Genomic DNA, 41,944 nt, shown 5'->3' on the forward strand with positions numbered 1-41,944 from the left:
CATGGAGCTGGCGCATCCAACCGGCAGGTAAAGGCTCGTTTCTAAGGAGGAGCCTCAAACGGGGGCAGCGTATGGTAATAAATTGGCGGGACTTCTATGTCCCCAGTAGGTGTACATAAGCGATGGGATACGGTTCCAGTATCAAGATAATTCAATACACATCTTGAAGATGAAAAGATACGCATAGCCAATCCACATCCGCTGCCCTGGTCCGGGATCCCACCCGGTTGGCGAGCTTTCCTGCCGCTCGGCTGGTTCATCCGACCGGTAGGCAAAGACTCGTTCCTAAGGTGGAGCCCGAGACGGGGAAGGCGGATGGAATTGGCTATGCGTATCATACATCTTGATTAAATGGATTTTAAGGCTTTTATGTATGGGAGCTTTGGGACTGTTTTTGAAGAAATCTATTTATTTAGTAACGATTATCGTGTGTAACTCCATATGTTTATTTATTAATGAACCATACAATTTTTTAAATCCAGTATATTTACGGGTAACAAGGCGATCTAACAATTACACCTATATGAACGAATCACCAATTCTGTTCCATCCGTTGCTACCGTACGAGGGCCCCTCTGGGGAATGAGCTCTTAACTACCGTTTTCTTCTACAGCTTCTTCGAGAAGTGTCAGGACATTTCACCAGCAGACATTGCCCCGCCAGCTCCCGGACCCACCTCGTCATTCGCGTCCGCCATTCGTCAACGAGTCTAAAGCTCGTTAACTAAATCCCGATTTTATTGAGAAAAAGTGTATTTTCCTATTGCCTAAAATCCACATTTACCATATAATAAACAGTGATTGATAAAATTTTAACTATATCATACAAAAGTACAGTTTATAAGGATTTGAAAGCTTTATAAACGCAGTTTAAGGAGGTATCTCATGTTAGATCAGACCTACTATGACAAGGCAGATGAAATCATAGCGTCACATGGGGCGGAACAGGCATCACTGATTCCTATTATTCAGGATATTCAGACGGAATACCGTTATTTGCCGCCTGAGCTTTTGAGCTATGTGGCAGGGAAGCTAGGCATTAATGAGGCAAAGGCTTACAGTGTGGCAACATTTTATGAGAATTTTTCTTTTGAGCCAAAAGGAAAATACATCATCAAGGTATGTGATGGAACAGCCTGTCATGTGCGTAAATCGATTCCGATCCTGGAGCGTCTCTACAGCGAATTGGGCCTTTCCAGCGAAAAAGCAACAACAGATGATATGCTGTTTACTCTGGAAACGGTTTCCTGTCTCGGGGCCTGCGGGCTGGCGCCGGTGCTTACAGTGAATGATAAGGTATATCCGGCAATGACGCCGGATGCAGCAGCTGAATTAATTCGCGAGTTGAGAGGAGCTTAGAGATATGGAGAGAATTGAGAACAGAGAAGCTCTCGGGCTGGTACGTGAAGCTTCGAAAGCACAGATAGAAAACAGTAAATGCAGGGTGCTGATTTGTGCGGGGACAGGCTGTCTGGCAGGCGGTTCCGGTGACATTTACAGGAGAATGTGTGAGCTGGTCGATGAAAATCCGGATGTGGAAGTGCATTTTGGGGAAGAGATCGCACATGGGGATGGAGAACTTGGCATTAAGAAAAGCGGATGCCATGGATTCTGTGAGATGGGACCTCTGATGAGGATAGAGCCCCAGGGAATTCTGTATACAAAGGTACAGCTGGATGACTGCGATGAGATATTCCACAGAACGATTGAAAAAGGAGAGATCATCAGGCATCTTTTATTTAAACAGGATGGCATTGAATACCAGAAACAGGACGAGATTCCATTTTATAAAAAGCAGACAAGAAATGTGCTGAAAAATTGCGGACATATTGATGCAGAGCATATCCAGGAGTATATTTCCACAGGCGGATACCAGGCTCTTGAAAAGGCACTGTTCAATATGAAGCCGGAGGAAGTAATTGAGGAAATTACAGAATCTAATCTGCGCGGACGCGGGGGCGGCGGCTTCCAGACCGGTTATAAATGGTCACAGGTGGCTAAACAGCAGGAAAAAGAACGTTATGTTGTCTGTAACGGTGACGAGGGAGACCCGGGCGCATTCATGGACCGAAGCATTATGGAGGGAGACCCGCATAAGATGATTGAAGGTATGATGATCGCTGCTTATGCTGTTGGCGCTTCCGAAGGCTATATTTATGTGCGTGCCGAATATCCGCTGGCGATCAGCCGTCTGAAACTGGCGATCGCACAGGCAGAAGAATGCGGCCTGCTGGGAGAACACATTCTGGGTACTGATTTTTCCTTCCGTTTACATATTAACAGGGGAGCGGGAGCTTTCGTCTGCGGTGAGGGCAGTGCTCTTACAGCCTCAATAGAAGGGAACCGTGGCATGCCGCGTGTGAAGCCTCCAAGAACGGTAGAACAGGGCCTGTTTGCGAAACCGACCGTACTGAATAATGTAGAAACATTTGCAAATGTTCCCATGATTATCAACGAAGGCGCTGAATGGTTTAAAAGTATCGGACCGGAGAGCAGTCCCGGAACCAAGGCGTTTGCTCTTACTGGAAGTGTAAAGCACACAGGTCTGATCGAGGTTCCCATGGGAACCACCCTCCGCGAAGTTATTTATGACATCGGCGGCGGAATTAAGGGGGATGGAGAATTTAAGGCCGTACAGATCGGCGGTCCCTCCGGCGGCTGTCTGATTACGCCGCATCTGGATATTAATCTGGATTTCGATTCCTTGAAGAAGATGGGCGCAATGATTGGATCCGGCGGACTGGTTGTAATGGATAACCATACCTGCATGGTGGAGGTCGCAAGGTTCTTCATGAACTTTACGCAGAATGAAAGCTGCGGAAAATGCGTTCCGTGCAGGGAAGGCACAAAGCGCATGCTGGAGATCCTGGAAAGAATCGTGGCCGGAAATGGAAAATTGGAGGATTTGGATCTGCTTGAGGAGCTCGCGGATACTATTACGGACACAGCACTGTGCGGTCTGGGCAAGAGTGCGGCTCTGCCTGTCATCAGTACGCTGAAGCTGTTCAGAAAAGAGTATGAGGAACATGTAGTTGAGAAGAAATGTGTATCCCACAACTGTGCCGCAATGCGGCAGTTTATCATCAGCCCGGAACGATGCAAGGGCTGTTCCAAATGTGCGAGAAACTGTCCGGTAGGTGCGATCAGCGGACAGATTAAAGAACCTTATGTCATTGATAATGAAAAATGTATTAAGTGCGGCGCCTGTGAGAGCGCCTGTGCATTTGGTGCGATACATATTGAAGGGTAGGAGGAAACGAACATGAGTTATATGACAATCAACAACAGAAGGGTCGCCTTTACGAATGAAAAGAATGTTCTTTCCGTCATCCGCAGAGCCGGGATTGACCTTCCTACTTTCTGCTATCATTCGGAGCTATCTACCTACGGTGCCTGCCGTATGTGTGTGGTGGAGGATAACAGAGGAAGGATATTTGCATCCTGTTCAGAGACACCCAGGGACGGAATGGTGATTTATACAAATACGCCAAAACTGCAGCACCACAGAAAGATGATTATCGAATTGCTTCTGGCATCCCACTGCCGTGACTGTACTACCTGTGCTAAAAACGGAGTCTGTACACTGCAGAAGCTGTCGAGACAGCTTGGAATTATGGATGTAAGGTTTGAAAATAATAAAAAACAGCTGGAGAAAGATACGACATCAGAGTGTGTTGTGAGGGATCCAAATAAGTGTATACTGTGCGGTGACTGTGTTAGAACCTGTGACGAGATTCAGGGCCTTGGTATATTGGATTTCGCATTCCGCGGTTCCAAAATGCAGGTGACGCCGGCATTTAACAAGGATCTGGCGCAGACGGATTGTGTAGGATGCGGACAGTGCCGCGCGGTATGTCCGACAGGTGCAATTACGATTAAACAGAACGTAGATCCGGTATGGCGTGCGCTCAGTGACAAGAATGTCCGTGTGGTTGTACAGATTGCCCCGGCGGTCAGGGTGGCTATGGGAGATAAGTTCGGCATCAAAAAAGGTGAAAATGTGCTTGGACGCCTCGTGGCGGCTCTTCGCCGTATCGGTTTTGACGAAGTATACGACACTAATTTCGGCGCGGATCTGACGGTTATGGAAGAATCCAAAGAATTGCTGGAACGCCTGGAATCAGGAGAAAATCTTCCGCTTTTCACATCCTGCTGTCCGGCATGGGTGAAGTTCTGTGAAAATAGATATCCTGAATTCAGGAAGAATATTTCCACCTGCCGTTCTCCGCAGGAGATGTTCGGCGCATTGATTAAGGAAGAGGCACGTATGAAGGCGGCGGAAGACACCAGGAAGACCATGGTTATCTCGATTATGCCATGCACCGCAAAAAAAGCAGAGATCACAAGACCGGAACACTTTACAGATGGGGAGCAGAATGTGGATTATGTGCTGACAACCACAGAGGTTACCCGGATGATCCAGGAAGCTGGAATCGATCTTGCACAGGTGAAGCCGGAAGCACTGGACATGCCATTTGGACTGGCATCCGGCGCAGGCGCAATCTTCGGGGTTACCGGAGGTGTGACAGAAGCAGTGCTGCGGCGTCTTGTTAACAGCAATAAGGCGGAAGACCTGGAAGCAATCAGTTTCACCGGGGTGCGCGGTGTAGACGGCATCAAGGAAGCCAGGGTAAAACTGGGAGACAGAGAAGTTAAAATCGCTGTTGTGAATGGTCTGCAATGTGCCTCCGAAGTACTGGAGAAGATGAAAGCAGGAGAAGTGTACTATGATTTCGTGGAAGTCATGGCTTGTAAGAGAGGGTGTATCGCCGGAGGAGGGCAGCCTGTGCCGATCGGCCCAAGGACAAAGAAAGCAAGACTGGAAGGACTTTATAAGATCGACACAATGGCACAGATCAAACTTTCAAACCAGAATCCGATCGTTGAGGCGGCTTATGAGGGCATATTGAAAGGAAAAGAACATAAACTGCTGCATAATGAGGTGAATTAGCTTACAGCTGACGAGACGGTGAGGAGAGCGTCCGCTTCTTTACCTTTTAGTGGCTGTGCGGGATGAGATTCAGGACGGGAGAGCGGAAGGGGAATGATATTGGAAGTATGAGGTGACATCGTGGCCAGACAGGAGATAGACAAGTTGGATTAGGGAAGGTTTCCGCCTATCCCTTTCATTTCCGCTCCCTTTTCTTCATATAACAGCCCCATTCCTTTAGTTGTTTTTGAGGGAGGATCGTGCTATACTTTTGAAGTATTGGGAACAGGGAGTGTATTAACGGCTGTGGCTTTTTACAGGAGGGCATATTATGGACACTTGGGAAACGATTCGGGAGGATGATCGGTATGGAATTACTGCGGCGGTGAAGACCGTGACGGATGTTTGGAAGAAAACTCCTGCGGTAGCGGGTGCGGGGATGTTCCGTGCTATTTCTGTAAAAGAGCGGGCTGAAAATGATAAACGGTGCAGGGAGGTCTGGGGGAAGCTGAACGGGCATTTGCAAAGCTTCCCTCAGGCCGTTCACGGTCAGAAGATGTGGCGGGAGAAGGCGGAGAAAGCCTTGTCCGACGCTATGGATAAGGATGTAATGTTCCAGCTGGGGCGGCTGCCGGGCGATGTGAGGAACGGATTCCAAGAGGCGGTTAGAACGTTTATCCGACATACGCGAGTGTTTGACAGGGAGCTTGTACTGGAGGATCTTGGACAGGCACTGAGAAATTATTTTGTATATTTTATGCTGTGCCTTGCGGATGGTTCTGACAGGTGGTTCCATGAGGCGATCTGGGGGTACAGCCTGCTTTATCCTTATACGGATAATTTTCTGGACGGTGAAAAAACGAGACAGGAAAAGGCTGCATTTAACTGCAGGCTGGAGCAGAAACTGAACGGACTCAAAACAGAGGCGGAAGACGATCTGGAACAGAAAGTTTTCTCCATGGTTGATTCGGTCGAAGATATTTATCCCAGAAAAATATTCAGCGGACTTTATGATTTTCTGCTGACCATTTATGATGCCCAGATTAAAAGTATGGAGCAGCAGGGAAAGACGGAGAAAACGGCGGAAGAGCTTCTGCAGATGTCAGCTTATAAGGGCGGGGCTTCTATCTATGTGGATCAGTGCATGATTGATGGGAATCTAAAGAAAAAAGATGTCCTGTTTCTTACGGGATTCGGGCTCTTTTTGCAGCTTGCAGATGATTTGCAGGACGTGGATGAGGATGCCGGAAACGGACATCAGACCTTGATGACGCTGAGTGCGGGAGCCGGCTTTCTGGACGAAATTGTGGGACGTCTGCTGTCTTTTCTAAAATATGTTTTTGAAAATTATTGGAGAGGGGAAGAGGCGTATAAAGGTTTTGTGCTGGATAACTGTGTGCAGTTGGTAATTATGACTGTGTTCCAAAAGGAACAGTATTTTTCGGAAAAGTTTAAAAGAAAGATAGAGGAATGGTCCGTACTGCCTGCGGGTTTTTTTGCATGGATGGATGCGGAAAATACCAAGAACCGGGAGAACATGCAGCACAGCCCGGTAAATATGATGGAGATACTGGATGTCTGGTGCCAGGTACCTTCTTTGGAATAGGGAAGGTGTTTAATGCGCTCCGGCAGTACCGGGATGGCGAGAATAAATTTCTCTTGTGATAAAATGCATTTAGTGCTATGATTGACAACAGTGGAATACATTATTCTGCAGCGTAATCTGAATAATTACATAATTTATAGAAGAGAGAGAAAGGAAACGAGAAACGTGACCTATAAAGAAGCAAGGGTATATTTGGACGAAGTGTCGAAATACGGAAGTGTACTTGGCTTGGATACGATTCGAGGTCTGTTGCGTGAACTTGGGCATCCTCAAGATGACCTGAAGTTCATACATATTGCAGGAACGAATGGCAAGGGATCTGTGCTTGCATACACTTCAACAATTTTAAGTGAGGCAGGGTATAGAACCGGCAGATATGTATCACCAACAGTGGTTTCCTATTTGGAACGGATTCAGATAGACGGAAAGTGGATACCGGAAGATGAGTTCGCAGAATTAGTGGAAGAAGTTAAGAAAGCTATTGCACGTATGGAAGCCAGAGGTGAGGCCAGCCCCACCGTTTTTGAGGCAGAGACGGCAGTAGCTTTTTTGTATTTCAGAAAGAGGCGCTGCGACTTAGTCGTTTTAGAAACCGGTCTGGGTGGACTGCTGGATGCAACCAATATTGTGAAGAATACGGAGCTTGCCGTATTCGCATCCATCAGCAGGGATCACATGGGCTTTCTGGGCGAATCACTGGAGGAGATTGCGGCTAATAAGGCGGGAATTATAAAGCCGGGCTGTACAGTTGTCACATCGCTGCAGAAGCCGGAAGTGATGACGGTACTCGTCGAAAAGGCCCGGGAGCTGAAATGCGGCATGGAGGTTGTGTATCCCAGGGAGGCAGTAATGGTAGAAGAAAACTGGGATGGACAGCGGTTTTCCTACCGGGAGTGGGAAAATATCAGAATTTCGCTGGCAGGCAGATTCCAGATTGAGAATGCCGTAACAGTTCTTGGAGTTATCCGGGCACTTAGAAACCGGGGATATGAGATCTCAAGGCGGGCTGTGGAGGAAGGTTTTGCAAAAACAACATGGCCCGGACGGCTGACCTGTGTTGCCAGGGATCCGCTGGTGCTTGTGGACGGGGCACATAACGAGGAAGCGGCGCTGAGACTTCGGGAGTCTCTGGTACAATATTTCCCCAGCAGGCGCATGCTCTTTATTATGGGAGTATTCCGGGATAAGGAATATGACAAGATAGCAGAGATCATGGGTCCTCTGGCGGATAAGATATATACTGTGGAGCTGCCGGATCAGGGCAGGACGCTGGGCGCGGATGAATTAAAGCAGGCATTGCTGCCTTACTGTGTGGGGGAGGTAGAAGAGGCATCCGGGATAGAAGAGGCCGTGAGGGAAGCCTGTGCTTCTGCTAGAAAAGACGATGTAGTACTGGCATTTGGTTCGCTGTCCTATCTGGGACGGGTTATGGAATTGGCGGAGGATATGGGAGAGAAGTTATGATAGATCAGGAAAAGATTAAACAGGCGGTAAAGCTTCTTCTGGAAGGGATCGGAGAAGACGCCGAAAGAGAAGGCTTAAAGGAGACTCCGGAGCGTATTGCCCGGATGTATGAGGAAATATACGGCGGGATAGAAGAAGATGCGGCAGAGCATCTGAAAAAGACATTTTGCGTAGACAATAACCAAATCGTGATGGAAAAAGATATTACCTTTTATTCTACATGCGAGCATCATCTTCTTCCCTTTTATGGAAAGGCCCATATTGCATATATTCCCGACGGAAAGGTAGTAGGCTTAAGCAAACTCGCCAGAACTGTAGAAGCATTTGCCAGAAGACTTCAGATTCAGGAGCAGCTGACGGGGCAGATTGCAGATGCCCTGATGGAGCATCTGAAGCCAAAAGGAGTACTTGTGATGATAGAGGCAGAACATATGTGCATGACAATGCGGGGAATCAAAAAACCAGGGAGCCAGACCGTGACAGTAGTTAAGAGAGGCGTATTTCTGGAGGATCCGGAGTTGACCAATCTGTTTTTTCAGATGATCAGATAAAGGAACGGGATTTTGTATATGAAAGAGATTGAATTGATCAGAAAGCATCCTTTATATCTAAGCAGCTGCAAGCGGTTGGAAGAATTGGAACGGGATCGGCGGTTCTGCAGGCATCAGATGCCGCATCTGCTGGATGTGGCCCGGATCGCATATATCCGGAGTCTGGAGAACGGACTGGGGTTGAAGAAAGAGGTGATCTACGCGGCGGCAATTCTGCATGATATCGGCAAGGCCAGCCAGTATACGGAAGGCATACCCCACGAGACCGCCGGAAAAGAGACGGCAGAAAAGATACTGGAGGATACGGATACATTTACAGGAGAAGAAAGACAGATGATTCTTCAGGCAATTCTGGAGCACAGACGGGACAGTGAGAATCAGTCTGTGCTTGGCAGACTTTTATATGAAAGTGATAAATTGTCCAGAGCATGTTATGCGTGCCCGGCGGAGAAGGAATGCAACTGGAGCAGTGAAAAGAAGAATATGGAGATAAAATGGTGAAAGGACTGGTATAAGAGATGAAAATAGGCAGCAGGGAGTTTGACACGGAACATCATACCTATATCATGGGGATTCTGAACGTGACGCCGGATTCATTTTCCGACGGCGGAATGTACAATGATCTGGACAAGGCGCTTCTGCATGCACAGGAATTGGTGCGTGACGGTGCGGATATACTGGATGTGGGCGGAGAGTCGACTCGTCCGGGGCATATCCAGATTACGGAGGACGAAGAGACCGAGCGGGTCGTGCCCGTGATAGAAAGGCTGAAGCAGGAGTTTGACACACCCATTTCCATCGACACTTACAAGAGCAGCGTTGCAAAAGCTGCAGTTCAGGCCGGCGCTGCTCTTGTGAATGATATTTGGGGGCTCAAATATGATGCCGGGATGGCGGACGTAATCGCTGAAAGTCAGACAGCGTGTTGCCTGATGCACAACCGGGAGAAAGCAGAATACGTGAATTTTCTGCCGGAGGTTCTGATGGATCTGCAGGAAAGTGTTGACATAGCAAGAAAGGCTGGTATTGCAAAAGATAAGATCATACTGGATCCAGGGGTCGGCTTTGGAAAAACGTATGAGATGAATCTGGAAATCATCAAGGAAATGAACCGTCTGAAATTTTTGGAGTATCCTATTTTACTGGGAACCTCCAGAAAGTCCGTAATCGGCCTGACACTGGGTCTGCCGGCCAGCCAGCGGGAAGAGGGAACCCTCGTAACCACCGTGCTTGGGATACTAAGAGGGTGTTCCTTTGTGCGTGTGCACGATGTGAAGGGAAACAAACGGGCCATTCAGATGACAGAAGCTATTATGAGGGAACATGACTGCAAAGGGGTCTGACCCCTTTGAGAAAACGACATATAGAGGGACGGGATTATGGATCAGATTAAGATACAAAATCTGGAGGTATTTGCCAATCACGGCGTATTTCCGGAGGAAAATGTGCTGGGGCAGAAGTTTTTGATCTCAGCGGTTCTTTATACGGACACCAGGCATGCCGGAAAGACAGATGACCTGACGGCTTCCATTCATTATGGCGAGGTCAGCCAGTTTATAGTTACTTTTATGAAGAAGAATACGTATAAGCTGATTGAACGGGCCGCGGAGTGTCTGGCAGAGGAGCTTCTTATGCATACCGCACATCTGGAGAAGGTGGAGCTGGAGGTGAAAAAGCCGTGGGCTCCTCTGGGCCTTCCGGTGGAATACGTGTCAGTCAGGGTTGCCAGGCAGTGGCATACGGCATATATTGCCCTGGGATCTAACATGGGGGACAAAGAAGGCTATCTGAATGCTGCGGTCAGAGAACTGGATCGGAGAGAGGACTGCCGGGTAGTGAAAACCTCCGGCTGGCTTGTTACCCCGCCTTATGGCATGACAGAGCAGGATGATTTCCTGAACGGCTGTCTGGAGCTGCGGACGATGCTGCCGCCGGAGGAACTGCTGGAGGAGCTGCATAAGATCGAAGCACATGCTGGGCGGGAGCGCATTATACACTGGGGGCCAAGGACCCTGGATTTGGATATTATTTTTTACGATGATCTGATTGTGGAGACGGATACACTTTGTATTCCCCACGTCGAGATGCACAAACGTGATTTTGTGCTGAAGCCCCTTCATGAGATCGCGCCATATAAGCATCATCCTGGAAACGGGAAGACAGTGCGTGAGCTGCTGGAGGAGGTTGAGCAGAGTCAATAAACGGGAAGCGAATGCCGGAGAGGATCCCGGTGAACCGTTTGCGGTGTGAAAAAGACCCGAACCATTCAGTCTCTGTGACTGCATGGCCCGGGTTTTTGTGTTGTGTGCAGATGCAATTTTAGAGTAATTGTTCAAAAGTTTCGTAGAAGGTCGGGTAGGACACATCCACGCAGTGGCTGTCCAGTATATTCGTATTGCCTTCTGCCACAAGAGCAGCAATACTGAATGCCATAGCAATCCTGTGATCCAGAAGGGTGTGGATCGTTGCTCCGTGAAGTGGTTTTCCACCCTCTATGACCATGCCGTCCGAGGTCGGTGTTACATCGCATCCCATTGCCTTAAGATTGTCGGTGACAGTCTCGATTCTATCGGTTTCTTTAACCTTGAGCTCTGCGGCATCACGGATAATCGTAGTGCCTTCCGCCATGGCGGCCATGACTGCAATGACCGGGATCTCATCGATCAGTGTGGGAATGATATCGCCTTCCACCGTGGTACCGTGCAGACGGCTTGTACGAACCAGAATGTCGGCAATTTTCTCGCCGCTTTCAATGCGTTCATTTAAAAGCGTGATATCTGCGCCCATATCTTCACAAACCTTCAGGATGCCGGCACGTGTTGGATTGATGCCGGTGTTTTTAATCAGAATCTCTGAATTCGGCACCAGCAGCCCCGCTGCGATAAAATAGGCCGCGGATGAAATATCTCCCGGTACGGTGATCGTGCGTCCGTAGAGTTCTTTACATGGACGGAGTAAGGCTGTCGCTTTTGTACTGCTGAGATCATGCGTCGTGGAGACATCTGCTCCGAATTCGGCAAGCATCAGTTCTGTATGATTGCGGGAGAGGCTCGGCTCCGTCACAGAAGTTTCGCCGTCTGCATACAGGCCTGCAAGCAGGATACAGGATTTAACCTGTGCGGATGCAACGGGAGAATCATAGTGAATGCCATGGAGATCCCCCTTTGTAATGTACAGCGGTGCACAGCCATTGCGGAGGATGCTGGAAATATTTGCTCCCATCAGAGTCAGCGGCTCGATGATCCGTTTCATGGGGCGGGAATTCAGGGACTCATCACCTGAGAGCTTGGAATCAAAGGACTGTCCTGCCAGAATTCCGGAAATCAGCCGGGTTGTTGTGCCGCTGTTACCTACATCCAGGATCTCAGAAGGAGCGGAAAGACCGTGGAGGCCCTTCCCATGCACCGTAATGGTGTCCCCGGACTGCCGAATATCAATCCCCATTTTCCGGAAACAGTCGATGGTAGCCAGACAATCGGCACCTTCCAGAAAATTATGAATCTCGGTGATTCCCATCGCGATGGAGCCGAACATAACACAGCGGTGGGAAATAGATTTGTCTCCGGGAATGGCCACTTCTCCTTTTAATCCCGTAATATTTGTTAATTCCATATCTTTAAAAATCCTTTCTCTTATGCAAATTACACTTCGTAGACGATGTAACGGTATTTTTTCAGCAGTTCAGCCGCCTTAGCTGAAGAGCTTTCATCGTAAAATTCGATGCGCAGAACGCCTTCCTCAAATTCACGGTTATGTACAATACCAATATTTTTGATACTGATATTATTGCTGGCCAGTATGGTTGCAATCGTGGCAATTCCTCCTGCCTCATCGATGATATCACAGTAAACAGCAAAGCGTTTCTTGATAGGCCCGGCAGAACTGTTGGGCATGGAATCCCGATAGTCTTTGGAGGATTCGAACAGGGAAAACAGGTCGTTTTCTGAGCCTTCATCCACGGACTCCTTTGCCTGTTTCAGAACCTCAATATAATCCCCCAGGATCCGGGAAATATTTTTCTGGTTTTTCAGGCAGATCTGCTGCCACATCACAGGAGAGGAAGAAGCAATTCTGGTAATATCCTTAAAACCTCCTGCGGCCAGGTTTTTCATAAGTTCGTCTTCCGTATCAGTATCCCGTACAAAATTGACCAGGCTGGACGCAATAATATGAGGAAGATGGCTGATCGTCCCTGTAACATAATCATGCTCTTTATAATCCAGTATAATAGGAAGTGCCTTCAGGGACTCCACAAAACTTTTATATTCTGCAACCTTTTCTTTCGGAACCCTGGAAGAAGGAGTCAGAATATAGTAGGCATTTTCAATCAGCACAGGTTTTGAATTCACGAATCCGCTTTTCTCGGAGCCTGCCATAGGATGCCCCCCAATAAAATTATCTTCTAGCCCCAGCCGGATAATCTCCTCATGAATCGAAGTCTTTACACTTCCCACATCAGTCAGAATACAGTCCGGATGGATATACTCCTTCAACTGTGTAAGATAGGCGGTATTATAGGAAATAGGTGCACAAAGAAAAATGTAACTGCACCCTCTGAAATTCTCATCAATTGAAGAACAGGAAGTTTGAATAGTACCTTCCTGAACTGCCAGTGCCAGTGTCTCCTTACTTTTGTCAAAGGCCAGCAGTTCATAATCAGGATAGTACTGCCTGATAGCCTTAGCGATAGAGCCGCCAATCAGGCCGAGGCCGATGAAGCCAATCTTTTTAGTCATGGTGATTCATTCCTTTCAGTAAAATCAAATACAAAACATACAAAAACAGTTTAACACCTCCTCCCCAAAAAGTAAATAAAAAGGAGGGGGGGCCGCCTGCCAGGAGGCCGTTTGCTGCAGTGCTATTCCCGGCCCGTGCAATGTGCGGCTCCAGGGGGACGTCTGTCGGTTTTGGGGGCTGCCCATTCGCTAAGAAGCGCTAAATGCCGTACCGGAGGATTTTATGGAACCACGGGGATTCACCGTGCAATCTGATGATTGCACGGCTCAGACCCCGCTTGGGAGCCGGCCTGGAAGCCAGCTCCCATCCATAAAATCCTCCGGTACGGCATTAAGCGCTTCTAAGCTTATTCTATGCCCACAAAACCGGCAGACGTCCCCCTGGAGCCGCACATTGCACGGGCTGGGAATAATGCACTGCAGCAAACGGCCCCTGGCATGCTGGGGGCCCTAAGGCGGGAGGGGAGCAGCGGATGGGACTGGCTGGTAGGGGAGTATGCATGGCAGGCTTCAAAGAAAATAAAATAAGTGGATATTACTGCTGCAGCGAATAAATAATAAGATGAAGCAGGCCTTGCGCATAAATATCATCCCCAACCACAGCACAAAAATATCCTCCCAGCAGATCAAATACGCTGCCCCCGGAAGAATCCCCCTGGGAATTGCCCTGTAAAAATTGGATGAACCCAGCGTACGGGGAAGGGGAATGGGATTACCTGGATGCGTCTCTTCATCCAAAATTTCCTGCCCATTCCCCCTAAATTCTTTGTTAAAAATTCATAAAGGAGTTGTAATGGTCTTAGTTTTTTAGTACAATATACACATAATACGTGTGCACGGCGAGTATGATAGAAACCATGCACATAATAACGACACACAAGGAGGCAGCAGCATGAAGGTTTACAGAACAGACGAGATTAGAAACGTAGTATTGCTTGGCCACGGCGGGAGTGGCAAGACGAGCCTTGCAGAGGCAATGTTGTATGTATCAGGGGCAACAAACCGAATGGGTAAGATTTCAGACAATAATACGGTCAGTGATTTTGATAAAGAAGAGCAGAAGCGTGGTTTTTCTATCAGCACATCTCTGATTCCTATTGAGTGGGAAAAGGCCAAGATTAATATTCTGGACACGCCGGGATATTTTGACTTTGTCGGGGAAGTTGAGGAGGCAGTCAGTGCAGCAGATGCAGCGGTAATTGTAGTTTCCGGTAAAGCAGGTGTACAGGTTGGGACGGAGAAGGCGTGGGAATTATGCGATAAGTACAATCTTCCGCGTATGATCTATGTGACTGAGATGGATGTGGATGACGCCAGTTTCCGTCAGGTTGTAGAGGATCTGACAGCGAGATACGGCAAAAAGATAGCTCCGCACTTCCAGCCGATCCGCGAGAATGAAAAGCTGGTTGGCTATATCAATGTGATTAAGAACGCAGGCAGAAGATATACTGGGATTGGACAGAGAGAAGAATGCGAGATTCCCGAATACTGCAAGGCGAACCTTGAGATACTGAGAGACTCCCTGATGGAGGCAGTAGCAGAGACAAGTGAAGATTTCATGGAACGGTATTTTTCAGGGGAAGAGTTTTCTGTTGAAGAGATCCGGGCAGCTATGCGTACGGAAGTTATGGACGGAGATATTGTTCCGGTAGGAATGGGTTCCAATCTTCAGGCGCAGGGTGTTGCCAATCTCCTTTCTGATATTGTCAGGTTCTTCCCGAGCCCGGATAAAAGAAGCTGTGCAGGAATTAACAGAACGACCAATGACATATTTGAGGCGAATTATGATTTCTCAAAAGCAAAGACAGCCTATGTGTTTAAGACAATGGTCGATCCTTTTATTGGAAAATATTCTTTGATTAAAGTGTGCTCCGGCGTATTAAAGGGAGACGATATCCTTTTCAATGCAGATACGGACGCAGAAGAGAAGCCGGGCAAGCTCTATACGATTTGCGGAAATAAACCATCCGAAGTTACCGAACTGTTTGCAGGAGACATCGGAGCAATTGCAAAGCTGTCCAATACAAGGACAGGAGACACTCTTTCTACAAAAGCAACGCAGGTTTCCTACGCTAAGACAGACTTCTCCATCCCGTATACATATATGAAGTATTCCGTAAAGAACAAAGGGGATGATGATAAAGTGTCACAGGCATTGGCTAAGATGATGGCCGAGGATATGACACTGAAGGCAGTAAATGACAGCGAAAACCGTCAGTCTTTACTTTATGGTATGGGGGACCAGCATCTGGAGATCACGGCTAGCAAGCTCGCGAACAGATACAAAGTTGAGATTATACTGGAGATGCCAAAGGTTGCATTCCGGGAGACAATCCGCAAGAATTCTGACGTGGATACTAAGTATAAGAAACAGTCAGGCGGACACGGACAGTATGGACATGTTAAGATGAGATTTGAGCCGTCAGGGGATCTGGAGACACCATATATATTCGAAGAAGTAGTAGTCGGCGGAGCGGTGCCGAAGAATTACTTCCCGGCAGTCGAAAAAGGTCTTCAGGATTCCGTTGGAAAAGGCCCGCTTGCAGGCTACCCGGTCGTAGGAGTAAAAGCAGTTCTCTACGATGGTTCCTACCATCCGGTAGATTCCTCTGAGATGGCATTTAAGACAGCAACAGTGCAGGCATTCAAGAAAGGATTTATGGAAGCAGGACCGGTACTTTTAGAACCAATCGCTTCCTTAAAGGTTACAGTACCGGACGAATATACAGGTGATGTCATGGGAGACCTGAACAAGAGACGTGGACGCGTGCTGGGGATGAACCCGATCACGGGCGGCAAACAGGTCATAGAGGCCGATATCCCAATGACCGGATTATTCGGATACTGTACAGTACTCCGTTCCATGACAGGTGGCCGTGGAACCTATGCTTACGAATTCGCAAGATATGAGCAGGCGCCATCCGACGTACAGGAAAAAGAAATCGCAGCAAGAGCTGAAGAGTAGGAGGCGGGAAGGAGTCTGCTGATTTTGGAAATCAGCCGCTTAGCCAAGAAGTTCTGGCAGTAAAAAGCCGCATCTTATGGAACCGAGCGTATTCACTTAGAAAGCCGATGCTTTCTAAGTGAATACGCTCTGGAAAATTGATTCGGAATCAATTTTCCTCCATAAGATGCGGCTTTTCCGCTACAAGAACTTGTAAGGCACTCTTAAGGCTTCCGAAATCAGCATACGTACTTTTCCTTCCCAAACAATTGCAGTCCCACAAGTTCAGCATAATCCGCCTCCCCCGGTTTTGATTAGCGGCATTTATGCCCTGATATCGCACCCGAGAGAGGCATATTCCAATTCCCAAAAGCGTCCCCATACCCGCCTAAATCCCCCCTTGCGCACCCGGTAATTTGAAATTTGTTAAGAAATCTGGAAAACGATTGTAGTTTGCAGTTAAAAGTGCTATAATTGCTCTGCCATTATAGAAAAATGACCAAAATATAATAAGTAATGAAGTTGAGGGCAGACGAATGAAGATAGTCATTATTGGGGATGGAAAAGTTGGCTATAAGCTGGCAAAACAACTCTCCGCGGAAAATTATGACGTTATTATGATTGACAGCAATGAGAAAAAGTTGCGTGCCGCGCTTGACAGGCTGGATATTTTTTGCGTTACCGGAGACGGTGGAAGTGTGGCAGTTCAGAAGGAAGCAGATGTTCCGCATGCAGATCTTGTGATTGCGTGTACTTCCACAGATGAATGTAATATGCTGAGCTGTCTGATTGCAAGACGATTGGGGGCAAGGCACACAATAGCGAGGGTGCGTAATCCAATATATTATCAGCAGATTGATATATTAAAAGAAGACTTACATCTGAGTATGGCGGTAAACCCGGAGCTGGCTGTGGCAGGGGAGATTGTCCGGCTCTTATTATTCCCGGATGCAAGTAAGGTTGATACATTTGTCAAGGGAAGAGTAGAACTGATTGAACTTCCTCTGTTGGAAAAGAGCTGCCTGATTGGGATGTCATTGGCGGACATGTATAATAGATTTCAGATTAAGCTTCTTGTCTGCGCGGTAGAGCGGGAGGAGGAAGTCTTTATTCCTGATGGTGATTATGTGCTGCGAGCCGGGGACAGGCTGCATATAGCTGCTTCTCACATGGAGATTGAGCTGTTCTTCAAACTGCTGGGTCAGAGAAAAGAAAAGATTAAAAAGGTAATTATCTGTGGCGGTGGGCGCGTCAGCTACTACCTTTCCACACAGCTCTGCAAGATTGGGATGCAGGTTAAGATCATTGAAATAGACGAAAAGAAATGTGAAAACCTGTGTGAACTTCTTCCCAAGGCGACGGTGATAAACGGGGACGCTACCGACCATGATCTTCTGATCGAAGAGGGGATACAGGATGCGGATGCACTGATCGCCCTGACGGGGATGGATGAAGAAAATATCATTATGTCGCTCTTTGCAAAGAGCCAAGGTGTTTCCAAGATTATTGTCAAGGTAAATGAAGACAGAAGAGCCAGAATGATACAGGAATTTGGCATCGACAGTATCGTGTCAGCCAAGGCTGCTACGGCGGATGCAATTCTCAGCTACGTGCGTGCCCGCAGGAACTCTCAGGGAAGCGCGAATGTGGAAACGATGTACCAATTGGTCGACGGAAAAGTGGAGGCTCTCGAATTTATAGTGAAATCTCAGACAAACTATACGGGCATTCCATTAAAGGATCTGTCACTGAAGGTGAACAATCTGATTGCATGCATTGCGAGAAAGCGCAAAATTATTATACCTAACGGTGATGACTGCATTCAGGTAGGAGACAGCGTTATTATCATTACAATGGAAAAACATATCCAGGATATCCAGGATATTTTGCTGTAGGTGCAGATCGATGAATTATAGAATGACAACTTTCATAATAGGTAAGATGCTGGGGGTGGAAGGTGCGCTTCTCCTGCTTCCGGCAGCGGTTGCTTTTTTATATGGGGAAAAAAGCGGATTATCATTTTTGATGGTAAGTGCAGTACTTCTCATCATATTCCTGATATTTGGGCGGAAAAAACCGGGCAACAAGCTGATTTACGGCAAAGAAGGACTTGTTATCGTGGGTTCCGCCTGGATATTATGGTCATTATTCGGCGCGTTGCCGTTTTTCATATCAGGGTGCATACCGAATTATCTGGACGCATTTTTTGAAACCGTGTCCGGTTTTACTACAACAGGGTCAACCATATTGACAAATATTGAGGCCCTGCCGATGGGAATGGCTTTTTGGCGGAGCCTGACGCACTGGATTGGCGGAATGGGAGTGCTGGTTTTCGTTATGATGCTGACTTCTCTGGATGATGAGAGTTCTATGCATCTGATGCGTGCGGAAGTGCCGGGGCCGGAGGCTGACAAGCTTGTGCCAAAGGCGAGAAGCACGGCTAAGATTTTGTACTCCATGTACTTTGTGCTGACCGCAGCGGAAGTAGTTTTTCTGCTTTTTGGCGGCATGAGCTTTTATGATGCGCTGATCCATTCATTCAGTACGGCTGGAACGGGCGGATTTTCAAATAGAAATGCAAGTATTGCCTATTACGACAGTGCATATATTGACGGAGTGATCACGGTATTTATGATTCTGTTTGGAGTGAACTTCAATATCTATTTCCTGCTGCGTCTGAAAAATTGGAAGGCCGCGCTGAAAAATGAAGAACTCCGTGGATATCTGGGCATAATTCTTGCCTCCATGGCGGTTATTACGCTGAATATCATGGGGATGTACGGCAATATTTTGCATGCATTTCGATATGCCTCCTTCCAGGTAGGGGCGATCATTACGACGACGGGATTCTGTACGGCCAATTTTGACCAGTGGCCCGAATTGTCAAAGGTAATCCTGCTGGGACTGATGGTGATCGGAGCCTGTGCAGGTTCTACAGGAGGGGGGATAAAGGTATCTCGTTTTCTGATATTAATGAAGAGCGTAAAGCAGGAGATCAGAAGAATGCTGCATCCCAAGTCCGTTACGATTGTGCAGATAAACGGAAAAAAAGTGGGAAGAGATACCATGCACGGCGTATATATTTACTTTATTTGTTATATCCTGATAATGATGTTATCTGTATTGCTGGTTTCCATCAATGACTACGATTTTACGACAACATTCAGTTCCGTATTGACAACGCTGAATAATGTGGGGCCTGGGCTGGCGCAGGTGGGGCCGATTGAAAACTTTTCTGGCTTTTCACCTCTGTCCAAAATTGTGTTCTGCCTGGATATGCTGATAGGAAGATTGGAGATATTCCCGTATCTTCTGCTTCTTTCTCCGGATCTGTGGAGAAGGAGGTTCTAATAAATCTCGGAAACTGACAGAACTTTGGCAACATGCCGGAGAGTACTTAAAGACTTAAGGAAGAAAGACAGAAAGGGTAATGTATGAAAAAAGGGAAAGTAAAAGTGTTGGCTGTGATAGGAATCATATTGCTTGCTGCGATTTATTATTATGTAACGCTGCCGGCAATCAATATCCACTCCTCAGATTTCTGGATGTTTTTTATAGTGATTGTTATTATTGCTGCCTTGATTTACATCAGAAGGAAGAAGCTTAACCGGTATGAACTGAAAAACTCGAAAGGCGTAAAAGTTATTTTGGGAATCCTGGTGGTAGTGGTAGCGGCTTATTTGATTGGCACATTGCTATCTTCACCAATTGTAAATGCGAAGAAGTATCAGAAACTTCTGGATGTAAAAGACGGTGAGTTCACGAAAGATATCGAGGAATTGTCTTTTGAACAGATTCCGCTTCTGGACAGGGATTCTGCTGCAATCCTCGGTAACCGTAAAATGGGCAGCATGGTGGACATGGTATCTCAGTTCGAGGTGGATGATCTGTACAGCCAGATTAATTACCAGGATCAGCCGGTCAGAGTTTCACCGCTGCGTTATGCGAGCGTGATCAAATGGCTTACAAACCAGAAGGAAGGGATACCGGCATATATAAAAATTGATATGGCAACGCAGAATACGGAACTTGTGAAGCTGAAAGAGGGCATGAAGTATACGACAAGCGACCACTTTAACAGAAATATTTACCGCCATCTTAGATTTAAGTATCCGACGTATATTTTTAATGACCTCAGTTTTGAAATTGACGATGACGGAGTTCCATACTGGATCTGCCCGGTGAAGAAGTTTAACATCGGCCTTTTCGGTGGAACCACCATAGGCCGCGTAGTGTTGTGCAATGCCATTACGGGAGAGACAAAGGACTATAAGATAGAAGATGCGCCGGAATGGATAGACAGGGCTTACTCGGCTGATCTGCTTGTGGAACTGTATGACTATTACGGATCATTGAAGCATGGCTATTTTAACAGCATCCTGGGGCAAAAGGACTGTCTGAAGACAACAACCGGTTACAATTATCTTGCAATCGACGATGACGTGTGGGTATACACCGGCGTGACTTCTGTCAGCGGTGACCAGTCCAATGTAGGATTTGTTCTGATGAACCAGCGGACAATGGAGACAAAGTTTTATGGCATTGAGGGAGCAACAGAAGACTCTGCAATGTCCTCGGCGGAAGGACAGGTACAGAACCTGAAGTATAAGGCAACCTTCCCGCTGCTTTTGAATATTTCCGGAGAACCGACTTATTTTATCGCCCTTAAAGATGATGCGGGGCTGGTTAAAAAATATGCGATGGTGAACGTACAGAAATATCAGATTGTGGCAATCGGAGATACAGTAAGCTCGTGCGAGGCTGCTTATACGAACCTGATGTATGAAAACGGAATCAAAGAGGTTGAAAAAGATACCCGTGAGATTGAGACAATTACTGCGAAGATTACAAAAATAGCGCAGGGAGTTATTGACGGTAATTCTCACTACTACGTAATGCTGGAGGGCTCAGATGAGATCTTTGATGTGTCAGTAGTGGACTTCATAGATATTATAAAATATGAAGTAGGGCAGGAAGTAACTGTGGAGTATAAAGAGGGCGATACGACCAATACAGTTCTTTCTTTCAACGGAGAAGAACTGCAGAAGACATCACCGTCTTCCGACGGGGAAAATGCAGACAACGGGCAGCAGGACGATACAGCGCAGGCTGAGGAAGGCACAGCACAGGAATAAAAGCGCTTCACTAAGAGTAAGCAGCGGATATGATGGACGTACTCATATCCGCTGTTCTTTTAAACAGCGCGTTTTACCGAATCAGCCCGTTAAAATAAAGATCTATGCACAGAATTCAGTTATCAAATATTCGATTCGATCGATTGGGATTCTTGAAAAAATGTGACTGCCCGGATGTGAGGAAAACAGGGCATAATTTTCTTAGGATGGAAATGAGAAAACAGGTTAAAATAAAAGGGTGTACCAGGCAGGTCGAGATCCGCAGATACACCCTTTTTGGTCTCATTAATTCAGAACGGCATAATCCGGTGAATCAATGTTTGGTATATCTTTTCTCTCAGCGCTGACACTGATAATAAATTCAATATTATTTTCTTTTGAAATTTTGTTCAGTTTTTCGAGGAATTTTGACAGGTTGTCAATGGAAATATCTGCCTGTTTTAATACTCCGTCAATGAAAATGGTTTCAATGTCGTGGTTACCGGCTACCATGCCGTATATAAATCCGATAAATTCATCCAGCGTTTGAATATCTCTGTAATCTGCCATACAGATTGCGCGAACCTGAAAGTCCACGATGTATGTATCACGATGGCTCTTTTTGATTAATACTACGTTTCCATTGGAAGTTTTCACCTTCTCGTTTGCAAGTTCGATCATCTGCTTAGTTTTGCCGCTGCCTTTCGGGCCTGTTATTAAATTTACCATGGCGAATCTCTCCTTTTTGTATGTTTTTTTGAGACCTCTCAATGCTCAAATGTCTTTAATTCATTATACACTAAAGTACGGGTGGTAACAACTAAAAAAAGGATAAATTCCAACTTTATCGAAAGGGTTCACCATATAAAACAGGGGAAGGAAAAAGTACAGAATTGCTTTGAATTAAATGAGAATAGTTATCATAAGGTGGAATTGAATAGCTGACAGAAGTGTGGTAAAATTCATTTAATTGAGAATCACAATCATTTGAAGGGAGAGTGCTATGCCTGCAGAAGTGCTGTCTTATTTTCTAAAACATGAGGATATACGTTTAAAGCTGCGGTTTCAGATTGTACTTCAGTGTGCACCGTTTCTAAAGGGGAAAAAGGTGTCCTGCGGAATTACAATGGAGGACTCTATGTATGATGAGCTGTATAATATCTTGGGCGGGTCAGGAATATCTTACCGCAGGCTGTCGGCAGCAGAGGGGAGATGCCTGGTTTTGTTTTACCGTGATAAAGAGTTATCCGAGTATCTGAACCGGGTAGGGATCAGAAGCTTTATCCGGGAATTCGGTTACATTGAAATGGGGCTGGACGAGATGTTGGAAAGGCTGTCCTGCCGCACGGCTTTATTTTCAAGGGAGGAGATCGGATATCCGCATGAGATCGGAATCTTTTTTGGATATCCCGTGGAGGATGTACAGGGGTTTATCCGCAATGCAGGAAGAGAATATCTGTTCCTGGGCTATTGGAAGGTTTACAGCAATCCGATGGCCGCGAAAATGATTTTCAAGGAATATGACCAGGCAAAAGTATGTGCGGTCAACGAATTTTTAACAGGAAAGAGCATAAAAGATATCGCGCGTAATAAGGAGGATTAAAACCATGAATGTATCAGTTGTCTACTGGAGCGGAACCGGCAATACACAGGCAATGGCAGAGGCGGTTGCCAGAGGAATAGAAGCGGCGGGAAAGAACGCAAGGCTGATTGAGGCAAGTGCGGCAGATGCGGTTGAAATAGCGTCTGAGCATGCATTTGCGCTGGGCTGCCCGTCGATGGGGGCAGAAGAATTGGAGGAGAACGAGATGGAGCCGTTTGTGGAGTCACTGGAAACACTTGTATCCGGTAAGCATATTTTATTATTTGGCTCCTATGGATGGGGCGACGGCGAATGGATGCGGAACTGGGCAGAAAGAATGAAGGCAGCCGGAGCTGAGCTGGTGCGTGCAGAAGGCATCATTGCCAATGAGGCACCGGATGGAGAAGCAATAGAAGCTTGCGAGAAAGCAGGAAGAGAACTTGCAGAACTTACATAGATTTCATTGACAAATCGTCCACTCCATGCATAAGATAGTTTCATACGTATGAAACTATAAGATGAATGGGGGAAAGAACATGAATCAGAACATGCTGCTTGGAATACTGATTCCTTTTGCAGGAACCACCCTTGGCTCAGCCATGGTATTCTTTATGCGTAAGGAAATGAATGAAAAACTACAGAAGGCGCTGCTTGGCTTTGCCTCAGGTGTTATGATAGCCGCTTCTGTGTGGTCCCTATTGATCCCGGCCATAGAGATGGCGGAGGAGAACGGCTCACGGCCCTGGCTGCCTGCTGCGGCAGGCTTTTTGCTTGGGATGGGCTTTTTGCTCCTTCTGGATACCGTGACGCCGCATATGCATCTCAATGGAGACGAGCCGGAGGGAGTAAAATCCAGCCTGAAAAAGTCAACCATGCTCGTCCTTGCGGTAACGCTGCACAACATACCGGAGGGAATGGCCGTAGGAGTAACGTTTGCCGGGGCAGTATCCGGGAACACAACCATATCACTTGCCGGTGCATTTGCCCTGTCAGTCGGTATCGCAATCCAGAACTTCCCAGAGGGCGCCATTATATCCATGCCGCTGCGGAGTGAAGGAGTATCAAAAGGCCGTTCCTTCCTCTACGGCACTTTGTCGGGTGTAGTGGAACCGATTGCGGCGGTCATAACAATCCTTCTGACAGGTCTTGTCGTGCCAATTCTCCCGTATCTGCTCGCATTCGCGGCGGGAGCGATGATTTATGTTGTCGTAGAAGAACTGATACCGGAAGCACAGGCAGAACCGCATACAAACATCAGCACAGTGGGGGTGGCAATCGGATTTACCCTTATGATGATATTAGATGTGGCTTTGGGGTAGGGAGATTGTGGTGGCTGGTATGGGGACACCCCGGTTCTCAAGAGCTGGAACATCAAAGCTGAAGGCGTCCCTATCCCGGATGGGGGGCCAGACGGAGTAGGTGGATCGAGTGACAGATGATGCACGCTGATTCCTCAAAAAGTACTTGAAATGGTGAGGATTTGGTGATATGCTTCAAATTGCGTGTTAAGACACGACAACTCAGGAGAGTCTCTTGTTTTAAGAGCGCCGAAGGTGTACGCAGCGTGTGCTGTAAATCTCTCAGGCAAAAGGATGGAGGAGTAATATTATGTTTAGTCAGATCAACAGTTTTATCAAGTGGGTCGATGATGCCGTGTGGGGGCTTCCATTGATCATTCTTATCCTGGTGACAGGAATCTATTTATCAGTTCGTTTGAAGGGCCTTCAGATCAGGCATCTGGGCAAGGCGCTGAAATTCATGGTGAAAAATGAAGAAGATGGACGTGGAGAAGTAACGAGTTTTGGAGCGCTTTGTACTGCGCTTTCTGCTACAATCGGGACAGGGAATATTGTCGGTGTAGCTACGGCGATTGCTGCTGGCGGGCCGGGGGCTTTATTCTGGATGATTGTTGCTGCTTTTTTTGGTATGGCGACGAAATATGCAGAGGGGCTTCTCTCTATTAAGTACCGTACTATTGATGAAGAAGGGCATGTGTTGGGCGGTCCTTTCTATTACATAGAAAATGGAATGGGGAAGAACTGGCGGTGGCTTGCAAAGATTTTCGCCTTTTTTGGAGCAGGTGTCGGCCTGTTCGGAATTGGTACATTTACGCAGGTTAACGGGATCGCCTCTGCCGTGAAGAATTTCTTTGATCCGGATCTCGCCAACACGGTTAATATGTTCGGCGGTACATACTCATGGGCAACCGTGATTACGGGAATTATCCTGACCTTCTGTGTGGGGCTGGTTGTGATTGGAGGAATTAAGCGTATTGCAAAGGTATCGGAGATTGTTGTGCCGTTCATGGCGGTTCTCTATGTACTGTTGGCGCTGATCATCCTGCTGACTCATATACCGGCAATTCCGGGAGCGATTGCGCTGATTGTTAAATCCGCATTTTCCGGCAGCGCACTTGCTGGCGGTGTGATGGGAACAATGATGATTGCCATGCAGAAAGGGATTGCAAGGGGGATCTTTTCGAATGAGGCTGGCCTGGGAAGCGCCCCGATCGCTGCCGCAGCTGCTCAGACAAAAGAGCCTGCGCGCCAGGGATTGGTGTCCATGACGGGGACTTTTATTGATACGATCGTAATCTGTACCATGACCGGATTATCTATCGTGATTGCGGGGACGTGGAATACGGGACTGGAAGGGGTGGAGATTACGACAGCTGCTTTCCAGCAGGGACTGCCGTTTCCGCCGGCTGTGGCATCCTTTGCCCTGATGCTGTGCCTTGTGTTTTTTGCTTTCACTACGATACTGGGGTGGAACTATTACGGAGAACGCTGCCTGGAATATTTGTCAAACAGAAATATGAAGGCGGTGAAAACTTACAGGTGGCTGTATATCCTTGCAATCTTTATCGGACCTTATATGACGGTGGAGGCTGTCTGGAATATTGCAGATATTTTTAACGCATTGATGGCGCTTCCGAACCTCGTAGCTCTGATTTCACTGAGCGGAGTAGTTGCCGCGGAGAGCAGGGATTACTTTGCCAGGCTGAAACAAATGGGGATGAAATAGATTTTAATACCCACATCAACACTGAAAACGTCTTCCGGGGCATGGATTACGGCTGCAACGATCGCGACACTGGTACCTCAGGTTTTTGTTTCCCTATGGGCGGGGGGCGCGGCCGACCGCTATAACCGGAAAAGGCAGACGCCATCTCCGTTTTAGATGGTAAACGGGCGTGAAAAGTATTCGCAGGTGCAACAAATTATGAAATCAGGGAGAAAACTACTTGACTTATTTTAACATTCTTCCTATAATAAATAAGAATATTGCAGAAACTGGGATGAGGAGTACTAAGAGCCTATCGTTTTCAGAGAACTGCCGGAAGGTGTGAGGCAGAAGCGTAAACTCCCAACTCGCCTCGGAGTTCTTTTATTGAAACAGCAGTAGATAAAAGCGGGACTTCCCGTTACAGAAGAAATGAGTGCATCCGGGAGCTGCCGGGTGAATGAGAGTGGTACCACGGAAGTCAAAGCCTTTTCGTCTCTTAATGAGATGAAAAGGCTTTTTATAAAGTGTTGAATGTAGGAGGATATTGTAATGTCTAAGATTGTGTACAATCACAAAGCAATTGAGAAGAAGTGGAGGGAGAAGTGGGCGGAGAACCCGGTGAATCCCAAGGTAGACGATGACGGGAATAAGAAGCAGAAGTATTACTGCCTGGATATGTTCCCGTACCCTTCGGGAAACGGTCTTCATGTAGGCCATTGGAGAGGTTATGTGATCTCCGATGTCTGGAGCCGCTATAAACTGCTGCAGGGCCATTATATTGTGCATCCGATGGGATGGGATGCCTTCGGCCTTCCGGCGGAAAACTATGCCATCAAGATGGGCGTTCATCCGGCAAAATCCACAGCTGAGAATGTGGCTAACATCAAACGCCAGATCGATGAGATCGCTGCGCTCTATGACTGGGATATGGAAGTGAATACAACAGATCCGGAGTTCTATAAATGGACCCAGTGGATCTTTGTAAAGATGTTTAAAGAAGGTCTTGCATATGAGAAGGAATTCCCGATTAACTGGTGTCCCTCCTGTAAGACCGGCCTGGCAAATGAGGAAGTTGTGAATGGAAAATGCGAGCGCTGCGGTACGGATGTGACCAAGAAAAATCTGCGCCAGTGGATGCTGAAAATTACTGCTTATGCGGAACGCCTCCTGAACGACCTGGACAAGCTGGACTGGCCGGAGAAGGTGAAGAAGATGCAGTCCGACTGGATCGGTAAATCCTACGGGGCGGAAGTGGATTTTCCGGTTGACGGAAGAGAAGAGAAGATCACGGTCTACACGACTAGACCAGATACTTTATATGGAGCCACCTTCATGGTGCTGGCTCCGGAGCATGAACTGGCGGCATCGCTGGCCGTACCGGAGACAAAAGAGGCGGTAGAAAAGTATATTTACGATGCGTCTATGAAGTCCAATGTAGACCGTCTGCAGGATAAGGAAAAGACGGGGGTATTTACAGGGAGTTATGCCATCAATCCTCTGAACGGAGAAAAGACACCGATCTGGCTGTCTGACTATGTACTTGCAGATTATGGAACAGGAGCCATTATGTGTGTACCGGCGCATGATGACCGTGACTTTGAGTTTGCAAAGAAATTTGATCTTCCGATCGTGCAGGTTATTGCAAAAGACGGCGTAGAGATTGAACACATGACAGAGGCCTACACGGATGCTGCCGGCACTATGATCAATTCTGGCGAGTGGAACGGCATGGAATCTGCTGTGCTTAAAAAAGAGGCGCCGCATATGATTGAAAAAAGGGGAATCGGCCATGCAACGGTAAACTACAAGCTGCGCGACTGGGTATTCTCCCGCCAGCGTTACTGGGGAGAGCCAATTCCGATTATCCACTGTCCGGACTGCGGAGCCGTTCCGGTTCCGGAAGAAGAGCTTCCGCTTCGCCTGCCGGATGTAGAATCCTATGAGCCGACAGGAACAGGCGAGTCACCGCTTGCCGGAATCGCAGACTGGGTAAACTGTACCTGTCCGGTCTGTGGAAAGCCTGCAAAGCGCGAAACCAATACGATGCCGCAGTGGGCAGGATCCTCCTGGTATTTCCTGCGCTATGTAGACAGCCATAATCAGAACGAACTGGTATCCAGAGAAAAAGCGGATGAGATGCTCCCCGTAGACATGTATATCGGCGGCGTTGAGCATGCGGTACTGCATTTGCTGTATTCACGCTTCTACACAAAGTTCCTGTGCGATATAGGGGCCATTGATTTTGATGAGCCGTTCCAGAAACTATTCAACCAGGGTATGATCACCGGAAAGAACGGCGTTAAGATGAGCAAGTCCAAGGGAAATGTAGTCTCACCGGATGACCTGGTAAGAGATTACGGATGTGATTCCCTGAGAATGTATGAGCTCTTCGTAGGCCCTCCGGAGCTGGACGCGGAGTGGGATGACCGCGGAATCGACGGCGTCAACCGTTTCCTGAAGCGCCTCTGGAATCTGCTCATGGACAGCTGCGGCAAAGATATCAAAGCAACGAAGGAAATGATCAAGCAGCGCAACAGGCTGGTCTATGACATCACGACCCGTCTGGAGTCATTCAGCCTGAATACGGTAATCTCCGGCTTTATGGAGCATAATAACAAGTTGATCGAGATCGCTAAGAAAGAGGGCGGAATTGATCAGGAGACACTGGAAAACATTGCAGTACTTCTCGCGCCGTTTGCACCGCATTTTGCGGAGGAGATGTGGGAACAGCTGGGGCATACGGATACGGTATTCAAAGCAGGATGGCCGTCATACGATGAGTCCAAGATGAAGGACGATGAGATCGAAGTTGCCGTTCAGATCAACGGAAAGACAAGAGCCGTTGTAACAATTGCGGCGGATGCAGACAAAGATACGGCCATAGCAGCCGGGAAAGAAGCGGTTGCGGATAAACTGACGGGGACGATTGTAAAAGAAATCTACGTGCCCGGAAGGATTATAAATATTGTGCAGAAGTAATTGGGAAGATTCGGCGCGGGTAATGCAGGCATTACCTGCGCCATTTTATCAAAGAAGAGGCAGGAGGGAATGCCATATGATAATAGAGGTGCTGAGGCAGGAGTTTTCTGTGTGCAGGGTAACAGATCTGTCAGAGGTGAATATGAAGGATGAATTTTGTTTTATTGGAAAAACGGATGAGGAGAATTCCCTGGTCTGCAGTTCACAGTATGTCCCGTCCAATGCGGCTGCCTGCGACAATGGCTGGCGTGCTTTCCGCATCCAGGGAACCCTGGACTTTTCCCTGACCGGGATACTTTCTAAGATCGCAGGCCTGCTGGCAGGGCATAAGATCGGAATATTTGCGGTATCAACGTACAATACAGACTATATACTGACTAAGAGTAGGAATTTACAAAAGGCGCTTGGCGTACTTAAGGACAGCGGGTACCAGATCAGTTTTTTGTAGTTCTCGGGGGAGATATATATGGAAAATAAAGGAAAAGAAGAGAAACCGATTGTCATATTCAGTTTTACGGAGGAAGGGTGCAGGCTGAACAGAAAATTGAATGCGCTGCTGGCAAAGGCAGGTTACGAGTGCGTAAGTTATACAACGAAACGTTTTGCCGCAGGATTCGGTATGAATCCGATGGATCAAGATCTAAAACAATGGATTGGGGTGCGATGGGGGAGCTGCTCCTTTCTGTTCATCGGGGCGGCAGGAATTGCAATCCGCTATATTGCTCCATGGGTGGCGGATAAGTACCGGGATTCGGCCGTGCTCTCTATGGATGAAAAAGGCGGATTTGTCATTCCGCTTCTTTCGGGCCACGTAGGCGGAGCTGTCAGACTGGCAATGCTGATCGCAGAGCAGACGGGGGCAGTACCGGTAGTTACAACAGCAACCGATGTACAGAATAAGTTTGCTGTGGATGTATTTGCAAAAGAAAACCATCTGCACATCGGGAGCCGCAGGCTTGCAAAGGAGATTTCCGCAGCTGTACTGGAGGGAAAGAAGATCGGGTTTTACAGTGCTTATCCAGTGGAGGGCAGGATGCCGGAGGAACTGTGTGTCTGCCGTTGCCTGGAAGAGCTGAGCAGACTGCCGCTGGGGATTGCGGTGGCAGATGCAGGGACAGAGATAAAAGAGGGGAAAAACATCCTGTTTCTTCCGCCCAGGAATCTTGTGGCAGGGGTCGGATGCAGAAGAGGAACCCCCGGGGCCAGGCTGAAGGAAAAGCTGGAAGTCCTCCTAAAAGAGCTGGGCGTATCCCTCTGCCAGATCCAGGCCCTTGCAAGCATTGACCTGAAAAGGGACGAGGCAGGACTGCTGGAGCTTGCACAAGAGTGCCGGGTTCCCTTCGCAACGTATTCAGCTGACGAACTGCAGGAAATCGAAGCCGTCAGTTCTCATTCTGAGTTCGTAGAAAAGATCACCGGAGTGGATAATGTCTGTGAGCGGGCTGCCAGAAAATATGCGCCCGAAGGCGTCATGATACAGCCGAAGATTAAGCTGGACGGGATCACTTATGCGGTGGTCAGAGAAAATACAATGATAAGATTTTGATTCCGGAATGAAAAAGCAAAAGTGGGAAACAAAAAGGAAGAAAGCGGCCGGTTAAGCCGTTTTCTTCCTTTCGCTTTAGTTTGCATAAAATTCATTGACAGCTTCGAAGAATGCATGTATATTCTCCCATTTTGAAAGCGGAGGGATGTCGCATCCTGAAGATATTACAAAGTTTGGATACTTACAGCATGCTTCCATAACGGCTTTCGTCTCTATTTTGATGGACTCCACCGTTCCGTTTCTGAACTGAGAAGCAGGATATACGTTGCCGGCAGCAGCGATATGAGCAGGGATATGCGGCATCATTTCTGCCATGCTGATCGCATTGCCAAAGTGAAGCAGCGGGCATCCGGTTGCGATAATTGAGTCGATCTGCTGTATCGTGCAGTTTCCGCAGTTATGGTATACAATGATGAATTCGTCATCCTGAACGGCATCAACAATTTGTTTTACATAATCTGCTGAAAATTCTTCGGCAAGCGCTGGGGAGAGCAGTCCGGCAAGAGGCTCAGCCAGAACAATACCGTTAGCGCCTACACGTTTGTATTCTGTACAGTAGTTAATGATGAATTTCGTGACTTTTTCCAGAACGGTATGTACCATATCCGGTTCCTCATAGCAGTAAATCATTGCCTCGGACACATCCATCAGGCTGACAGAAGCGGCGGCGTCTGTGTTTTCTGCAACCAGCTGCATACCCCGTGCCTGCAGATCACTGCTGGAGATCAGATCCTTTACCGTTATGTCCATTAACTGATGGCAGGGAATGATAATACCGGCATTGCCTTTTTAACCGGTGTATTGATTGTATCTGCGATCCACTGTTTCATATTCAATTTCATAAAATATTACCTCCTGGCTCTCTTCTTTTTATTTGTATTTGATGACTCAAGTATAGAAGAACTGCGGGGAGGTTTTTATGAAAAATATTCTGTTTTTTGGCTCTTTTTAAGCTTATTTAAAAAAAAATATCAATATTGGAAAATGAAATTGCTACCGGTACTGCTTAGGCGTCAGTCCGGTATACTTCTTAAACACTTTGGAAAAGTAACTCTGGTCCTCAAAACCTACAGCCACGGCGATATCAATGATTGAAAAATCCGTATTGGAAAGCAGGCGTTTGCTTTCCTCTATACGCACCATGTTCAGATACTCTTTGAAGGAAGAGCCGGTGGACTGCTTGAACATGGTAGAAAAATAAGACGGATGGAGATGAACGTGGGAGGCAACATCTTCCAAGGTAATAGGTTCGTTAAAATGTTCCGATATATAAAGCATGGATTTTTTAACGAGTTCACTGTTTTTGGAAGGAATGTAGTTAAACATACTTTCAGAAAAGGCCTCTACAATCTCCTGCAGTTTCAAACAAAGCGTATCCATGGTGGTAATCTGCTGCAGGTTTTTCAAAAAATGGTTATTCAATTTTAAAATGTTATCAGTAGGAGCACCACTCTCAATTGCCGCCCTGGAAAGCAGAGAACACAGCTCAATAGCCCTTGACTTCACGATCTCGATGCTGTTTCCCTCCGAGAACAGCACATAGCCGAGCAGGTCGTTGAGTATCGCATTGGCCTCGTGCACATTGCCTACCTTTACCTTTGCGATCAGATCCTTTTCCTTTTCATAAGGATAGGAAGCAGTACTGATATTTTCGGCCTTGTAACGCTGTATGGATTCATTGATCCTGGACTGCTGGAGCAGTTTTTGGTTATTTTGTTTGAGCTCTTCTTTACTGTCGTCGATCAGGTTGGCAAACAGATAATATAAGAGGTGGCTGATATGATTGACCATGGAGGGTGAGACAACGGGAATATTGCCCGTTTCATCGTATAACTCCAGGGCCTCATCGGTTGGAATATTGTACTTCCTGGCAATGTCCGAGATCAGGATGGAGTCCGGGGAATCCATCAAAAACGGCCCTACCAGGATAGAGCCGAGGAATGTCTTTTTGCTGATCAGAGGGAACACGATGTGATTCAATTCAGCATGACAGGAGAATATGTAAGGCTCGCCAAGGGTGATCGCTTTTTTACTGGCTGATATATGCATTTTTTCGCAGCTTTCGTTGGGGGGAAGATAGTCCTGGAAACAGCGGCAGAAGCTGGACATCTGTCCGCTTACAGCCAAAAACTCCCCATGTTCGTCGATAACCTGGATAGGAAGCCTCATACAGGCATAAAATGTGTCTACCATGGAGTGCAGTGTATCTTCCGAAACGATGGAATATAATAAAGGTGCCATTCGTAAGCCTCCGTTTCACTAATTTTTAGTATCATAAGTGTAACACACTTTCCTAAGAATATGGTTAGAAATTGCAAGAAAAATATCAAAAAAGTAAAAAGAAGTAATATTTCAGACATGTCTGCGCATTTACTGCGCAGACCGTACGAAAGCATAGAGGTTGCAGGCATACAGGTCTCCGCTCCGCTTCGGTCCGGGCTTAACTGCACTGTTACAACAGAACAGGAAAAGCCTAAATGGCCTTTCCTGTTGCAGTTGTGCGTACGAGTTCATAGAGCAGGAGCGGATTGGCGCTGATTGCGGCTTCTTTTCGTTCTATGCGGCGGGAAGTGGTCAGTGGCCCGATGGCGCCCTGGGTTCTGGCAATCTCCATTGCCATTGCCTTGGAGGCTTCCTTAGCATACTTTAGCGCATCCTCATACTCTTCAAAAAAGACAGATTCGGAAGCAGTTGTGACATGGAACCCGTTCATTTCTTCCTCCTCGTAGGCGGGCTTTACTTCGGCGGTGGCGGTGGCTGATATATTGCCAACAATCGCACCGATCGCATTTGCCACGGAGGCGTGGGGCGGGATCACGGCTTTCGTGCCGAGCAGTCTTGCCACAGCGGGCAGAAAAATGTGTGTAGGAGCTCCGACGCCGACCAGAACAGCCTTTGTAGAAAAGCGGGCTGAAAAGAAAGCGCCGTTTCCTGATTTCAATTGTGCGTAGCTGATATGGATCAGCGTTTCTATCTGTGAATCGGACATCGTATGTTTTAATCCCTCTAATTCCGTGTCCATCAGAATACGGATCAGATTACAGTAGAGCTTTTCCTCCACCATATCATAAATTTTCCGGCAAAGTTCTTCCTTGGAGATATGGGCGTATTTTGCAATAAATTCCGCGCCGGCCAGGGAGGCATCTTTGTCAAAGGCTGCAAAATCCCCACATATATGCATCACGTCAGTTGGTGTCAGACCGGATCTTAATAGAATGCCGTCCTCCTCAAGACGGGCAGTTTTTAGTCCGTAGATATCTTTTCCGATCGCCTTTGCCGCATTTGGGTACATCAGAGGCCCGTTTTTCAAGGCTTCACAGAGAGCCAGCTCGTCCTCCGTGTACTGCGCATGCACAGAGACATCTTTCATAAGCACGAAGAATTCATACAGCGGGAAAGTATGTCCCTCGGGATATGCATCCAGTCCGGCCAGTTGTTCCTTGATGCCGGGATAGTTGGAGGCGAGCATGCACAGAGGCATGATCCGGTAATTCTCAAGGAAAAGGCCGCCGTCGTAATTATAATGTACGGCGGTATCGCCGCCCAGAGCAAAGGTATCTACATAAAGGCCCTTTACAAAGGTCTTCCAGTCTCCGATCTGGATCCCGTCGTTAGCACTCAGTGGTTCCCCGCCTTTAATGATGGCGATATCGGTAGTCGTACCTCCCATATCTACGATGACTGCGTTTTCTTCCGAGACGAGATGCTGAACCCCCGTAATGCTGGCCGCGGGTCCGCACAGAAGCGTCTCCACCGGGTGCCGGCAGGTGTACTCATCGGACATCAGGTTGCCGTCGCTGCGCATAATCACTACCGGGAGAGAAAGCCCATGGTTTAAAAAGACTGCTTTTACCGCGGTCATGAACTCATGGATGACTGGGATCAGACGCGCGTTAAGCAACGCCCCGGCGCCCCTTCGTAACATATTTCTGTCGGGGAACAGATCGTGTCCCAGAATCACAGGAATATCAAGAACCGATTTTACTATTTCCGCCGCTCTTTTTTCATAACTACCGTGATGCTCTTTTGCGAAGAGCTGTACAATACTGATACAGTCACAGTCCCCGGCAAAGTCTTGCAGGTCTTTGGCAAACTGAGTCCAGTCGGGCTGAACGCTTTTAGAGGGCTTGGGAGTCAGTTCACATTCGAGCAGATATACGTCCTCCAGCGATTCGATCCCGTAATCCTGATAAGAAGATTCCAGCGTCTGGCGAGCCAGCCCGATCAAGACAAGCTTTCCTTTTCCGCCCCTGTTTTCCACGCATGCATTGGTTGCGAGTGTTGTAGACAGAGAAAGCGCCCCGCAGGAGGAGAGCATGTCACCGGGAAGTTTTTCCAGTACATTGTGGATCCCTGTTTTTAAATCTTCTTTCGTTGTCAGAGACTTAGCAGATGCCAGTATTTGATTCGTTTCCAGATTATATACAACCGCATCCGTATAAGTGCCTCCGGTATCAATTCCAATTCCTATCATAAAAATCCCTCTTTTCCACATGATCTATGTTAAGTTTAACACTTGGAAGAGACGGAAGAGAGTAGTTTTTTAGGGAGAAAAGGTAAAAAAAACGTGAGTTTGCATTTATGGGAGGGGGGAGTGAATGCTGGAGCGCGAAATGGAAGCCTGCCAACTACAATAAAGATGTTGTTATTTATGGTATAATTGATGAAAATATGATAAAATAATAAAAGTTAAAAGAAAATTATAAGGAGTGACTATATTATGGAAAGAAGAGTTGGAACTGTTTCAAGAGGAATTCGCTGTCCCATTATACGCGAGGGAGATAACCTGGCAGATATTATCGTAGACAGCGTACTTTTAGCTGCCGAGAGTGAAGGGTTCGAGATCCGTGACAGAGATGTTATAGCAGCCACCGAATCCATAGTGGCCAGAGCACAGGGAAATTATGCATCCGTTGATAACATAGCAGAGGATGTAAAAAATAAGCTTGGCGGGGAGACTATCGGAATTATTCTGCCTATTCTGTCAAGGAATCGTTTCTCTATCTGCTTGAAGGGAATGGCAAGGGGCGCCAAAAAAGTTGTGCTGATGCTGAGTTACCCGTCAGACGAAGTGGGGAACGAGTTGGTATCCCAGGATAAGCTGGATGCGGCCGGCGTGAATCCTTACAGTGATGTCCTGGATCTGGAGCGCTACAGGGAGCTGTTCGGTGAGAACAAACACCGTTTCACGGGCGTGGATTACGTGCAGTATTACAGCGATTTAATCAGAAATGAAGGCGCAGAAGTGGAGGTCATCTTCGCCAACCATCCGCAGGAGATTCTTAAGTATACCAAAAAGGTAATTAACTGTGATATACATAGCCGTGAGAGAACAAAAAGGCTGCTCAAAGAAAACGGTGCGGAGATTGTCTGCGGCATGGACGATCTGCTGAACTCTCCGGTGAACGGAAGCGGCTGCAATGAAAAATACGGACTTCTCGGATCTAATAAATCCACCGAGGAATCTGTCAAGTTATTCCCGCGGACAAAGGAATGCGGTGAGCTGATTCTGGAAATCCAAAAGTGTATTCTTGATAAGACAGGGAAACATGTGGAAGTGATGGTATACGGCGACGGAGCATTCAAAGATCCTGTCGGAAAGATCTGGGAACTTGCAGACCCATGCGTGTCCGTTGCGAATACCCCGGGGCTGGAAGGTACGCCGAATGAGGTGAAGTTAAAATACCTGGCGGATAATGATTTCAGAGATTTATCCGGACAGGAATTAAAAGAGGCCATCTCTCAGCGCATCAAAGAGAAAAAAGACGATCTGGTGGGAGATATGGCGGCACAGGGGACAACCCCAAGAAGGCTTACAGATCTGATTGGCTCACTTTGTGACCTGACGAGCGGTTCTGGTGATAAGGGAACTCCGGTTATCCTTGTGCAGGGATATTTTGATAATTATGTGTCTTAATGTACTGATCCGGTCATAGCAGGGAGGTTTAGATGCAGAAATACAGAAGACCTTACCCCCAGTTTTCTCTTTGCGGATTAAACTGCGGGCTGTGCCCCATGTATCATATTAGTGAGGAATCACACTGCACTGGATGCGGTGGAGAAGGCAGGCCCACGTGTGAGATCATCCGCTGCAGCATGGAACATGAGAATGTAGAATACTGCAGCCAGTGCAGTGCATATCCCTGTGACAGATATCTGGAGGAGGAATTTGATTCTTTTGTGCCAAAACGCAGCAGAGAAGATTTTGCATGTGCTAAAGAGCGGGGAATACACTATTATAGATCTGTGCTTGATGAAAAAATAGAAATTTTACGGTTTTTATTAAAAAATTACAATGACGGACGGAGGAAGAGCTTTTTCTGTACGGCAGTCAATCTTCTGGAACTGGATGATATTAAAGCAGTACTGGAACAGATATCGGGAGCCGTGAATGAAGATAACACGTTAAAGGAAAATGCGGCGATTGCAGTACAACTGTTTAAGAACATGGCTGACCGGAGGGAGATATCTCTGAAGCTTAGGAAAAAGCCGGGAAAATAATTCAAAGCACGTACCGGCAGACAGCAGCTGAATCTGCAGTGTAATAAGGAGGATAACAGTATGGAAGGAATGAAGGTTACAAAAGTATGTACAGCACGAGATAAAGTAGAGGCAGAAATGATCCTGGACATCTTGGGCCAGCATAATATCCAGGCGTACAGGCAGGGAATTGCCAGCGGAGGCCTCATGGATATCTATACGGGAAACTCCATCTTCGGCGAGGATATTTTTGCAGATGAGAGCGATGTGGAAGCGGCCAGAGAACTGATCTGGAATATCATTGAAGGGGCAGATGAAGAGTGAATAATCTGCCATTTAAACGACATATGTGGAACAAAGGAAAATACAATAAAAATGAGGCGGAAATTTGATTTCCGCCTCATTTTCTACCCTTATATTACCACAAAACGCGTATTTTTTCAAGTCTTGTAAAGTCTGCGGCGCGGCCTTATAATGAAAAATCAATTGGGAAAGGGGCGGTGTCATGGAAACGAATATTTTAGAACTTCTGGAACTGACAAAGAGGAAAGAGGAACTGGCATTATTGTCCGCAATGAATCAGAAGACGGAGCGCTTCGGACTCGTGCTCAGGGAGGCGGATATCAAAGAGCTGGCAGAATGCAGGGATCAGAGCCTGAAAAAGTATGGCAGGGTGGAATTCGGGAGGGGAATATTGGATCAACTGATTTATGTATTCTGTGATTCACAGTATATCAGCCAGCATAATTATCTGTCCAGCCTGGAACGGCTGCAGGATGTTTTTTATGAATTCAAAAATGCTGCGCTGGATCAGATGACAGATGATGAGGTTCTGACCTTTATGAGAGAACAGTTTGAGACAGTCTGTGCAGGAGATCTGGACTATCTGGAGGAAACATGTCTGGAAGTCTTTACTGCGGCAGTCCGTGCAGGCTACCGTGGATATACGGCTAGTGGCGGAAACGGAGAGTATGAACAGTTCGATGAGGTGACCCGCTGGGACAAAGAATTGTATCTGCAGGCGCTTAGGGAACTGTGCTGGGAGTAAAGGGGAAAGCGGTGGAAGGAGGTTCACGGATGCACAATGAGATTGAAGAATTACTGCCCGTTGTGGCAAAACTGGCCGAACGCTATACATCAAAGGAAAGTTCTTCTGTTTCCTATAAAACGGCGGAACAGCTTATGGGAGCAGTCGTTTATTGTATCAATGAAGTGGCGGGAGAGCCTGCAGAATATATGCTTCAGGGGCAGCGGGCAGGGGCTGCGTCCACCTATGAGGCCGGGTACCGGATTGTACTGGAGAAGACAGGCCGCGCCAAAGAGATATATCACCATATTATTGAAGGCTTTGACGACTATGGATGCAAAAATTACAGAGAGACGATTGTAAGCGGTATGCCCGCGTTTTTTACCTGGTATGATCCGGTATTTCAACCCCAGGACCATATTCTGACATTGGACTATCCGGTTTTTCAAATGGAGTGCGGGAAAAAGGGGGTGGATTTAATCCTGGCTTATCTAAGTCAGATTGAGTACGAGCAGCGTTTTCTCCGAAGTTTTCACAGGCCAGGCATCGTAAATCTGTTGGAATCCACCTGCCCGGATTACGAAGAGCTGTACTTGGATAATATATGCCTTCCCGTACTGTTTCGTGCGCTGGCCTGCATGATCACAGAAAGGCCTCTTTTTGACCTGGAACTGGACGGGGAGGGGCAGAGTGAAACGGAGGGTTACTTTCAGGATATGCCGGCGGAGACTATAGAGAGACAGGTCTCATATCTGCTGGATCTGTTGGAAAAGGCTGTTATGAAAGAATTATACGCAGGCAGGTTCCGGTACTGCGCCCGGGAACTGTCCGTTAGAATCAAGAACCATGCCCGGTTTTGATTGGGACAGGGGGGTATGGTACCGGATATTCGAGCAGATCCAGAATGGAACAGCGGATAATGTAATGGTAGGCCTCATTGAGCTGTTCAGAAGTGTACTCGGTATCATGCAGGATCCAGTACCTCAAGGAATCAGTCAGGCCAAAAGCATAGAATCTCGCAACGGCATCTTTAGAAAGAGCGGCCAGCTTGTCGGGAGATTTCAGCGGATATCTGTTCAGTAAGTCCAGAAATATAGTAAATACGTATTGATACATCAGTTCCTCAAAGGAATTGGGGCCTTGTATAGCGTACAGCTTTTTATAAAAGGCCCTTTCCTTTTCGAGGCAGCTGCATAGAAGCCGGAACATATCTTCTTCCATATTATTCTCGATCAGCACCTGTATATTTTCTTTTATATTCTTTTCAAAAATCCACTCAAGCAGTTCGTATTTATCCTGAAAATGTTTATAAAATGTCGGGCGGATGACCCCCGCGCCGTCTGTTATCATTTTAATTGTGATCTTTTCAAAAGGCACCTGCATGATGAGTTCTTTGAATGATGAGGTCAGTAAATCCTTTGTTAATTCCTTTTTATCTTCCATAAAACTCCACTCCTTTACTGATATTATAACATATTCACCGTTAGAAAATGAAGCGGCGGGCTACAAATTAGAAAATATGTAGCTTATAAGGAACATTTCCGAAAAATTGTTCTAATAAAAATACATTAAGTGAAGTCTGCATCTTATGAAATTTCAGAACCATTGATAAAATAAAGGTAAGCAGACGAAAGGGAAGGAGAGGAGGATATTGGTACTTTTTGAAATCCTGATGATTTCAATCGGATTATCCCTGGATGTATTTGCATATGCACTTTACAAAGGCGCGATGATGCCTGAGATTCGTAAATCTGCATTAGTTAAAATAAGCTGTGTTTTTACCGTATGGCAGATGGCGAGCCTTCTGCTTGGAAATATGATCACGAATATTCCGCTTCTGAAAGCATCGGCAGAGAAGGCCGCAGCCCACTGGAAATACATTCCAGTTCTTATCTTTGCGTGCCTTGGCATGTATATGATCCTTAAGGGCAAAAGACATCAGACGATCATCGAACACAAGGAGGAAGGCGTAGAGCTGAAACAGGTTTCGGTGTGGGCATGTATAACGAGCGTTGATGCATTTCTGGCAGGAATAGGATTTGGGCTTTTCAGAACAAACCTGACGGATACAGTCTTCATCATCGGAATTGTGACAGCCGCCAGTGTGATTCTCGGTATTTATGCAGGATATTGGATGGGGTGCCAGTCGAAAAACAAAATAGTGGCCCTGGGCGGATGCATTCTGTTAATTGGTGGAATTGAATTGCTGATAAGGGGAATAAAATGAAGAAATGATAAGTGACAAACGAGAAAAAAAGGAGGAAATGGGAAATGGGAAAATTGAGACATCAGGCAGAGCGGGCGGCATTTGGCAAGGTGATTGATTCCGCAATGAAGCACATCAATAAAGACAGAGAGAAAAGTTTTCTGAAAATGGTTGATCTGACGGAAAGCTTTGCAAAAGACCGGTTCCTACCGGAAAGTTATGATGCTGCAAGGAGAATCATCCGGGACAAGGATGGAAAATGGATGACTTACGTGAACCGGATTTTAGATGAAGTGAGCCCGAATGTCATCCGAACAACGGCCATGAACCTGGGATTCGAAGCCATGCTGAGCGGAACGAAAATCATGCATGAAAGCAGGGAAAAATATCAGTGCAACATTCCATGGCTGCTCCTGCTGGATCCAACCAGCGCCTGCAATCTGAAATGTACAGGCTGCTGGGCAGCAGAATATGGGCACACGCTGTCCTTGACTTACGAGGATTTGGACAGTATCATTACCCAGGGAAAAGAACTCGGAATCTATTTTTATATGTATACCGGCGGGGAACCTCTTGTGAGGAAGGCAGATATCATCAGGCTCTGCGAAAAACATAATGACTGTGCATTTCATGCATTTACAAATGGCACACTTGTGGACGAGGCGTTTTGCGAAGAGATGGACCGGGTCGGGAATCTGTCCCTGTCAATCAGCCTGGAAGGCTATGAGGAGGTAAATGATGGCCGCAGAGGCAGCGGTGTATTTAACCAGGTTATGGAAGCAATGGATAAACTAAAGGCGCACGGCCAGATATTCGGAACCTCGATCTGCTATACAAGGGCAAACATTGAGACCGTAACATCCGATGAATTTCTGGACATGATTATTGAAAAGGGGTGCCGGTACGCATGGTATTTTCATTATATGCCGGTTGGTAATGACGCGGCAGTGGAGTTTTTGCCGACAAAGGAACAGCGGGAGTACATATATCACAGAATCCGTGAAATCAGGGCCGTAGAGGGAGGAAAGCCGATCTTTGCATTCGACTTCCAAAATGACGGCGAATACGTAGGGGGATGCATCGCAGGAGGTCGGAATTACTGCCATATTAATCCAAACGGAGATGTGGAGCCATGCGTATTTATCCATTATTCCAGCGCAAACATCAAAGAGGCGAGCCTCTTAGAAGCGCTTCAACAGCCGCTTTTCATGGCATACAGAGAGGGGCAGCCATTCAACGAAAACCATCTCCGCCCATGCCCGATGCTTGAAAACCCGGAGAAACTGTTGGAAATGGTGAATAAAACCGGTGCCAGATCCACTGACATGCAGTCCCCGGAGACGGTAGAGCATCTCTGCAGAAAATGTGAGATGTACGCGAAGGAGTGGAAAGAAAAAGCGGATGAGCTGTGGGAGAAATAAGGTGGATATTATTGAAGCAGGAAAATAAAAAGAAAGAGCAGACACGTTCTTCATCGAAACGCATCGGAAAGCTGCTTTTCCTGGCCGCATTCCTGGCCCTGAAGGATTCCTGGGGGAGTATATGGAACGAGTTGAAAACAACATCTTTTAAGGTGGTAACAGGGGTACTGATCACAGCCTGCGTCTGTGCCCCGCTGCACCGCCTAATATTCCAACTTGCAGAAAAGGTCATCCGCAAAGAAAAACAAAAAGAAGATCTGTCCAAATGGCAGAAAAGGAAGTGTGAAACTTTTTCTGTAAAATAACTTCAAAAGGTTCTTCTATGATAAAATAATAATCATAGGAGGGCCTTT

General features: G+C 47.0%; 35 protein-coding genes, 1 riboswitch and 1 other annotated feature. Of the genes, 28 read left to right on the forward strand and 7 right to left on the reverse strand.

The window, feature by feature from the left end:
* Positions 1-884: 884 nt before the first annotated feature.
* The 9 genes from GKG43_RS15110 to folK all read left to right on the forward strand — a co-directional run bounded on the left by GKG43_RS15110 (position 885) and on the right by folK (position 10,751).
* Positions 885-1,358 carry an NAD(P)H-dependent oxidoreductase subunit E gene (locus tag GKG43_RS15110; protein ID WP_025657141.1) on the forward strand — a complete coding sequence of 158 codons (474 nt, stop codon included), beginning with the start codon at positions 885-887 and terminating at the stop codon, positions 1,356-1,358.
* Positions 1,359-1,362: 4 nt separating this feature from the next.
* Positions 1,363-3,249, forward strand: coding sequence for an NADH-quinone oxidoreductase subunit NuoF (nuoF, locus tag GKG43_RS15115; protein WP_129879291.1), 1,887 nt, complete (start codon positions 1,363-1,365; stop codon positions 3,247-3,249).
* Positions 3,250-3,261: 12 nt separating this feature from the next.
* Positions 3,262-4,950: a [FeFe] hydrogenase, group A gene (locus GKG43_RS15120; RefSeq protein WP_129879292.1), complete on the forward strand. Its 1,689-nt coding sequence runs from the start codon at positions 3,262-3,264 to the stop codon at positions 4,948-4,950.
* Between the two features lie 310 nt (positions 4,951-5,260).
* Positions 5,261-6,535, forward strand: coding sequence for a class 1 isoprenoid biosynthesis enzyme (locus GKG43_RS15125; RefSeq protein WP_129879293.1), 1,275 nt, complete (start codon positions 5,261-5,263; stop codon positions 6,533-6,535).
* Between the two features lie 165 nt (positions 6,536-6,700).
* Positions 6,701-7,999: a folylpolyglutamate synthase/dihydrofolate synthase family protein gene (locus GKG43_RS15130; protein WP_129879294.1), complete on the forward strand. Its 1,299-nt coding sequence runs from the start codon at positions 6,701-6,703 to the stop codon at positions 7,997-7,999.
* Positions 7,999-8,550: a GTP cyclohydrolase I FolE gene (gene folE / locus GKG43_RS15135; RefSeq protein WP_347562070.1), complete on the forward strand. Its 552-nt coding sequence runs from the start codon at positions 7,999-8,001 to the stop codon at positions 8,548-8,550. Before GKG43_RS15130 ends, folE begins: the two co-directional genes overlap by 1 nt.
* Positions 8,551-8,568: 18 nt before the next feature.
* Complete coding sequence (locus GKG43_RS15140) at positions 8,569-9,051, forward strand: HD domain-containing protein (RefSeq protein WP_129879296.1); 483 nt, start codon at positions 8,569-8,571, stop codon at positions 9,049-9,051.
* A gap of 17 nt (positions 9,052-9,068) precedes the next feature.
* Positions 9,069-9,893, forward strand: a complete 825-nt coding sequence (gene folP / locus GKG43_RS15145) for a dihydropteroate synthase (RefSeq protein ID WP_129879297.1) — start codon at positions 9,069-9,071, stop codon at positions 9,891-9,893.
* Positions 9,894-9,929: 36 nt separating this feature from the next.
* Complete coding sequence (folK, locus tag GKG43_RS15150; RefSeq protein ID WP_129879298.1) at positions 9,930-10,751, forward strand: 2-amino-4-hydroxy-6-hydroxymethyldihydropteridine diphosphokinase; 822 nt, start codon at positions 9,930-9,932, stop codon at positions 10,749-10,751.
* Positions 10,752-10,869: 118 nt separating this feature from the next.
* Here the strand turns inward: folK and aroA are convergent, their stop codons facing one another.
* Positions 10,870-12,162: a 3-phosphoshikimate 1-carboxyvinyltransferase gene (gene aroA, locus GKG43_RS15155; RefSeq protein ID WP_129879299.1), complete on the reverse strand. Its 1,293-nt coding sequence runs from the start codon at positions 12,160-12,162 to the stop codon at positions 10,870-10,872.
* Positions 12,163-12,191: 29 nt separating this feature from the next.
* The gene (locus GKG43_RS15160) at positions 12,192-13,286 is read right to left on the reverse strand and encodes a prephenate dehydrogenase (protein WP_129879300.1); all 1,095 of its coding nucleotides are present in this window, start codon (positions 13,284-13,286) and stop codon (positions 12,192-12,194) included.
* Between the two features lie 892 nt (positions 13,287-14,178).
* Here GKG43_RS15160 and GKG43_RS15165 point away from each other — a divergent pair.
* The 4 genes from GKG43_RS15165 (at position 14,179) to GKG43_RS15180 (ending at position 21,365) form a co-directional block, all read left to right on the forward strand.
* Positions 14,179-16,251: an elongation factor G gene (locus GKG43_RS15165; RefSeq protein WP_025657153.1), complete on the forward strand. Its 2,073-nt coding sequence runs from the start codon at positions 14,179-14,181 to the stop codon at positions 16,249-16,251.
* Positions 16,252-16,766: 515 nt separating this feature from the next.
* The gene (trkA, locus tag GKG43_RS15170) at positions 16,767-18,125 is read left to right on the forward strand and encodes a Trk system potassium transporter TrkA (RefSeq protein WP_129879301.1); all 1,359 of its coding nucleotides are present in this window, start codon (positions 16,767-16,769) and stop codon (positions 18,123-18,125) included.
* 10 nt (positions 18,126-18,135) lie between these two features.
* Positions 18,136-19,581: a TrkH family potassium uptake protein gene (locus GKG43_RS15175; protein WP_129879302.1), complete on the forward strand. Its 1,446-nt coding sequence runs from the start codon at positions 18,136-18,138 to the stop codon at positions 19,579-19,581.
* Between the two features lie 83 nt (positions 19,582-19,664).
* On the forward strand, positions 19,665-21,365 hold the full coding sequence (locus tag GKG43_RS15180) for a CvpA family protein (RefSeq protein WP_129879303.1): 1,701 nt from the start codon (positions 19,665-19,667) through the stop codon (positions 21,363-21,365).
* A 285-nt stretch (positions 21,366-21,650) separates the two neighbouring features.
* On the opposite strand, the gene GKG43_RS15185 is transcribed toward GKG43_RS15180, so the two are convergent.
* Positions 21,651-22,073, reverse strand: coding sequence for a hypothetical protein (locus GKG43_RS15185; protein WP_025657156.1), 423 nt, complete (start codon positions 22,071-22,073; stop codon positions 21,651-21,653).
* A gap of 274 nt (positions 22,074-22,347) precedes the next feature.
* On the opposite strand from GKG43_RS15185, the gene GKG43_RS15190 reads away from it, so the two are divergent.
* The 7 genes from GKG43_RS15190 to GKG43_RS15220 all read left to right on the forward strand — a co-directional run bounded on the left by GKG43_RS15190 (position 22,348) and on the right by GKG43_RS15220 (position 30,457).
* Positions 22,348-22,947, forward strand: a complete 600-nt coding sequence (locus tag GKG43_RS15190; protein ID WP_129879304.1) for a DUF3793 family protein — start codon at positions 22,348-22,350, stop codon at positions 22,945-22,947.
* Positions 22,948-22,951: 4 nt separating this feature from the next.
* Entirely contained in the window at positions 22,952-23,383 is a 432-nt protein-coding gene (locus GKG43_RS15195) for a flavodoxin (RefSeq protein ID WP_025657158.1), read from the forward strand.
* Positions 23,384-23,462: 79 nt separating this feature from the next.
* Positions 23,463-24,245, forward strand: a complete 783-nt coding sequence (locus GKG43_RS15200) for a ZIP family metal transporter (protein ID WP_025657159.1) — start codon at positions 23,463-23,465, stop codon at positions 24,243-24,245.
* Between the two features lie 192 nt (positions 24,246-24,437).
* Positions 24,438-24,532: riboswitch (glycine riboswitch) on the forward strand.
* 2 nt (positions 24,533-24,534) lie between these two features.
* Positions 24,535-25,950: a sodium:alanine symporter family protein gene (locus GKG43_RS15205; RefSeq protein WP_129879305.1), complete on the forward strand. Its 1,416-nt coding sequence runs from the start codon at positions 24,535-24,537 to the stop codon at positions 25,948-25,950.
* A 262-nt stretch (positions 25,951-26,212) separates the two neighbouring features.
* Positions 26,213-26,432 (forward strand) — a binding site (T-box leader).
* Positions 26,433-26,481: 49 nt separating this feature from the next.
* Positions 26,482-28,911, forward strand: a complete 2,430-nt coding sequence (gene leuS / locus GKG43_RS15210; protein ID WP_129879306.1) for a leucine--tRNA ligase — start codon at positions 26,482-26,484, stop codon at positions 28,909-28,911.
* 76 nt (positions 28,912-28,987) lie between these two features.
* On the forward strand, positions 28,988-29,359 hold the full coding sequence (locus tag GKG43_RS15215) for an ACT domain-containing protein (protein WP_025657165.1): 372 nt from the start codon (positions 28,988-28,990) through the stop codon (positions 29,357-29,359).
* Positions 29,360-29,377: 18 nt separating this feature from the next.
* Positions 29,378-30,457, forward strand: a complete 1,080-nt coding sequence (locus tag GKG43_RS15220; protein WP_129879307.1) for a cobalamin biosynthesis protein — start codon at positions 29,378-29,380, stop codon at positions 30,455-30,457.
* Positions 30,458-30,532: 75 nt separating this feature from the next.
* Here GKG43_RS15220 and GKG43_RS15225 read toward each other — a convergent pair whose 3' ends face one another.
* From GKG43_RS15225 to GKG43_RS15235, 3 genes are all read right to left on the reverse strand, one after another.
* Entirely contained in the window at positions 30,533-31,153 is a 621-nt protein-coding gene (locus tag GKG43_RS15225) for a uroporphyrinogen decarboxylase family protein (RefSeq protein WP_243125861.1), read from the reverse strand.
* 297 nt (positions 31,154-31,450) lie between these two features.
* Entirely contained in the window at positions 31,451-32,698 is a 1,248-nt protein-coding gene (locus tag GKG43_RS15230; RefSeq protein ID WP_129879308.1) for a PocR ligand-binding domain-containing protein, read from the reverse strand.
* A gap of 232 nt (positions 32,699-32,930) precedes the next feature.
* Complete coding sequence (locus GKG43_RS15235) at positions 32,931-34,931, reverse strand: hydantoinase/oxoprolinase family protein (RefSeq protein ID WP_025657169.1); 2,001 nt, start codon at positions 34,929-34,931, stop codon at positions 32,931-32,933.
* Positions 34,932-35,177: 246 nt separating this feature from the next.
* Between GKG43_RS15235 and GKG43_RS15240 the strand changes: the two genes are divergently transcribed.
* The 5 genes from GKG43_RS15240 (at position 35,178) to GKG43_RS15260 (ending at position 38,824) form a co-directional block, all read left to right on the forward strand.
* Positions 35,178-36,374 (forward strand): coenzyme F420-0:L-glutamate ligase, encoded by a 1,197-nt coding sequence (locus GKG43_RS15240; protein ID WP_129879309.1) that lies wholly within the window; start codon positions 35,178-35,180, stop codon positions 36,372-36,374.
* Between the two features lie 32 nt (positions 36,375-36,406).
* The gene (locus tag GKG43_RS15245) at positions 36,407-36,958 is read left to right on the forward strand and encodes a DUF3795 domain-containing protein (RefSeq protein WP_025657171.1); all 552 of its coding nucleotides are present in this window, start codon (positions 36,407-36,409) and stop codon (positions 36,956-36,958) included.
* A 60-nt stretch (positions 36,959-37,018) separates the two neighbouring features.
* The gene (locus GKG43_RS15250; protein ID WP_025657172.1) at positions 37,019-37,261 is read left to right on the forward strand and encodes a DUF2007 domain-containing protein; all 243 of its coding nucleotides are present in this window, start codon (positions 37,019-37,021) and stop codon (positions 37,259-37,261) included.
* Positions 37,262-37,442: 181 nt separating this feature from the next.
* Positions 37,443-37,985 (forward strand): DUF6323 family protein, encoded by a 543-nt coding sequence (locus GKG43_RS15255; RefSeq protein WP_129879310.1) that lies wholly within the window; start codon positions 37,443-37,445, stop codon positions 37,983-37,985.
* A 29-nt stretch (positions 37,986-38,014) separates the two neighbouring features.
* The gene (locus tag GKG43_RS15260) at positions 38,015-38,824 is read left to right on the forward strand and encodes a DUF6179 domain-containing protein (protein ID WP_129879311.1); all 810 of its coding nucleotides are present in this window, start codon (positions 38,015-38,017) and stop codon (positions 38,822-38,824) included.
* Here the strand turns inward: GKG43_RS15260 and GKG43_RS15265 are convergent.
* Positions 38,802-39,407 carry a TetR/AcrR family transcriptional regulator C-terminal domain-containing protein gene (locus GKG43_RS15265; protein WP_129879312.1) on the reverse strand — a complete coding sequence of 202 codons (606 nt, stop codon included), beginning with the start codon at positions 39,405-39,407 and terminating at the stop codon, positions 38,802-38,804. The two genes, GKG43_RS15260 and GKG43_RS15265, sit on opposite strands and share 23 nt — an antisense overlap.
* 208 nt (positions 39,408-39,615) lie before the next feature.
* Here GKG43_RS15265 and GKG43_RS15270 point away from each other — a divergent pair, with 208 nt between their 5' ends.
* From GKG43_RS15270 to GKG43_RS15280, 3 genes are read left to right on the forward strand one after another with little or no spacing between them, the layout of a single operon-like run.
* Positions 39,616-40,191, forward strand: a complete 576-nt coding sequence (locus GKG43_RS15270) for a manganese efflux pump (protein ID WP_129879313.1) — start codon at positions 39,616-39,618, stop codon at positions 40,189-40,191.
* Positions 40,192-40,235: 44 nt separating this feature from the next.
* A complete protein-coding gene (locus GKG43_RS15275; RefSeq protein ID WP_129879314.1) occupies positions 40,236-41,591 on the forward strand; it encodes a radical SAM protein in 1,356 nt (451 codons plus the stop codon).
* Between the two features lie 11 nt (positions 41,592-41,602).
* Positions 41,603-41,896, forward strand: coding sequence for a hypothetical protein (locus tag GKG43_RS15280; protein WP_129879315.1), 294 nt, complete (start codon positions 41,603-41,605; stop codon positions 41,894-41,896).
* The last annotated feature ends 48 nt before the right edge of the window (positions 41,897-41,944 follow it).

Source organism: Eubacterium sp. BIOML-A2 (genome assembly GCF_009680135.1).
Lineage (GTDB): Bacteria > Bacillota > Clostridia > Lachnospirales > Lachnospiraceae > Faecalicatena > Faecalicatena contortus_B.

Coding starts and splice junctions, on each gene's coding strand:
- GKG43_RS15175 (WP_129879302.1), top strand. CDS start 18,136: ATGAATTATAGAATGACAACTTTCATAATAGGTAAGATGCTGGGGGTG.
- GKG43_RS15235 (WP_025657169.1), bottom strand. CDS start 34,931: ATGATAGGAATTGGAATTGATACCGGAGGCACTTATACGGATGCGGTT.
- GKG43_RS15220 (WP_129879307.1), top strand. CDS start 29,378: ATGGAAAATAAAGGAAAAGAAGAGAAACCGATTGTCATATTCAGTTTT.
- GKG43_RS15225 (WP_243125861.1), bottom strand. CDS start 31,153: ATGCAGCTGGTTGCAGAAAACACAGACGCCGCCGCTTCTGTCAGCCTG.
- GKG43_RS15125 (WP_129879293.1), top strand. CDS start 5,261: ATGGACACTTGGGAAACGATTCGGGAGGATGATCGGTATGGAATTACT.
- GKG43_RS15245 (WP_025657171.1), top strand. CDS start 36,407: ATGCAGAAATACAGAAGACCTTACCCCCAGTTTTCTCTTTGCGGATTA.
- GKG43_RS15205 (WP_129879305.1), top strand. CDS start 24,535: ATGTTTAGTCAGATCAACAGTTTTATCAAGTGGGTCGATGATGCCGTG.
- GKG43_RS15160 (WP_129879300.1), bottom strand. CDS start 13,286: ATGACTAAAAAGATTGGCTTCATCGGCCTCGGCCTGATTGGCGGCTCT.
- GKG43_RS15250 (WP_025657172.1), top strand. CDS start 37,019: ATGGAAGGAATGAAGGTTACAAAAGTATGTACAGCACGAGATAAAGTA.
- GKG43_RS15120 (WP_129879292.1), top strand. CDS start 3,262: ATGAGTTATATGACAATCAACAACAGAAGGGTCGCCTTTACGAATGAA.
- GKG43_RS15180 (WP_129879303.1), top strand. CDS start 19,665: ATGAAAAAAGGGAAAGTAAAAGTGTTGGCTGTGATAGGAATCATATTG.
- aroA (WP_129879299.1), bottom strand. CDS start 12,162: ATGGAATTAACAAATATTACGGGATTAAAAGGAGAAGTGGCCATTCCC.
- trkA (WP_129879301.1), top strand. CDS start 16,767: ATGAAGATAGTCATTATTGGGGATGGAAAAGTTGGCTATAAGCTGGCA.
- GKG43_RS15140 (WP_129879296.1), top strand. CDS start 8,569: ATGAAAGAGATTGAATTGATCAGAAAGCATCCTTTATATCTAAGCAGC.
- GKG43_RS15165 (WP_025657153.1), top strand. CDS start 14,179: ATGAAGGTTTACAGAACAGACGAGATTAGAAACGTAGTATTGCTTGGC.
- GKG43_RS15260 (WP_129879311.1), top strand. CDS start 38,015: ATGCACAATGAGATTGAAGAATTACTGCCCGTTGTGGCAAAACTGGCC.
- GKG43_RS15265 (WP_129879312.1), bottom strand. CDS start 39,407: ATGGAAGATAAAAAGGAATTAACAAAGGATTTACTGACCTCATCATTC.
- GKG43_RS15230 (WP_129879308.1), bottom strand. CDS start 32,698: ATGGCACCTTTATTATATTCCATCGTTTCGGAAGATACACTGCACTCC.
- GKG43_RS15255 (WP_129879310.1), top strand. CDS start 37,443: ATGGAAACGAATATTTTAGAACTTCTGGAACTGACAAAGAGGAAAGAG.
- leuS (WP_129879306.1), top strand. CDS start 26,482: ATGTCTAAGATTGTGTACAATCACAAAGCAATTGAGAAGAAGTGGAGG.
- folP (WP_129879297.1), top strand. CDS start 9,069: ATGAAAATAGGCAGCAGGGAGTTTGACACGGAACATCATACCTATATC.
- nuoF (WP_129879291.1), top strand. CDS start 1,363: ATGGAGAGAATTGAGAACAGAGAAGCTCTCGGGCTGGTACGTGAAGCT.
- GKG43_RS15110 (WP_025657141.1), top strand. CDS start 885: ATGTTAGATCAGACCTACTATGACAAGGCAGATGAAATCATAGCGTCA.
- GKG43_RS15215 (WP_025657165.1), top strand. CDS start 28,988: ATGATAATAGAGGTGCTGAGGCAGGAGTTTTCTGTGTGCAGGGTAACA.
- GKG43_RS15275 (WP_129879314.1), top strand. CDS start 40,236: ATGGGAAAATTGAGACATCAGGCAGAGCGGGCGGCATTTGGCAAGGTG.
- folK (WP_129879298.1), top strand. CDS start 9,930: ATGGATCAGATTAAGATACAAAATCTGGAGGTATTTGCCAATCACGGC.
- GKG43_RS15190 (WP_129879304.1), top strand. CDS start 22,348: ATGCCTGCAGAAGTGCTGTCTTATTTTCTAAAACATGAGGATATACGT.
- GKG43_RS15200 (WP_025657159.1), top strand. CDS start 23,463: ATGAATCAGAACATGCTGCTTGGAATACTGATTCCTTTTGCAGGAACC.
- GKG43_RS15195 (WP_025657158.1), top strand. CDS start 22,952: ATGAATGTATCAGTTGTCTACTGGAGCGGAACCGGCAATACACAGGCA.
- GKG43_RS15240 (WP_129879309.1), top strand. CDS start 35,178: ATGGAAAGAAGAGTTGGAACTGTTTCAAGAGGAATTCGCTGTCCCATT.
- GKG43_RS15185 (WP_025657156.1), bottom strand. CDS start 22,073: ATGGTAAATTTAATAACAGGCCCGAAAGGCAGCGGCAAAACTAAGCAG.